53 protein-coding genes (1 of these 53 running past the window's edge) are annotated in these 57,671 nt (G+C 39.7%); 35 read left to right on the top strand and 18 right to left on the bottom strand.

Annotation, left to right across the window (positions count from 1 at the left end; all coding sequences use genetic code 11):
- Positions 1-1,031, bottom strand: partial view of a sensor histidine kinase gene (locus tag PL9631_RS09315; RefSeq protein WP_083619315.1) — the 5' portion only. The gene continues 355 nt to the left of window position 1, outside the view; only the first 1,031 of its 1,386 coding nucleotides appear in the window; its start codon is at positions 1,029-1,031; the stop codon falls past the left edge of the window.
- Between the two features lie 291 nt (positions 1,032-1,322).
- On the opposite strand from PL9631_RS09315, the gene PL9631_RS09310 reads away from it, so the two are divergent.
- Positions 1,323-1,646: a DUF3155 domain-containing protein gene (locus PL9631_RS09310; protein ID WP_083619312.1), complete on the top strand. Its 324-nt coding sequence runs from the start codon at positions 1,323-1,325 to the stop codon at positions 1,644-1,646.
- A gap of 337 nt (positions 1,647-1,983) precedes the next feature.
- Here the strand turns inward: PL9631_RS09310 and PL9631_RS09305 are convergent, their stop codons facing one another.
- The 5 genes from PL9631_RS09305 to PL9631_RS09285 all read right to left on the bottom strand — a co-directional run bounded on the left by PL9631_RS09305 (position 1,984) and on the right by PL9631_RS09285 (position 6,417).
- Positions 1,984-2,517, bottom strand: a complete 534-nt coding sequence (locus tag PL9631_RS09305; RefSeq protein ID WP_083619309.1) for a cofactor assembly of complex C subunit B — start codon at positions 2,515-2,517, stop codon at positions 1,984-1,986.
- Positions 2,518-2,704: 187 nt separating this feature from the next.
- Positions 2,705-4,021 (bottom strand): S-layer homology domain-containing protein, encoded by a 1,317-nt coding sequence (locus tag PL9631_RS09300; RefSeq protein WP_083619307.1) that lies wholly within the window; start codon positions 4,019-4,021, stop codon positions 2,705-2,707.
- A 54-nt stretch (positions 4,022-4,075) separates the two neighbouring features.
- Entirely contained in the window at positions 4,076-5,287 is a 1,212-nt protein-coding gene (bioF, locus tag PL9631_RS09295) for an 8-amino-7-oxononanoate synthase (RefSeq protein WP_083619304.1), read from the bottom strand.
- The gene (locus PL9631_RS09290) at positions 5,277-5,507 is read right to left on the bottom strand and encodes a hypothetical protein (protein ID WP_083619301.1); all 231 of its coding nucleotides are present in this window, start codon (positions 5,505-5,507) and stop codon (positions 5,277-5,279) included. Before PL9631_RS09290 ends, bioF begins: the two co-directional genes overlap by 11 nt.
- 64 nt (positions 5,508-5,571) lie before the next feature.
- Entirely contained in the window at positions 5,572-6,417 is an 846-nt protein-coding gene (locus tag PL9631_RS09285; protein ID WP_083619298.1) for an ion transporter, read from the bottom strand.
- A gap of 51 nt (positions 6,418-6,468) precedes the next feature.
- Here PL9631_RS09285 and trpS point away from each other — a divergent pair, with 51 nt between their 5' ends.
- The 9 genes from trpS (at position 6,469) to PL9631_RS09240 (ending at position 15,309) form a co-directional block, all read left to right on the top strand.
- Positions 6,469-7,476, top strand: coding sequence for a tryptophan--tRNA ligase (trpS, locus tag PL9631_RS09280; protein ID WP_083619295.1), 1,008 nt, complete (start codon positions 6,469-6,471; stop codon positions 7,474-7,476).
- A 117-nt stretch (positions 7,477-7,593) separates the two neighbouring features.
- Positions 7,594-8,484: a methylenetetrahydrofolate reductase gene (locus tag PL9631_RS09275; protein ID WP_083619292.1), complete on the top strand. Its 891-nt coding sequence runs from the start codon at positions 7,594-7,596 to the stop codon at positions 8,482-8,484.
- Between the two features lie 115 nt (positions 8,485-8,599).
- Positions 8,600-8,806, top strand: a complete 207-nt coding sequence (locus PL9631_RS09270; protein WP_083619288.1) for a hypothetical protein — start codon at positions 8,600-8,602, stop codon at positions 8,804-8,806.
- A gap of 6 nt (positions 8,807-8,812) precedes the next feature.
- Entirely contained in the window at positions 8,813-9,025 is a 213-nt protein-coding gene (locus tag PL9631_RS09265; protein ID WP_027249775.1) for a hypothetical protein, read from the top strand.
- A complete protein-coding gene (locus tag PL9631_RS09260; protein WP_027249776.1) occupies positions 9,022-9,303 on the top strand; it encodes a type II toxin-antitoxin system RelE/ParE family toxin in 282 nt (93 codons plus the stop codon). Before PL9631_RS09265 ends, PL9631_RS09260 begins: the two co-directional genes overlap by 4 nt.
- 401 nt (positions 9,304-9,704) lie before the next feature.
- A complete protein-coding gene (locus tag PL9631_RS09255; protein ID WP_083619285.1) occupies positions 9,705-12,149 on the top strand; it encodes a tetratricopeptide repeat protein in 2,445 nt (814 codons plus the stop codon).
- 39 nt (positions 12,150-12,188) lie between these two features.
- Positions 12,189-13,280, top strand: a complete 1,092-nt coding sequence (locus tag PL9631_RS09250) for an ISAs1 family transposase (protein WP_083616174.1) — start codon at positions 12,189-12,191, stop codon at positions 13,278-13,280.
- A gap of 435 nt (positions 13,281-13,715) precedes the next feature.
- Entirely contained in the window at positions 13,716-14,519 is an 804-nt protein-coding gene (locus PL9631_RS09245) for a TPM domain-containing protein (RefSeq protein ID WP_083619281.1), read from the top strand.
- Between the two features lie 163 nt (positions 14,520-14,682).
- Positions 14,683-15,309 carry a precorrin-8X methylmutase gene (locus PL9631_RS09240; RefSeq protein WP_083619277.1) on the top strand — a complete coding sequence of 209 codons (627 nt, stop codon included), beginning with the start codon at positions 14,683-14,685 and terminating at the stop codon, positions 15,307-15,309.
- 400 nt (positions 15,310-15,709) lie between these two features.
- Here PL9631_RS09240 and PL9631_RS09235 read toward each other — a convergent pair whose 3' ends face one another.
- Both PL9631_RS09235 and dapB read right to left on the bottom strand, forming a co-directional pair.
- A complete protein-coding gene (locus tag PL9631_RS09235; RefSeq protein WP_083619274.1) occupies positions 15,710-16,453 on the bottom strand; it encodes a phosphate ABC transporter permease in 744 nt (247 codons plus the stop codon).
- Positions 16,454-16,691: 238 nt separating this feature from the next.
- Positions 16,692-17,519: a 4-hydroxy-tetrahydrodipicolinate reductase gene (gene dapB, locus PL9631_RS09230; protein ID WP_083619271.1), complete on the bottom strand. Its 828-nt coding sequence runs from the start codon at positions 17,517-17,519 to the stop codon at positions 16,692-16,694.
- A 119-nt stretch (positions 17,520-17,638) separates the two neighbouring features.
- On the opposite strand from dapB, the gene PL9631_RS09225 reads away from it, so the two are divergent.
- Together PL9631_RS09225 and PL9631_RS09220 are read left to right on the top strand one after the other, a co-directional pair.
- Positions 17,639-20,212 (top strand): EAL domain-containing protein, encoded by a 2,574-nt coding sequence (locus PL9631_RS09225; protein ID WP_083619267.1) that lies wholly within the window; start codon positions 17,639-17,641, stop codon positions 20,210-20,212.
- Positions 20,187-20,957 (top strand): DUF938 domain-containing protein, encoded by a 771-nt coding sequence (locus PL9631_RS09220; protein ID WP_456238468.1) that lies wholly within the window; start codon positions 20,187-20,189, stop codon positions 20,955-20,957. The genes PL9631_RS09225 and PL9631_RS09220 overlap by 26 nt, the downstream gene beginning before the upstream one ends.
- 17 nt (positions 20,958-20,974) lie before the next feature.
- On the opposite strand, the gene PL9631_RS09215 is transcribed toward PL9631_RS09220, so the two are convergent.
- Entirely contained in the window at positions 20,975-22,042 is a 1,068-nt protein-coding gene (locus tag PL9631_RS09215) for a helix-turn-helix domain-containing protein (RefSeq protein WP_083619264.1), read from the bottom strand.
- Between the two features lie 170 nt (positions 22,043-22,212).
- Here PL9631_RS09215 and bchI point away from each other — a divergent pair, with 170 nt between their 5' ends.
- The 7 genes from bchI (at position 22,213) to PL9631_RS09180 (ending at position 30,437) form a co-directional block, all read left to right on the top strand.
- A complete protein-coding gene (bchI, locus tag PL9631_RS09210) occupies positions 22,213-23,304 on the top strand; it encodes a magnesium chelatase ATPase subunit I (RefSeq protein WP_083619261.1) in 1,092 nt (363 codons plus the stop codon).
- Between the two features lie 54 nt (positions 23,305-23,358).
- Positions 23,359-23,880: a crossover junction endodeoxyribonuclease RuvC gene (gene ruvC / locus PL9631_RS09205; protein ID WP_083619258.1), complete on the top strand. Its 522-nt coding sequence runs from the start codon at positions 23,359-23,361 to the stop codon at positions 23,878-23,880.
- 17 nt (positions 23,881-23,897) lie between these two features.
- Positions 23,898-24,272 (top strand): hypothetical protein, encoded by a 375-nt coding sequence (locus PL9631_RS09200; RefSeq protein ID WP_079680716.1) that lies wholly within the window; start codon positions 23,898-23,900, stop codon positions 24,270-24,272.
- An 86-nt stretch (positions 24,273-24,358) separates the two neighbouring features.
- Positions 24,359-25,618: an aspartate aminotransferase family protein gene (locus PL9631_RS09195; protein ID WP_083619255.1), complete on the top strand. Its 1,260-nt coding sequence runs from the start codon at positions 24,359-24,361 to the stop codon at positions 25,616-25,618.
- Between the two features lie 347 nt (positions 25,619-25,965).
- Entirely contained in the window at positions 25,966-28,068 is a 2,103-nt protein-coding gene (locus PL9631_RS09190; RefSeq protein WP_197046305.1) for an adenylate/guanylate cyclase domain-containing protein, read from the top strand.
- A 114-nt stretch (positions 28,069-28,182) separates the two neighbouring features.
- On the top strand, positions 28,183-29,640 hold the full coding sequence (locus tag PL9631_RS09185) for a mechanosensitive ion channel family protein (protein WP_083619249.1): 1,458 nt from the start codon (positions 28,183-28,185) through the stop codon (positions 29,638-29,640).
- A 149-nt stretch (positions 29,641-29,789) separates the two neighbouring features.
- Complete coding sequence (locus tag PL9631_RS09180; RefSeq protein ID WP_083619246.1) at positions 29,790-30,437, top strand: Uma2 family endonuclease; 648 nt, start codon at positions 29,790-29,792, stop codon at positions 30,435-30,437.
- Positions 30,438-30,451: 14 nt separating this feature from the next.
- Here PL9631_RS09180 and PL9631_RS09175 read toward each other — a convergent pair whose 3' ends face one another.
- The 4 genes from PL9631_RS09175 to PL9631_RS09160 form a co-directional block, all read right to left on the bottom strand.
- Entirely contained in the window at positions 30,452-30,949 is a 498-nt protein-coding gene (locus PL9631_RS09175) for a hypothetical protein (protein ID WP_083619243.1), read from the bottom strand.
- Positions 30,950-30,966: 17 nt separating this feature from the next.
- Positions 30,967-32,058, bottom strand: coding sequence for a CAAD domain-containing protein (locus PL9631_RS26065; RefSeq protein WP_197046304.1), 1,092 nt, complete (start codon positions 32,056-32,058; stop codon positions 30,967-30,969).
- Between the two features lie 20 nt (positions 32,059-32,078).
- On the bottom strand, positions 32,079-33,527 hold the full coding sequence (gene gltX, locus PL9631_RS09165; RefSeq protein ID WP_083619240.1) for a glutamate--tRNA ligase: 1,449 nt from the start codon (positions 33,525-33,527) through the stop codon (positions 32,079-32,081).
- A 110-nt stretch (positions 33,528-33,637) separates the two neighbouring features.
- Positions 33,638-34,393, bottom strand: coding sequence for a class I SAM-dependent methyltransferase (locus PL9631_RS09160; RefSeq protein ID WP_083619238.1), 756 nt, complete (start codon positions 34,391-34,393; stop codon positions 33,638-33,640).
- Positions 34,394-34,481: 88 nt separating this feature from the next.
- Between PL9631_RS09160 and PL9631_RS09155 the strand changes: the two genes are divergently transcribed.
- Together PL9631_RS09155 and PL9631_RS09150 are read left to right on the top strand one after the other, a co-directional pair.
- On the top strand, positions 34,482-34,808 hold the full coding sequence (locus PL9631_RS09155; RefSeq protein ID WP_083619235.1) for a nucleoside triphosphate pyrophosphohydrolase: 327 nt from the start codon (positions 34,482-34,484) through the stop codon (positions 34,806-34,808).
- An 18-nt stretch (positions 34,809-34,826) separates the two neighbouring features.
- The gene (locus PL9631_RS09150; protein ID WP_083619232.1) at positions 34,827-35,297 is read left to right on the top strand and encodes a DNA phosphorothioation-associated protein 4; all 471 of its coding nucleotides are present in this window, start codon (positions 34,827-34,829) and stop codon (positions 35,295-35,297) included.
- 36 nt (positions 35,298-35,333) lie between these two features.
- Here the strand turns inward: PL9631_RS09150 and PL9631_RS09145 are convergent, their stop codons facing one another.
- Positions 35,334-36,539 (bottom strand): hypothetical protein, encoded by a 1,206-nt coding sequence (locus PL9631_RS09145; protein WP_083619229.1) that lies wholly within the window; start codon positions 36,537-36,539, stop codon positions 35,334-35,336.
- Between the two features lie 147 nt (positions 36,540-36,686).
- Between PL9631_RS09145 and pgl the strand changes: the two genes are divergently transcribed.
- From pgl to PL9631_RS09130, 3 genes are all read left to right on the top strand, one after another.
- Positions 36,687-37,406: a 6-phosphogluconolactonase gene (gene pgl / locus PL9631_RS09140; protein WP_083619225.1), complete on the top strand. Its 720-nt coding sequence runs from the start codon at positions 36,687-36,689 to the stop codon at positions 37,404-37,406.
- A 61-nt stretch (positions 37,407-37,467) separates the two neighbouring features.
- Entirely contained in the window at positions 37,468-38,190 is a 723-nt protein-coding gene (locus tag PL9631_RS09135) for an FHA domain-containing protein (protein WP_083619222.1), read from the top strand.
- 179 nt (positions 38,191-38,369) lie between these two features.
- On the top strand, positions 38,370-38,828 hold the full coding sequence (locus PL9631_RS09130; RefSeq protein WP_083619219.1) for an FHA domain-containing protein: 459 nt from the start codon (positions 38,370-38,372) through the stop codon (positions 38,826-38,828).
- Here PL9631_RS09130 and PL9631_RS09125 read toward each other — a convergent pair.
- Together PL9631_RS09125 and thiO are read right to left on the bottom strand one after the other, a co-directional pair.
- A complete protein-coding gene (locus tag PL9631_RS09125) occupies positions 38,809-39,417 on the bottom strand; it encodes a hypothetical protein (RefSeq protein WP_083619216.1) in 609 nt (202 codons plus the stop codon). The genes PL9631_RS09130 and PL9631_RS09125 overlap by 20 nt on opposite strands.
- On the bottom strand, positions 39,414-40,511 hold the full coding sequence (gene thiO / locus PL9631_RS09120) for a glycine oxidase ThiO (RefSeq protein WP_083619213.1): 1,098 nt from the start codon (positions 40,509-40,511) through the stop codon (positions 39,414-39,416). Before thiO ends, PL9631_RS09125 begins: the two co-directional genes overlap by 4 nt.
- 79 nt (positions 40,512-40,590) lie before the next feature.
- Between thiO and PL9631_RS09115 the strand changes: the two genes are divergently transcribed.
- The 11 genes from PL9631_RS09115 to PL9631_RS09065 all read left to right on the top strand — a co-directional run bounded on the left by PL9631_RS09115 (position 40,591) and on the right by PL9631_RS09065 (position 54,615).
- Complete coding sequence (locus tag PL9631_RS09115; protein WP_083619209.1) at positions 40,591-40,962, top strand: hypothetical protein; 372 nt, start codon at positions 40,591-40,593, stop codon at positions 40,960-40,962.
- Between the two features lie 8 nt (positions 40,963-40,970).
- On the top strand, positions 40,971-42,443 hold the full coding sequence (locus PL9631_RS09110; RefSeq protein WP_083619206.1) for a GMC family oxidoreductase: 1,473 nt from the start codon (positions 40,971-40,973) through the stop codon (positions 42,441-42,443).
- A 104-nt stretch (positions 42,444-42,547) separates the two neighbouring features.
- Positions 42,548-43,615, top strand: a complete 1,068-nt coding sequence (locus PL9631_RS09105; RefSeq protein ID WP_083619203.1) for an NAD-dependent epimerase/dehydratase family protein — start codon at positions 42,548-42,550, stop codon at positions 43,613-43,615.
- A gap of 2 nt (positions 43,616-43,617) precedes the next feature.
- Positions 43,618-44,172 (top strand): YdcF family protein, encoded by a 555-nt coding sequence (locus PL9631_RS09100; protein WP_083619199.1) that lies wholly within the window; start codon positions 43,618-43,620, stop codon positions 44,170-44,172.
- Between the two features lie 16 nt (positions 44,173-44,188).
- Positions 44,189-45,214 (top strand): NAD-dependent epimerase/dehydratase family protein, encoded by a 1,026-nt coding sequence (locus PL9631_RS09095; protein ID WP_083619195.1) that lies wholly within the window; start codon positions 44,189-44,191, stop codon positions 45,212-45,214.
- Positions 45,215-45,223: 9 nt separating this feature from the next.
- On the top strand, positions 45,224-45,586 hold the full coding sequence (locus PL9631_RS09090; protein WP_231516683.1) for a DMT family transporter: 363 nt from the start codon (positions 45,224-45,226) through the stop codon (positions 45,584-45,586).
- A 22-nt stretch (positions 45,587-45,608) separates the two neighbouring features.
- On the top strand, positions 45,609-46,676 hold the full coding sequence (locus tag PL9631_RS09085; protein ID WP_083619191.1) for a UbiA prenyltransferase family protein: 1,068 nt from the start codon (positions 45,609-45,611) through the stop codon (positions 46,674-46,676).
- Positions 46,677-46,862: 186 nt separating this feature from the next.
- Positions 46,863-49,637 (top strand): cation-translocating P-type ATPase, encoded by a 2,775-nt coding sequence (locus PL9631_RS09080; protein ID WP_197046317.1) that lies wholly within the window; start codon positions 46,863-46,865, stop codon positions 49,635-49,637.
- 480 nt (positions 49,638-50,117) lie between these two features.
- Positions 50,118-51,608 (top strand): NupC/NupG family nucleoside CNT transporter, encoded by a 1,491-nt coding sequence (locus PL9631_RS09075; RefSeq protein WP_083619185.1) that lies wholly within the window; start codon positions 50,118-50,120, stop codon positions 51,606-51,608.
- A 199-nt stretch (positions 51,609-51,807) separates the two neighbouring features.
- Positions 51,808-53,601, top strand: a complete 1,794-nt coding sequence (locus PL9631_RS09070; protein ID WP_083619181.1) for an SLC13 family permease — start codon at positions 51,808-51,810, stop codon at positions 53,599-53,601.
- A gap of 78 nt (positions 53,602-53,679) precedes the next feature.
- Positions 53,680-54,615, top strand: a complete 936-nt coding sequence (locus tag PL9631_RS09065; protein ID WP_083619178.1) for an ADP-ribosylglycohydrolase family protein — start codon at positions 53,680-53,682, stop codon at positions 54,613-54,615.
- An 11-nt stretch (positions 54,616-54,626) separates the two neighbouring features.
- Here the strand turns inward: PL9631_RS09065 and PL9631_RS09060 are convergent, their stop codons facing one another.
- Both PL9631_RS09060 and PL9631_RS09055 read right to left on the bottom strand, forming a co-directional pair.
- Positions 54,627-55,706 carry an RNA-binding domain-containing protein gene (locus PL9631_RS09060; RefSeq protein ID WP_083619175.1) on the bottom strand — a complete coding sequence of 360 codons (1,080 nt, stop codon included), beginning with the start codon at positions 55,704-55,706 and terminating at the stop codon, positions 54,627-54,629.
- A 101-nt stretch (positions 55,707-55,807) separates the two neighbouring features.
- The coding region (locus PL9631_RS09055; RefSeq protein WP_083619172.1) for an ATP-binding protein at positions 55,808-57,671 on the bottom strand (1,864 nt) is incomplete at its 5' end.

The raw sequence follows: 57,671 nt of genomic DNA, 5'->3' as shown, positions 1-57,671 counted from the left end.
AGTTTTCCCCCAGGGGGAGTATATTTGAGGGCGTTATCCAGGAGGTTACTCAGAACTTCCCGTAGGGCTTTAGCATTGCCTTGGATCGGGGGCAGATTTTCAGGTAGATCGACTTCACAGCCGAGTTTTCGTTCCTGGGCGATCGCCTGAGCCGATATAATCAAAGGTAATAATATCTCGGATAAAAAGAGGGGTTCAAGTTGATCACAAGCGGGCAGTAGGGGCAAGATAGGAGCCGAAAATAAGCAGGTTTGAGTCCTAGGGGTCGCCACTTCCAGCGTCAGAGGCAAACTCAGGGAGGTTTCGGTATATTCTAAGGTTTGATCCGCCTGTTCTAAGAGTTCTTGAATCCGATCGCTCTCGCGTAAAATCCCCTTAGCAATGGGATAATTTTTATCTTCAGGTAGGAGTCGCTTTAATAATAATTTACCAAAGGTACGAACGGCCGTTAGCGGGCTTTTAAGTTGATGAAAAATATTATGCAGTGCATCAGCCTGTTGTCCTTGCAGATGTTGTTGTCGGTCTAACTGTTGCTCAAACCATTGGGCGCGTTGATCTAAAATACAGCCTAGGGTGAGGGTATGGGCGATCGCCTGAAGTTGAACATATTCCTCCGCATTCCAGGGTCGATCATTGCGTCCAGTGACTAAAAATCCCAAGACCACATCCTCTTGAATTAAAGCCAAAACCTTTTGACTCCGTTGTTGTCGGGGGTCTTCGGTTGACCCGGGAGTTTCTGAACAATCATCAATTTCCACCGCCGGTCTTAATATCTTTCTTTGTCCGGCCCGTTCTATCCTTAATCTAGGAGGTAAACTGGGGATAAACGTTTCAGGTAAACCCATCAAACCCCGAATATCCAAATTATCCAGGGATGTTTCAGGATAGCTGGCAATAGGAATCAGTTTTTTATGTTCCTCATCTACCCACGCCTCTGCCAGATAGACCACACTCAACGACGCCCCCAAACTCGCCGTCAATGACAGTTGGGTGCGACACAGTTGGACAAATTCAGCACTGGCTGTGAGCATAAAATTCAAAGGCTAAATAGGTTATAGGTAATGGGTAATGGGTAATGGGTAATGGGTAATACTTCGACTTCGCTCAGTAACAGGGTAATGGGTTATAAGCCATAGGTTATAGTTTACTCCCCCTGCTCCCCCTGCTCCCCCTGCTCCCCTACTCCCCTTCCCGATCGCCTTCTTTATCAATTTGTGTCAATCTATTAAAACAGCTTGATATTTTGAACTAGAAAGGATATAATTCTCTCGGATTTTGTAGCTATATTTACAACCCGCCTGCTTAAAAAGGAGGTCAACAAGTTGGCTAGAAGACGTAAGCGTAAAAGCCGTCGCAGACAAGAAGGACGTAGGATTTTAGAATGTGTGCCTCAATATAGCATCTCAAGTGGCGAAGATAAACCCGTAACGGCCGCTCGTAAGTTTATCCACGCTGAAGGAATTATTCCTCCGGCTCTGCTTCTTGTAAAACGAAATGAGCATACCACAGATCGATACTTCTGGGCTGAAAAGGGTCTATTTGGAGCCCAGTACGTTGAGGAGAATCACTTTTTATTCCCGAGTTTAAAACAGCTTGTGGAGAAAGCCACATTGGTTTCCTCTGCTTCCACAGCTAAGGGGGTTTGAAATCGAGATGTTGTCTGCAACATCCCATCCTCTTAATGAAAGGGTTTGATAATCCAGAGCTTTTCTTGAGCCGTGACACCTGATGAGAGCCATGAGCAATATGAGCTTCAGTCCTTAACTCTGATAAGGCAGGCGCGAAGGAAAAAAATTAGTCCGTTGATTCTGGGTGCCGGTTGGGGTTAATTCTGTTGATTCTTGCTGACAAGTTGGAATTACTCCCCACCCCAGTACCACGAATCAAAATTGTTCTAATTGTGGTAGTTATATCCTGAATAAAGATTCAAGACCGTTGGCATTGTTGTCATGTTTGCGGTTTTGAACCCGGTGGGAATTAAAATTATTCCCAGGCTTTGAGGTTGAGTGCTTGTTTAAGCGTCGCCAGTTCGTCTCGGTGAGCAGTTACGGTAATTAAACTTTGAGTTTGGTTGCCCTGATCAATGACGTCATCCAACTTGAGACAGACCTGTTCTGGACGCCCGGAGCCTTTCCAATAAAACCAACCACCTAGGGGCGAAAGCAACACCAATCCCCAAAACAGTTGGCCTACGCTGGGCACAACCATCGATAGGACTAACCCCAAACATAATAGCCCTACGGCCGTTAACAGAGTTAGGAAGATGGCTAAAAACCAACTGGGGCGCACTAGCCCTTCAAAGGTAATTTGATTGTTTTCCCGATTTAACTCCGTAATCCGATAGGCTCGGGAGGCGAAATATTGTCGGATTTGTGTGAGCAAGGATTCTGCTCCCTGTTCGGCGATCAGTTTTTCCTGTTCTATTCGGTCTTTAGTTGAAGCTCGAACAAAGAAGAATAAGCCAATCACCATTAACAGTGTCAACACAAACGTAGAAGGGATTACGGGAGTCATAATAAATTAAGCCACTCTAGTTTTAAAAATTATAAGACGAATCGGGGAGATTAAAAACGAGCGTGTCCCCCATCTTCACGATGATACTACCCCGTATAGATTATCAATCCCGTTGTTGCGCTTCAGCGCAATCTTCTCTAATTCTCGTTGGGAATCCTTCAGGGAATTAAATGAGCAACCTAATTAATCATTAATTAGGATCAGGATTAGGATTAGGATTAGGGTTAGGATTAGGATTAGGGTTAGGGTTAGGATTATTTAAAACTTCATTAGCCGAAATTCCCTCCCCTTGAAATCCAAAATACCAAAGAGTCGCGGCTGCTTCCGCACGAGTCACAGGTTTTTTAGGTTGAAATAGAGTTGTGTACCCAAAAATCCGGCGAATATTAGAATTATCCGCATTATTATAGTCTTCTAAAATAGCAGGTAAAGCCCCCGGATCAATTTTAGAGGTATCTTTAAAACTCCATCTTTCTTTAACTGCATCAATATTAGCTTTGGGTAAAGACTGTCGAGTATCTAAAGGCACTTTCCAAGCAATTAAATCCTCCCGGGTTAAAACAGAATCGGGACGAAATTTTGTTACTGTATTATCTCCCGATAAAGGACTCTGAATTAACCCAGCTTCTGCTAATCCTTGAATCTCAGCAAAATTCGGATGATTTTTCGGTACATCTGTAAAAATCGGTTGGCTATTCCCCGCCGCTAACCGAATTTGTTTGGCGGGGTTATCGGCATATAATTTATTATTCACCTCTACCAACCAACGAGCATATTGACTACGAGTAATTGTACCATTCGGATTAGGTAAAATTCCAGTTTCTTGAGAGTTTGGAGCTTTAAAAATACCCAATTTTGCAATATCAGCAACAGATGAACTTAACTCTGGAGGAACAGAATTATTGTCCGGTGTTTCAGTATTAGGGATTGTCTTAGGGGTGGGTGATGGAGAGGGAGAGGGAGAGGGAGAAGGTGATGGTGTTGGCGTCGTAACCACCTTAACGGGAATGGGTTGATAACGAATTTGAAAATATGTTTTTCCATCCCCTTGAGCATTCGGTTGTTGGACAATAGTAACTTTTAAATTGTCTTTTTTGGCATTCAGATTATCGTTATTTTCTGTTTCTAAATTATCGATAATTTGCCATTTTTTTGTCTCTAATTCTTTTTTGTAGAAACTTTGAACCGCATTACTGGGATCAACCGTTTCCCAAAGGGTAATAACAGCCGTTTTATCTGTAGTTGAAGGCATCACCTCTCGTAAAATAGCATTTCCATAGAGTGGAATTTCCGAGGGAAAATCAGCCGGAAGTTCCACCACAGGAATTACAGGTTGAGGGGTTTTAGTGGGTGTGATTATGGGTTCTGGTGGGGGAGAATTGGTTTCTAATTGAGGATCAGCTTGCAGGGAGTTTTTGATAGCTTCCCCCGTGGGACTATTGGCACAGGAGGAGAGGGTAGCGATTAAACTAACAGTTAAACCAGTCAATAGAAGAATGTGTTTCATTAATATAAGGAATGGGGAATGGGGAATTACGAATTACGAATTAATACTCCTTAATTATACCTCTTGGTGTCCTTGTTCCTTGGTGTTTCCTTCAAAAATTATATCCGTTAAAACTTGAACCAATGTTTGCAACTGGATGGGGGTGTGAGTTGCCATTAGGGAAATCCGAATCCGACTGGTATTGACGGTGGGGGGACGAATCGCGGCGGCAAAAATTCCTTGTTCTTTGAGTTGATCTTTGAGGGTTAATACCGTGGCTGCATCTTTAATCGGAACACAAAAAATCGGGGAAAGGGTGTGGGAAATCGGTAAATTAGATGTTTTTTTATGGTCTTGAAATAGGGTTTCTAAAGTTTTCACATTCTGCCATAATTGTTCCCGGCGTTGGGGTTCAGTTTGCACAATCTTAATTGCTGCTAAGGCGGCGGCGGTATCCGCAGGACTTAATCCGGTGGTATAAATCCAACTAGAGGCACGATTTCTTAAAAAGTCAATTAATTCCGCCGATCCCGCTACATAACCCCCTAAACTTCCCAAGGCTTTACTAAGAGTTCCCATCTGAATTAAAGGCTCTCCCGTACAGTTAAAATGGTCTACACATCCGGCGCCATTTTTACCAAAAACCCCGGTTCCGTGGGCTTCATCTACTAATACCATACAGGAAAATTCTTCCCCTAAATCAAGTAAATCATGTAGGGGACATAAATCCCCATCCATGCTAAATACACTATCGGTAATAATCAGTGCTTTGCGGTGGGGAAGACGATTTTCTTCTAATAGTTTTCTCAAATGTACCGGGTTATTGTGTTGATATTCTAACACGGTTGCGCCACTCATTTTCGCCCCATTTATCAGACTAGAGTGGTTATATTCATCGGATAAAATCAAATCCCTTTGTCCGACTAAAGCCGCAATTGTGCCAATATTAGCTAAATAACCGGAACTAAAAACCAAAGCATCTTCGGTTTGTTTAAAAGCAGCGATCGCTAATTCCAAATCTCGATGGAGTTGGCGATGTCCAGTTAACAGTCGAGACCCCGTTACCCCCGTACCAAATTCTTGAGTTGCGGCGATCGCTGCATCAATTAGCCGTTGATCTCCGGTCAATCCCAAATAATCATTACTGGCAAAATTAATTAAGGATTTACCCTCTATCATCAGAGTCGATCCCGGTTGACTTTCGACAGTTTGAACCGAACGATACCAGTCCGCTTTATGAATGGTATGGAGTGCTTTTTCAATCCAAGCATAAGCATCATTGATCATGTTGAATATCATCAGAATAGGGTTGACTAATTTCGGCACTTTTGCCCCGAACTGGGGGTAATTTATCCACTAAACCCATATCAAAAGCAATATCGGGTAACTCTCCAGCAATATAATGTCCAGGTTCAAAAATGCGACTGGGAGTAAAACATATTTGTCTCAATTCGACCGTTTCTGTTTGTTCAAACATTCCTCTAAATAGTTTACGTTCTAGTCCCATGATTAAACCTCCTTTATTTTAGCAAAATTCGATTAAACCTTTTCAATCATAACCGCAAAATCAATTAATGATCAAGATCCCTAGAATGTTCCAGAGGTTGATCAATATTTTTACCACAATGGGGACAAATTTTAGGATCAATGGTTTTATTTCCTCGTTGATTCAGGGCAATCACTTCCGTAAAACCCGAGGCAATAATCCCCGCAGGTAAGGCAATAAGTCCAATTCCTAATAACGCTAAAATACCCCCTAATAATCTTCCCATGGGAGTAATAGGATAAACATCTCCATAACCCACCGTTGTTAAGGTAATTACCGCCCACCACATTGACGCCGGAATATGGGGAAATTTATCCGGTTGTGCTTCATGTTCGGCAAAATAAATTAAATTTCCTGAAAATATTAATAAAAAAATTACCATATCTAACGTTAAGATTAATTCCTTTTTTCGCAGTCTAATAACTTCGGTTAAAATTTGAGTGACCTGGGAATAACGACCTAATTTTAAAATTTGTAAAAAGCGAGTCAATTGCAAGAGTTTCATCTCTTGAAAATTGCCGGGATCAAAAGGAAAATAAAAGGGTAAAAAAGCAATTAAATCAATAATTGCTAGGGGAGTTAACATATATTTTAGCCTTCCCCAAACCGGATGACGATATTTTTTAAGGATCGTACATGACCAGACCCTTAATATATATTCCAAGGTAAAAACCCCCAGCGAAAACTGATTAAATACAAGTAAACTCGTTTTATAAACTTTAAATATTTCATCCATCGACTCAATACCAACCGCTAGAGTATTTAAGGTAATTAAAAAGATTAAAAAATATTTAAAAAATCGGCCTAACGGGTGTTGGTGTTCCTTCGTCTCTAAAAGCAGAAACACACGATGCTTCAATTTTTTAACCATATTATCCCATTCGTGCCAAGATAGAGTATTAAGTTCAGTTAATATCATCTTATGGGTAAACAGCGAGTTCTATCTGGAGTACAACCGACCGGAAACCTACATTTAGGCAACTATCTAGGTGCAATTCGCAACTGGGTAGACCATCAAGCGCAATACGATAACTTCTTCTGTGTTGTCGATTTACACGCCATTACCGTCCCCCATAATCCTGCCACCTTAGCAACCGATACCTACACCATTGCCGCCCTTTATTTAGCCTGTGGCATTGATTTAGCCTATTCTACAATTTTTGTTCAGTCCCATATTTCCGCCCATACTGAACTCGCCTGGCTCCTGAATTGTATCACCCCAATGAATTGGTTAGAAGATATGATTCAGTTCAAGGAAAAAGCAATTAAACAGGGGGAAAATGTCAGTGTTGGTTTACTCGATTATCCCGTATTAATGGCGGCGGATATTTTGCTTTATGATGCGGATAAAGTTCCCGTCGGGGAAGATCAAAAACAACATCTGGAATTAACCAGAGATTTAGCCGTCAGGTTTAATCATTTATTTGGAAAAGGAAAGACTTTGTTAAAATTACCCGACCCTTTAATTCGTCCCGAAGGTGCTAGGGTAATGAGTCTCAGCGATGGGACTCGCAAAATGTCAAAATCCGATCCCTCCGAATTAAGTCGGATTAATTTATTAGATGATCCTGATACAATTACTAAAAAAATTAAACGCTGTAAAACCGATGCAGTTCGCGGTTTAACCTTTGATGATCCAGACCGTCCAGAATGTCATAATTTATTGATGCTCTATGGAATTTTAGCGGGTAAAACTAAAGCAGAAGTTGCAGCAGAAGCTCAGGATATGGGATGGGGTCAATTTAAACCTTTATTCACAGAAACTCTGATTGAAAATCTTCAACCCATCCAAGCAAAATATAAAGCGGTGATGGATGATAGAAGCTATTTAGAATCGGTGTTAAAAAACGGTCGAGAAAAAGCCGAAGTGGTGGCTAATCAAACCCTAACTCGCGTTAAGGAAGCCATGGGATATTCCCGACCTTTATAAGTTTAATTCCGATGAATTTTAATTGATCATCCCTATTTGATGATCTGATTCAGGAACTTTCAACCGGGCTACAAATTCTAAACATTAACCTTTGAAAAACCACCTTAAACTTTAAGAATGAATCGTTTCCGCACTGCTTGTCAAACTTTAGATGAATTTATTGTAACGGCGGAAGTCGCCCCCCCCAAAGGCGCAGACCCTAGCCACATGATTGAAATGGTCAGACTCCTCAAAGGTCGAGTCCATGCGGTTAATATTACCGATGGGAGTCGGGCTGTTTTAGGAATGAGTTCCCTGGCCGCTTCAATTATTTTATTGCATCATGGGGTAGAACCGATTTATCAATTGGCTTGTCGCGATCGCAATCGCATTGGTTTACAAGCGGATTTATTAGGAGCCCAGGCGTTAGGAATTAGAAATGTTTTAGCCTTAACTGGTGATCCGGTAAAAGCTGGAGATCATCCCGATGCTAAGGCGGTTTTTGATTTAGAATCTGTGCGATTATTACAAGCAATTGATAAACTGAATCAAGGTAAAGATTGGAATAATAAAACCCTACCCGATGGCGCCACGGATTTATTTCCGGGGGCGGCTGTTGATCCCCAATCTTCCAGTTGGTCAGGGTTAAAAAGTCGATTTGAACGTAAAATAGAAGCGGGGGCGCAGTTTTTTCAAAGTCAATTAATTACTGATTTTGATCGATTCGATCAATTTATGACTGAAATTGCTGATAGTAGTAAAAAGCCGATTTTAGCTGGAATATTTTTATTGAAATCTGCTAAAAATGCTCGATTTATTAATAAATATGTTCCTGGGGTTTGTATTCCTGATGCAATTATTGATCGTTTAGAACAGTCTAAACACCCCCTAGAAGAAGGTATTTTAATCGCATCGGAACAGGTTAAAATAGCGAGAGAACTCTGTCATGGGGTACATATTATGGCGGTTAAACGGGAAGATTTAATTCCTAAAATTTTGGATTTAGCAGGAATTAAACCTTTGTTTTAATATCTAAGGTGAGAGCGAACACATCTAACAACTTGATGGTTTTGGGTTTCATAAACATCGAGTCAGCTTTGTTTGGTTAAAATAGCAGTTATTCTCATTGCTAAGGAAAAAAACGATGAAAGGGATTCAATTTGTTGTGAATGAGGCGGGGGAAAAGCAGGCGGTATTAATTGATTTAGCAGAGTGGGGTGAGTTGTGGGAAGATTTCTATGATGTGTTGGTAGCTCATGCGCGTCAGGATGAGGAGGAGGTGTCTTGGGAGGAATTAAAACAGCAAATTGAGTTAGTTAGAGGAACTCTAAGTCAAAATACAATCAATTAACCTATTATGCAAAAAGCCAATTTTAATCAAGTTTTAGAAATGGCAGAATCTCTGTCTGAGTTAGAGCAAGATTTTTTAATTGAAATTCTCCAAAAACGATTAGGAGAAAAAAGGAGAAAGGAAATTGCCGCCAGTATTGCCGAGGCTCATGCAGAATATAAGCAGGGAAAAACGCAAAAAGTTACGGTAGATGAGTTAATGGCGGATTTAGATGAATGAATTTAATTACTTCATCGGCTTTTAAACGCGCTCTTAAAGCTACAGTTAAGAAGAATCCTCAGTTGAAAGCAAGGATTGCAGAAAGATTAAAATTGTTAGAAAGGGAACCTTTTAATCCTATCTTGAGAACACATAAATTAAAAGGAGATTTAGCGGGGGCTTGGTCTTGTATTGTAGATTATGATTGTCGCATTGTGTTTAATTTTGTGAGCAATGAAGACACAGGAGAAGAAGATATTTTACTGATTAATATTGGAACTCATGACGAAGTTTATTAAGGATATCACAGCCTAAACTCCAAGAAACCGGGTTTCTGCAACAATCTTTGTATCCTAACCCAGATTTAAGGAAGAAACCTGGTTTCTGAACTCCCTGTTGAGCTAGACTAGAAACCGGGTTTCTGCAATAATCTTTGTATTCTAACCCAGATTTAAGGAAGAAACCCGGTTTCTGAACTCCCTGTTGAGCTAGACTAGAAACCGGGTTTCTACAACAATCTTTTTATCCTCACCCAGATTTAAGGAAGAAACCCGATTTCTGAACTCCCTGTTGAGGTATAATTTAACCAGACTTGCATTAGGGAGTTAGGGTTATGACTAATAGTTCCCAGGACACGCCGAATAAACGGCCTAATCGTTTTTAAAATAATCTCTATCTCCTCTATTTCCCACCCCTAACCATGAACGAACAACGCCTCAACGCCTATCTAACTTTAATTAACAATCTTCTCGCCTGTCCCAGTGGCGAAGAATCGCAAATATTACAGGACAATCAAGAATTACTGGATCAAGATTTCCTACAGGTTTTATTAGCAATATCCCAACAATTGCAGGAAGACGGAAGACAACAAGATGCGGAATTTTTAATCAATTTAGCAGAACAATTATCGACTTTGCTAGGTAAAACGAATTCCCCTGAAGATTATTCAAACTTTTTAATGGAAGTTTTGCAAGCCGTTTCAGAAAGTGGAGGTAATCCTCAAATTGTTTATCCCCTACTTGCCAAAAATCTCGATAAACTTGATGAAAATTTAGCCGATATTTTAACGAAGTGGGCAATTGCTAAATTTAAAGAATTTCCCGTAGAAAAAGCTACCTATATTGCCGCAGATATTGTCAATTTTGGTGATTTAATCCAACAGTTTCCCCTGGGAAGTCGAAAGAACAATTTAGAAATTAGTATCGCAGCCTACCAAGCCACTTTAGAAATTTATACCCGTGAAGCATTTCCGAAACAATGGGCAACCATTCAAAATAATTTGGCTATTGCCTATTGGAATCGAATAAAAGGGGAAAAAGCCGATAATATTGAATCGGCGATCATAGCTTACCAATCGGCTTTAGAAATTAGAACCTATCAAGCTTTTCCTCAAAAATGGGCAGACATTCAAAATAATCTGGCTGGTGCTTATAATGATCGAATAAAAGGGAAAAAAGCCGATAATATTGAACAAGCGATCAAAGCCTGCCAAGCTGCATTAGAAATTAGAACCCGTGAAGCTTTTCCTCAACAATGGGCAATGACTCAAAGTAACTTGGCTGTTGCCTATAAGAATCGAATAAAAGGGGAAAAAGCTGATAATATAGAACAGGCGATCGCAGCCTACCAAGTGGCTTTAGAAATTAGAACCCGTGAAGCTTTTCCTGAAGAATGGGCAGAAACTCAAAATAATCTGGCTGGTGCTTATAAGGATCGAATCAAAGGGGAAAAAGCCGATAATATTGAACAGGCGATCGCAGCTTACCAAGCTGCTTTAGAAATTAGAACCCGTGAAGCTTTTCCTCAAAAATGGGCAGACACTCAAAATAATCTGGCTTTTGCTTATTATAAAAGAATAAAAGGGGAAAAAGCCGATAATATTGAACGGGCGATCGCAGCTTACCAATCGGCTTTAAAAATTAGAACCCGTGAAGCTTTTCCTGAAGATTGGGCAGCCACCCAAAATAATCTGGCTCTTGCCTATTCGGATCGAATAAAAGGGGAAAAAGCGGATGATATTGAATGGGCGATCGCAGCTTACCAAGATGCTTTAAAAATTTATACCCGTGAAGCTTTTCCTCAACAATGGGCAATGACTCAAAATAATCTGGCTATTGCCTATAAGAATCGAATCAAAGGGGAAAAAGCCGAGAATATTGAACAGGCGATCGCAGCCTACCAAGCCGCTTTAGAAATTTATACCCGTGCAGCTTTCCCTGAAGATTGGGCAATGACTCAAAATAATCTGGCTGGTGCCTATTATGGTAGAATCAAAGGGGAAAAAGCCGATAATATGGAATCGGCGATCGCAGCATCTCAAGCCACTTTAGAAATTTATACCCGTGCAGCATTTCCTTACAATTATCTAGGAACATCATTTAATTTAGGACTGGCTTATCAAAAATCTCAACAATGGCAATTAGCTTATGATACTTTTTATAATGCCATTGAAACCGTCGAAGAAATACGGGCGGGAATTGTTAAAGGGGGAGATGCGGATAAACAGAAATTAGCCGAAGAATGGCAAGATCTTTATCAACGAATGGTGGAAGTTTGCATCGAACTGAAAAACTATACCGCCGCCATAGAATATGTTGAACGCAGCAAAACCCGTAACCTCGTTGAACTGTTGGCAACCCGTGACCTTTACCCCAAAGGGGATATCCCCCAAACCGTCCTCGATGAACTCGACCGTCTGCGTCGAAACATCGAAACCGAACAACGCCGCCTGGAAATCGAAGAACGCACCCGCAACCGCTTTGGGGACGGGACAACCGGAGAACGTAGCCCCAATATCGCAGCCCTGCAAACCCCACCCCCAGACCGTAGCCGTCTCAACGAACTGCGGCAACAACTCGACGACCTCATTACCCGTGATATTACGCCCATTGACGGTGATTTCCGCCTCACCCAAAAGGTTCAACCCATCCCCTTTAGCGATATTCAAGCGTTGACGGGGGACAATACCGCCATTTTGGAATGGTATATTTTAAGCGATCGGTTTGTGGTATTTATTGTTACTCCACCTCCCCTAACCCCTGCTTATCAAAGGGGGGAACCGGAAACTTCAGAACCCCCTTTTTTAAGCAGGGTGTTTTCATTGTCGGGGGTAAAAAAGAAAATAAAAGTGATCTTTTTTTGGTAAAATCAAAGAAAGATCACTTTTATTTGATTTTAAAAAACTATGTTAAACAGTATAATCGAACAACTGAAGTTAGTCAAGGATTTTCGGAAAAATCGTGGTAAAAGACATGAATTATGGGTAGTGTTGACTATCATTGTTTTAGCACTGCTAACTGGCAATGTTACTTATAAGCAAATAGATAATTTTAGAAAAAATGAAGAAAATAAGCTAATTAAATTATTAGAAACTAACACTAAAAAATTGCCGTCTTATAGTACCATAAGACGAGTAATGCTCGGAATAAATTCAATAGAAATTCAGTTGGTTTTTCAGTCAATAGTCCAGGAATATTATTGGCAACAAGAAGGCGTTGATTGGATTGCGATCGATGGAAAATCTTTAAAAAACACCCTGACTAACTATGAAAATCAGAAACAAAATATGTTAATTATGGTATCTTGGTTTAGTCAAGAAACAAAGTTAGTAATTAAATCGGAAAGTTTTGAAAGTAAACAAAGTTCTGAAAACGCTAAAGTTCTGTCTATGATAGAAAAATGCGGGTTATTAAATAAAGTATTTACCCTCGATGCTCTCCATTGTAGTAAGGAAACAACTCAGGCAATAATTGAGAGCAAAAATAATTATTTAATTACGGTAAAAGGGAATCAAATTAAATTGCACAATCGGATCAAGATTTTAGCAGAAATCGAAAAACCTTTAACGGTATATGAAGAAAAAGATGTCAGTCATGGGCGAAATATTAGCAGAAAAGTATCAGTATTTGATAGCCAAAATGTCAACCATAAAAATTATCCTCATCTTCAAAGTTTTATTCAGGTAGAAAGAACGGGTTTTCGGGGTGATCAAGAATATAATGAGACTTTATATTATATTAGTAGTCAGAAATTAAGTGCGAAAACATTTGCAGAAAAAATTAAAGCACATTGGTTAATTGAAAATCAAGTACATTGGGTCAAAGATGTGAATTTTAATGAAGATAAATCAAGAATAAAAGGCATAGACGTAGCCGGAAAATTCTCGTTATTAGTAACATTAATTTTGAATATATACAGAAGTTTGGGTTTTAGCTCAATAAAAGAGGGACAGTCATGGTTGGGAAATAATTGGGAAAAGATTTTAGCGATCGCCTGAATTAATTAAGTTTTTAAAACTATTTTTCTAAAAAAACATTCAAAATATTTAATAATAAATAGTCATAAAGTCTTATTAATCAAGACAATGGCTATCTTTTGCTGTTAATAAATATGAAAATTGTTCATTCTTAATATTTCCCACTTATCTGATGAAAATTAGAGAGAATTTGATCGGAAAAATTGATAATTTTTTTTGAAGATAGCGATCGCATTTGGGAAAATGAAAACCCCCTGCTTTTTAAGGGGGATTTAGGGGGATCTAATCTCAGCTATAATCAGGGTTTTTTAGCTGAAGTTGACACCAATGGGCGCGCCCAATGAGTGCCAATTCTGTGATAAAGTTAAAAATTGTAAAGAAAATGAGAGTCTGATTATCTCTCGGTTAACAAAAAACCAATATTGCTCACAATTATAGACACTTATAGGATCTACCATGCAACAGAATTGGCTAAACAGATTGCTTCTCTCTATTGCTATATTAGCTATAACCCTCTCCACCTGGGCAATTACCCCGGTTGCTTATGCGTTTAATAATCCAGATTTACTTCCTGAAATTCAAACCCCTGTCATTGACCTGGCGGGAATTTTTACCGATGTCCAAGAAAATATCTTAGCCAAGGATATAGAAAACTTTGAAACCGAAACGGGTTGGAAAGTTAGGGTATTAACTCAATTTGACCAAACCCCCGGTCGCGCGGTTAAGGAGTATTGGGGACTGGATGATAAAAGCGTTTTAGTCGTAGCTGATGAACGGGGGGGTAATATCCTCAACTTTAGCGTCGGTCGTCAGGTTTACCCGTTTCTGTCTCGGACATTCTGGGTGGAGTTACAAACTCGCTTCGGAAATCAATATTTTGTTAGAGACAATGGGGAAGACCAATCAATTATTCAATCTATTGATACTATTCAAGGCTGTTTAATTCAAGGAGGTTGTCGGGTAGTTCCGGGGCTTCCTCCAGAACAATGGATTTTAACCCTAATTACTTCTGCTATCGGTGGGATTATTTGCGGTGTGGCGAGTATTCCCCGCAAGTCTGGACAATTGATTTCCTGGCAGTGGGCGTTAATTTTCTCGCCGCTATGGGGAATTTTATTTATTGCCTTCGGAATTGGCCCGGTGATCTCCCGTACCCAAGAATGGCTTCCCCTTGTCCGCAATATTTCAGGGTTTTTAATTGGTTTCTTGGTAGCCTATCTGACTCCGTTATTAAATCAGTCCTTCTCCCAGGAAGGTTGAGCAGAGTAAGGAAAGTCGGTGGGAGTTAATAGAGTCTGACCGATTTTCCCTCACTTTTTTGGCAATCACGGCAACAACCTGATACACTGGGTGAGTTGTAATCTGGTTGCCCTAAGTAAACTTTACTTAAGCCCAGAACTTCAGTAATAATCGGCGAGTCACAATGGAATGGCATATTACCGATGCCCAGAGTTTAGGAATTATTGACGATGAAATTGGCGATCATGTCCTTTCGCCAGCCGAATATGAAATTGTGCGTCGAGTGGTTTATGCGACGGCGGATTTTGAATATAAAAGTTTAGTGCGGTTTTCTGACCAAGCTTTACAAGGCGGGGCGGCGGCTTTAGCAGCCCGGACAACGATTGTGGTGGATGTGCCTATGGTACAGGTGGGGATTACTCCTCGAATTCTTTCCACGTTTGCTAATCCGGTTTATTGTTCCATGGAGGCGGTAACTCGACCGCAACGGGAAAAAACTCGCTCGGCTTGGGGGATTGAGACGTTAGCAAGGCGCTATCCCGAGGCGATTTTTGTGATTGGTCAGGAACAAACGGCCCTTTCTGGGATAGTCGATTTAATTGAGGCGGAGGAAATCAAGCCCGCTTTGGTGATTGCCACCCCTTCGGGTTTTGTTGGGGCTGATGTGGCTAAGTCTCGTTTGAATGATTCGATGGTTCCCCATATTCGGATTGATGGACGCAAGGGCAGTGCGGTAGTGGCCGTGGCTTTGGTGGATGCTTTGGTTGATCTGGCTTGGCAAGCCTATGGTCGAGAAGGGAATGGGAATTAATCAATTTATTTAACCACAAAGGGGTTGAAAATACTAAGTTATTAGTTAGCCCTTATCATATTTTGGTCTTTTTGTCAAGGGGTGTGCGGAAAGGGTGGAATTTAGAAAGTTGATGATCGGGTTTTATTCGGGGTTGTTTTTGGGGAGTTTGGTTGATTTTTAGAGTTTTTATAGGGTTTGGGGCTTCTGATTTGGGGTATTGTTATAAGGTATGCAATCTTAGTCTATTTACTAAAACTCTAACATTCGCTGAAAGTATTGTCAAGTCGTGAGCTTAATAGAAATTTTTCTCATTAGCAGAGCTTTTATTAAGAATTGTGAAATGGGGCTAATTTTAAATTTTAAAATTGTTCGATTGTAGGTATTAGATTATTTAATCTATTGGGGAGAAATTGTCCGGTTAGGGTTGGTCATCATCATAAACCTGATCATAACCGTTTGCGGGTTGATAACGTTCAATGGCAGAAGTTTGGGGAGAAGGAGGTGCTTTTTTGGGACGACGGGACTGGAAACGATGGCTAATTTCCTTGAAAATATCTCGACGGACGTAGGGATAGTCACTAATCCAAAGATTTTGACTAGGAATATAGATATCGGAAACTTCATTAATTTCGCTTAAATCATCTAAATAAGACATCACAATCATTTGGGCAACTTGACCCCGACGTAAGCGTTTATGGTTGCGATTTAGGGGAGCTTGAATTAAGGTACTAAACCCGGTAGCATCTCCGACTTCTACATTAATTCTTCTTTCCAAGTTTTCAATAATAATTAGTTCTCCGCGCTTGTTCACAGATTCCTGTTGTTCTGTGACCGCTTCACTAATATAGAAATCCAGAATTTTTCCCTGTAAAAATCCCGCATAGGGATATTTTCGATATTTAATATTCCGCCAACTGGCTTCCCAAACGGGCATCCATAACCAATATAAAGAGGAGATAATTCCAGCGATTAATACTAGAATTCTCAGGGTATCTCCTTGTACGGTATATTCCAGAAAAATCCAAACCGCTAAACAAACCGCCGAAACCAATAGACGTTTTAAAAAATCTCTGGGTTTTCCCCAACAATACTTATATTGTTCACCTGTAGCTACAGATGGAATTAATTCTTCAAAGGTTTGACGAGTTATGGGAATAAGCATTTTGTTTAATTACGAATTACGAATTACGAATTACGAATTACAAATGGAGAAAGATATAGAATCTTTAATAAACGAAACTCCCATGGTAAATTAGCATGATATTGATTTTATTAGAACACTGGAAAAATGAATCATTATTCCCTATTCCCCTAAATCAGTTATTATAACATTCAAAAAATCAATCATCATTACCCATTACCCTGTTACTGAGCGAAGTCGAAGTATTACCCATTCCCTACTATAAAATTTTTTCCAATCCATAAACCAAGGTTTTCAAGGCTAAGACTTTGCGAATCGCTAGTAGAACTCCGGGCATATAACAGGAGCGATCGCTAGTATCATGACGTAAGGTATAAACTTGACCTGCCGCCCCAAAAATTACCTCTTGATGGGCAATTAATCCGGGTAAACGGATACTATGAATTCTAATTCCCTCTCCGGCTTCGGCGCCCCTTGCCCCGGTTATTTTTTCGGTTTCTGTTACTAGGGGAGAATTATAGGTTTTCCCTAATTCTGCTAATAATTGCGCCGTTTGAATGGCTGTACCACTGGGAGCATCGGCTTTTTGATTATGATGTAATTCGATAATTTCCACATGATCAAAATAGCGAGAAGCGGCAATAGCGGCTTGTTGTAATAACACCATGCCAATGGAAAAATTAGGAATCAGCAAACACCCCATACTGGCTTTATCCGCAAATTCCGCTAAGTCTTGAATTTGGGCCGGACTTAACCCCGTAGTTCCGACAACTGGACGCACCCCATAGGCGATCGCCGCCCGAATATTGTCGTACACTGAATCAGGATGGGTAAAATCTACCATCACCCCGGGCTGTTTTTCCTGGGCTGCCATCGCCAACATTCCCTCTCGGTCATTGGTAATCGGAACTTCTAGGGGGTCAATTCCCGCCAAAGTTCCCGCATCCTGTTCTTGATAAGCCAGGTTATGATCAATCGCCCCCAACAATGTCATATCGGGAGATGCGGCGACCGCTTTAATCACTTCGCGGCCCATTTTTCCGCCGGCGCCATTAACAATTACAGGAATAGGAAGGGAATTAGTCATAATAAATTCAATAGGTCTCAGTCAAAATTTCCAGTCACAGAAAAGATTTCGCGTAAATTATACCTAGAACGAGCATTTAATTAAAATCATTCCCGGTATTTGCATTTTACCTTAAATTCATGTTTTCTCGAAAGTTGCGTTTTCTCAAAACTTGGTTATCTTTACCGAAGCCCGGAGATCAAGGGAAAGTTTTACCCTCCTTAGTCCGGTTATCCCCGGCTTTATCGACAAGTTTAATAGTTACGGTGTTTGTGGTCGGATGTCAAAAATTAGGCTGGTTAGAACCGTTAGAATTAAGAATGTTTGATGCGTTGGTCTGTTTACGGTCTATTCCTGAACCTGATCCTAACTTATTAATTGTTGCTATTACTGAAGATGATATCCAATCTCAAAAACAATGGCCTTTGACCGATCAAGTTTTGGCGGAGGTTTTTTCTAAACTTCAACAACATCAACCCCGGGTAATTGGCTTGGATTTGTACCGAGATTTACCCCTAGAACCGGGTGGTGCTGAACTATCACAGCAGTTAAAAGCAGATAATGTTATTGTAATTACCAAAATCGGAAATCCTAAAAATCCCAGTGTGTCACCTCCCCCGGGAATTTCTCCCGAAAACATTGGATTTAATGATTTAGTATTAGACCCGGATGGGGTGGTGCGTCGCCAGTTATTATTTGCCAGTAGCCAGGATAAGCAAACGGTTTTTGCTTTTTCTTTACAACTAGCATTAATTTACTTAAAAGCCCAGGGAATTGAACCTAAAAATAATAGCCAATATCCTCAATATATGGAACTGGGAAAAACTATATTTTTCCCCTTAAAATCTGGAGATGGAGGCTATGGTAATATTGATGATCGAGGATACCAAATTTTACTCAATTATCGCACTCCAGAAATTGCTAGAATTGTCAGTATCGGAGAGGTTTTATCAAATCAAGTTAATCCCGATTGGATCAAAAATAAAATCGTTTTAATTGGGACAACCGCCCCGAGTATTCCCGATGTTTTCTTAACCCCCTATAGTATTAAAGCCGGGGATGATTTTAAAATGCCTGGGGTACTAATTCATGCTCAAATGGTAAGCCAGATTATTAATTCTACCCTAAGTTATCAATCTCCCAATCTATTATCTACTTCAGATTTATTTAGGTTTATGCCTGAATATTTAGAACTATTCTGGATAGGGATTTGGGCAATAGCCGGGGGGATATTAATGTGGAAAATTTCCCATCCTCTGAATCAGGGGGGAGCTTTAGCAATCGGAATTGTGAGTTTATTGGGAACGAGCTACGGGCTATTTTTATTAAATATTTGGGTTCCTATTATTGCTCCTATTTTTTCCTTATTTTTGTCAGGAACAGGGGTGATTGCTTATAAACAAATTCATAATTCTTTGCATGATACCTTGACCGGATTACCTAACCGGATTTTATTTTTAGACCGAGTGGGATGGGCAATTACAAATACAAAGAATGAGCAATCTCAATGTGCAGTTGTGTTTTTAAATATTGATCGATTTAAGCGAATTAATGATAGTTTAGGATATGCAGCGGGAAATCAATTATTAATTGAGATTGTCCAGAGAATTAAATATTGTTTGAGAAATAAAGATATTATTGCTAGGTTGGGTGGGGATGAATTTGCGATTTTAATTGAACATTTAAAGTCCCCTGAAAATGCCATTTTTGTCGCTAATCGCATTGAAAATACTCTCCTTTCTCCTTTTAACTTGAATAATCATGATATTTTTATGACTTTAAGTATGGGAATTGCTTTCAGTCAAACCGCCGAAGGAAAGGCAGATTATTTATTAAGAAATGCCCATACTGCCATGTATCGCGCCCGAAGTTTAGGAAAGGGAATGATACAGGTTTTTGAACAGACCATGCACGTTAATTGCATTGAGCAATTAGAATTAGAAACCTCTTTAAGATTAGCCCTAGAACGTCAAGAATTTGTGTTATATTATCAACCGGTGATTGAATTGAAATCCGGTAAAATTTCTGGGTTTGAAGCCTTAATTCGTTGGCAACATCCCCAGGAAGGATTAGTTACTCCAGAACGATTTATTGCCACAGCAAAAGATACAGGATTGATTGTCCCCATGGGTAAATGGGCAATTCAAGAAGCCTGTAATCAATTGAAAATTTGGCAACAACAATTTCATTGGCAACCCGAATTGATTTTAGGAGTTAATTTATCCGCTAGACAGTTTTTTCAAATTGATTTAGTCGAACAAATTCAAGAGATTATTCACACTTCAGGAATTAACCCAACTGGGTTGAGATTGGAAATTACAGAAAGTGTGATTATGGATGATTTGAATGCTACTATTAATTTGTTAAATCGGTTAAAAGCCTTGGGGTTAAGATTAAGTATTGATGATTTTGGTACGGGGTTTTCTTCCTTGAGTTATTTACCTAGATTTCCCATTGATACGCTGAAAATTGATCGGTCTTTTGTCGGACAAATAGAAGCAGATGAAGCGGGAGAAAACTTAGCCATTGTCCGCACCATTATTCGGTTAGCTCATGCTTTAAATAAAGAGGTGATTGCTGAAGGGGTAGAAACAGCCTATCAACTGACACAATTACGGTCTTTAGGATGTGGATATGCCCAAGGTTATTTCTTTCTTAAACCTGTTCCTCCAGATATTGTAACAGCTTTTGTTGAATCTAATCCTCAATGGTAAAATCAGTCATCAGTCATCAGTTATCAGTTTATTACCCATTACCCTGTTACTGAGCGAAGTCGAAGTATTACCCATTACCCATTACCCATTACCCATTAATAAAATGAACGATGCTCGACAATATGCCCCGGCGACAGAACGAAATCAACAACCAATTTTAGAGGTCTTAAAACGGGTACTTCCAGCCACAGGAACAGTTTTAGAAATAGCCAGTGGTACAGGACAACACGCGGTATTTTTTGCTCCAGAGTTGCAACCGAGAAAATGGTTGCCATCGGAAGTTAATCCGATTTTGCAAGCCAGTATTTTAGCTTGGGAAACCTATTTTCCTTCAGATAATTTATTTCCTCCTTTAGAATTAGATGTACAAAAATCTATTTGGTTAGTCGAAAATCCCGATTTAAAATTGCCCTTTTGCTTACAGGAATTTCCGATTACTGCGATTGTTAATATTAATATGATTCATATTTCCCCCTGGTCAGCTTGCCTCAAATTAATGGCAGGTGCTAATCGAATTTTACCCCCAGGAGGAATTTTATATTTATACGGCCCCTATAAACAAAATGGTAAACACACCACACCTAGTAATCAAGATTTTGATACTTCTTTGCGGTTATCTAACCCAGAATGGGGAGTCAGGGATTTAGAAGCGGTGAGCAAAATTGCAACATTAGAAAATCTGCAATTAGTGGAAGTTGTCACCATGCCAGCTAATAATTTATCCTTGATTTTTAAGAAAATATAGGATAAAATAAATTAGGGTTAACAAGTTGCAACCTCTATCATTTCTGGCGGAGAAAAATCCGAGCTAATCTGAATATCATGGGTTTTTGATTGTCTCCCGGGCACAGGATTTGTTGGTTCTGGATGGCGAGATTGAGGAACTTGTTGTTCTAATAAATTCTGAATATCGGGAGGGAGAGTCACATCAGGAACACTTTGTTGAGATAACCAAGCAACTCCTCCCATAGAACTTGCTAGAATAGCCGCATAACCCAAATATAAATGGGCTGAATTGAGGTAAAATTCTGAATCAATATCAACCTTAGAATTAAACTTTCCTACGGGTTGATTAAATTCCAAACAAGGAAAAGATGATGCCATTTTTCCCCCTTCTAATCCCAAGGCATTCGCCACCCGATAAATAAACCCGCGAATATAAATATCTTCCGGTAAAGTCTCAAGTTTTCCCTGTTCTAAAGCCTCTAAATGATGCAGAGGCACTAAAGTAAAATAGTGCATTTGCTGTAATGTAAGACTATAGGATTCTCTAGCTTTACGCAGTTCTACCCCAATTTCTTGTAAATAGATCTTTTGTTTTTCCTGAATTTGATGGTTAATTTCTGCTTGATTCTGAGGTTTAGTTTTAGTTTTAGGAATATTATCTAATTCAGAAACACTCGGAGTTTTTTCTGGAGATTCTACCGTTAAATCCGGTGCTTGATATCCCGCAACTAACCCCAGGGGAGAAACGACAACAGTTTGAATTTCTGTAGGAGTAGAACTATCGGGATCATGCGAGGGAATAGCAGTTACGGAAATAGAATGATTAGCAGCAGAAGACAGGGTAGAAATAATCGCTGTTTCTTGTCTGGCCATTTGTTTTAAAGACAATTGAATGGCTTCTCGTCCCACGGCTTTAATCACAATTTCAGCTTTACTAGCCGCCTGTCCTAACATTTTTTGTAAACTTTTTAGAGCAATATTATAGACTTCACTACAATATAATTCCGTTTCAATTTGACGCACTAGGGAGCGTAAACCTTCAGGAGAGACCTCTGCTGTTGTCGGTGCTGTCACACCAAAACCATTGACCGGATTTAGTTCCATAATTGATACCCCGCCTCAATACCACCTATCTAAGTTCCTTTCTTCTATGGTTTGGTTGTGATTCCGGATGCGGAGGTTGTGAAAAAATCTTTTGGCTCAAAATGTTTCAGCATTTTTTAACTGAATATGTAAAAATAAATTACGTTAATATTGGAAATTGAGAGTAAACTGTGAGTTCAACTGTCGTCACGCCAAAAGATACACAAACAACGGTCAACCTGTCTCGTCGTCCTGTTTTTCCCTTCACCGCAATTGTCGGCCAGGAAGAAATGAAACTGGCTTTAATTTTAAATACTATCGATCCTAAAATCGGTGGTGTGATGATTATGGGCGATCGCGGCACAGGAAAATCCACCACCATCCGGGCCCTCGCTGACCTGCTTCCCGAAATTGAAGTGATCGCCGATGACCCCTTCAATAGCCATCCCACCGATGCGGAATTGATGAGTGATAGCGTCCGCGAGCGTCTGAGTCAACATCAGGATATTCCCGTATCTCGGAAAAAAGTCCCGATGGTGGATCTGCCTTTGGGGGCCACGGAAGACCGAGTTTGTGGCACAATTGACATTGAAAAAGCCCTATCTGAAGGGGTGAAAGCCTTTGAGCCCGGACTTCTGGCCAAAGCAAATCGGGGGATTTTGTATGTCGATGAAGTCAACCTCCTGGATGATCACTTAGTTGACGTCTTGTTAGACTCGGCGGCCAGTGGTTGGAATACCGTAGAACGGGAGGGCATTTCCATCCGTCACCCCGCGCGGTTTGTGTTAGTCGGTTCAGGAAACCCCGAAGAAGGGGAGTTACGTCCACAATTATTAGATCGGTTTGGAATGCACGCCGAAATTAGAACCGTAAAAGAGCCGAATTTACGAGTTAAAATTGTTGAAGAAAGAACCTCTTTTGATCAAAATCCTCAAAGCTTTTTAGAAACCCATATTAATGACCAAAACCAATTACAAAATAAACTGGTAGAAGCGCAAAATCTTCTGCCCTCTGTCCAAATTGATTATGATTTACGGGTAAAAATTTCCCAGATTTGTTCAGAATTAGATGTGGATGGTTTACGCGGAGATATTGTTAGTAACCGGGCGGCTAAAGCCTTAACAGCTTTTGAAGGACGCACAGAAGTCACCGTCGATGATATTCAACGGGTGATTACCTTATGTTTGCGTCACCGTTTACGCAAAGATCCCTTAGAAACTATTGATTCTGGTTTCAAAGTTCAAAAGGTTTTCCGTCAAGTCTTTGGTTTACCTGATGCCTAATTAATGCTTGACAAAAATGGTGCGTGGGCTGTTGGCTGACGCACCTTAAATTTTATGAAAAAAATAATTTTAGGTTTTGATCCGGGTTTAGCAATATTAGGATTTGGGGCAATTGAATGTCAAATTAATGATAAAACTCAAGAGCAAGAAGCGGTTTCTTTAATTGATTTTGGAGTGATTAAAACCCCTGCTAAAACTGAATTAGGCAAGCGTTTATGTATTATTTATGAGGATTTAAACCAGTTATTAACCCAGATAAAACCGGATTTAGCTATTGTGGAAAAACTCTTTTTTTATCGCATGGCAAATACTATTGCCGTTGCTCAAGCCAAAGGAGTGTTATTATTAGTCTTGGCTCAACACCAAATTCCGTTAATTGAGTTTACTCCCGGTCAAATTAAAAAGGCTTTGACGGGACATGGCAATGCGGATAAATATCAAGTTCAAGAAGCGGTGGCTCGGGAATTGAATTTAACAGAAATTCCTAGACCTGATGATGCTGCGGACGCTTTGGCGGTGGCATTAACAGCTTGGTTTGATCCTGATATAATTTTCCAATACGAATTAATTCACTGAAGTATAACGGATTATTTATGATTATTCTCACATCTCAGGAAATTGCTCAATTTCGCTCACAATTAGCTGAATATTCCGTTGCTTTAGAAGCCTTAGATAGAATTGAAAATTGTGAAGGAGATCTCGAAGATGCGGCCATTGAAATGGCAATTTATGTGGGTCAGTCACCCGATACTTCTGAAAATTGGTTAGATGGTTTAGCCAAACGATATCGGGTTAGTTTGTGTAATAAAGACCTGCGGGAAGAATTAATTCAGGGTAATATTACAGCAATGGTAGAATCTCTAATTGCTGAAAATCAATGTCCAGCCCTATTAATTACTCCGGTTGTCATTTATGCGGTGAAATCGGGAATTGATCAATTTTGTCAACCTTTAGAATATAAATTATAAGGATTTGGTGACAAAACAAACCCCGGAAACGAAGATTTTACCCTAAAATTTAGAAATCAAACACAAACCGAATTTAGGAGTAATTTATGAGTCCAGAAACCTTAGTCAAAAAAGAGCCTGTCACCAGCGATTTTAGTATTGATGACTTTAATTCCCATGTCATGAATACCTACGTCCGTTTTCCCATTGCCTTAGAGCGGGGAGAAGGGTGTCGCGTTTGGGATACTAACGGCAAAGAATACCTAGATTTTGTCGCCGGAATTGCTACTTGTACCCTGGGACACGCCCATCCGGTATTAATTGAAGCGGTCACCAAACAAATTAAAACTCTGCACCATGTTTCTAATTTATATTATGTTCCCGTGCAGGGAGAATTAGCCAAATGGTTAACAGATCATTCCTGTGCTGATAAAGCTTTTTTCTGTAATTCTGGAGCGGAAGCAAACGAAGGAGCGATTAAATTAGCTCGCAAATATGCCCACGAAAAATTAAATATTGAAGACCCAGTTATTATCACCGCCCATGCCAGTTTTCATGGTCGAACTTTAGCTACAATTACAGCTACCGGACAACCTAAATATCAAAAAGGTTTTAGTCCGTTAGTACCTGGGTTTGTGTATGTTCCTTATAATGATATTCAGGCTTTAGAATCAACAATTGCTGATGTTGATAAAGACGGGCGACGGGTAGCCGCGATTATGTTAGAAGCGCTGCAAGGAGAAGGAGGTGTCCGTCCTGGGGATATTCAATATTTCCAACGAGTTCGGCAAATTTGCGATGAAAAAGGCATTCTTTTAATCTTAGATGAAGTTCAGGTTGGCGTGGGTCGCAGTGGTAAATTATGGGGTTATGAAAATTTAGGAATTGAGCCCGATATTTTTACCTCGGCGAAGGGTTTGGGCGGTGGTATTCCCATCGGGGCGATGATGTGTAAAGGGTTTTGTGATGTTTTTGAACCTGGAAGTCATGCGTCTACCTTTGGCGGAAATCCTTTTGTTTGTGCGGTGGCGTTGGCAGTTTGTCAAACCTTAGAAACAGAAAATATTCTGGAAAATGTCCAAAAACGGGGAGAACAACTTCGCAGCAAGTTAACAGAAATTGCCCAAAAATATCCTGATTTAATTGCCGAAGTCCGAGGCTGGGGTTTAATTAATGGTTTAGAATTAAAAGAAGATGTGGAATTAACCTCTCCTCAAGTGGTGAAAGTGGCAATGGAAGCGGGGTTATTGTTAGTTCCGGCTGGCCCGAAAGTGTTACGTTTTGTGCCCCCTTTAATTGTGACGGAGGAAGAAGTTAATCAGGCGTTACAAGCGGTTGAAAATGCCTTAAAACAGTTAACAGCTTAATTTTATAAATTCCCTATTCTTCTTTCTTGAAGAGGGAGAAGATAGGGAAAATCAGATAATTTTTGACTCCCTATTTAATAAATTATTGGCTTTTTAATCGGATAGCGATACAGACAAAAAGCATTAATTTTAGTCTCTAACGTAGAAATAGGATCATCTAATTTCTTCTCTAATTGTAGCTTTTGCTGCTGATAATTAAGAAAAAAACAATAATAATAGGTCAGCTTTGATTATGACATATTGTGTTCTGAACTTTTAAGTTATACTCCATTGGGAGGTAAACTCTATCCTGACTTTTTATAATTATGCGATCGCTCACCTCTGTCAGTATCAAATCCAAATTGATCATGATGCTGCTAGCCGTCAGCAGTTGTTCAATTTTAGTAACTGCTTATTTAGGGTATCGGAGTGGAAAATTAAATCTAACACACCGAGTATTTAATCAGTTAACGAGTGTTCGCGCTTCCAAAGCTTACCAAATTGAATCCTACTTTAAAAATATTCGCAATCATACCCAAACCTTGAGCGAAGATCCAGCAATCATCGCGGCGATGCAAGAATTTGCAACGGCTTATCCTCAACTCCAAACTATTAATATTACACAGAGTTTTGACCCCAAATTAATCACTTACTACCGTGACAAATTTCTTCCCCGCCTCACCGAAACTGAAGAAGGTTCACCGATTTTAGAATCCTATCTACCCAAAACAATCGCTTCGCGCTATTTACAATATTATTATATTGCTGATAATCCCCATCCAGTGGGTAAAAAAGAGGCCTTAGATTATGCCAAAGATGGGAGCGAATATAGCAAAATTCATGCTCGCTATCACCCTATTTTTCGCAATATTATTCAGAAGTTTGGTTATTACGATATGTTCCTAATTGATCCCCAAGGAAATATCGTTTATACCGTTTTCAAAGAAACTGACTTTACAACTAATTTGGAAAACGGCCCCTATCAAAATAGTAATCTCGCTGATCTATTTCAGAAGGTAAAAGAAGCACAATCAAAGGACTATGCCACAATCATTGATTTTCAAGCTTATGCTCCTTCCTATGGCGCTCCAGCCGCATTTATCGCGGCTCCTATTTTGAATCAATCTGAGCTAATTGGGGTGTTAGCTTTTCAACTTCCAGTTAATGAAATTAATCATGTAATGACGGGTAATCAGCATTGGGAAAGCGATGGTTTGGGTCAAACCGGAGAAACTTATTTAGTCGGACGAGATACCTTAATGCGTTCCATTTCCAGGTTTTTAGTACAAGATCCAAAAGGCTATGCTAAAGCGTTGAGATCCCTAGGAATGAGTGAGGCAGAAATCAACCGAATCAATCAATATGGTACGTCTATTTTACAACAATATGTGAGAACAGAAGCCGTTGCCGATGCGTTAAATGGTAAGCAAGGAACTCGAACTATTAGAGACTATCGAAACATTCCGGTTTTGAGTTCCTTTGCACCCCTTCGCATTGACGGATTAGACTGGGTGATTTTATCAGAAATAGATATATCAGAAGCTTATGCTCCGATTTATTCCTTTCGGAACCAAATTCTAATTTCAGCGACATTACTAATGTTATTAATAACATTAATAGCCATGGTTTTAGCCAATTTATTTGTGAACCCGATCAATCAATTAATTAAGGGAACCCGCAAAATTTCCGCCGGACAACTTGATGCAATCGTACCTTTAGAAACGGAAGATGAATTTGGAGAATTAGCAAAATCCTTTAATAAAATTGTACGGAGTCTACAGGCTCAAACCTTACTGGTAGAACAAAAAAATCAGGAAAATGAAGAATTATTGTTAAGTCTTTTTCCTACTTCAGTAGCAAAACGGTTTCAACGGGGAAACAAAGATATGGCTGAAGATCTATCAAATGTTGCTGTTTTGTTCTCCGATTTAACCGGATTTTCTAAACTATCTAGCTCCTTAAGTGCTAATGAATCCGTCGCTATTTTAAATGATTTATTCACCGCATTTGATGAAGTTGCTGAACGGTATGGGATGGAAAAAATTAAAACAATTGGAGATAGTTATCTAGCCGTTTGTGGGCTTTCAATTCCTTATCTTGATCACGATAAACGCGCCATTGATGTTGCCTTAGAAATTTTGATTATTGTGCGTCGATTTAGTCATGAACGGGGATTATCCTTGAATATTTCAATTGGTATTAACGCTGGGGATATTATTGCGGGAATTGTAGGTCGAAATCGCTGTATTTTTGATGTTTGGGGTGATACGATCAACCTGGCTACAGCCCTGAAAAATGCCTGTCCACCCGGCAGAATTTTAGTATCTCAGACCGTTTATCGTCGGCTTCAGGATCTTTATCAGTTTGAGCCAATATCGGAGAAAGAAGTTAATGGTAAACCTAAATTGAATGGGTGGTTATTGAAAAGTAAACACTCACCGATTGAAGTTGAGAGCTTGGGAATTTTATGAATAAGTTTATAGGCATTTTAAACCGAATCTTGAAAGCTGAAAGCTAGACGGTGAAGTCTTTTCCTCCGGTGTTCCCAGTTAAGCTGTTCCCTGTTCCCTGTTCCCTGCTATACAATGAACCCTACAATTATTCAAAGTAATTTATTTATTTGGTCAATCACCCTTGCGGTTGGATTTCCTTTTTTGATTATCGTTCTGGGGGAAATTATCCATCGATTAAAAAAACGGGGTAAACCTCTAGCAACAACCTTACAGGTGGTGCGAAATTTGGTTTTACCTGTCCTTGTGTTCTTGCTGTTTATGCAGTATGTTCTCAAACTTGATCATAATAGCAATTTAATCAGAACAGTGCAAACTTTGTTGTGGATTTTCGTGATTCATGCTGCACTTTCTCTACTGAATGTTATCTTATTTGAACAAGCAGAAGCTGATACTTGGCGAGCTAGATTTCCTAAACTTCTGATTGATCTTTCTCGACTATTTTTGATTTTGGTAGGAACGGCGATCGCATTGTCAAGTGTTTGGAATGCAGATCTGGCAGGTTTAGCAACGGCATTGGGGGTTAGTTCCATCGTCATTGCTTTAGCACTTCAAGATACATTGGGCAGTATTATGTCAGGAATTGCACTGCTATTTGAGCGTCCATTTACCGTTGGAGATTGGTTAAAAGTAGGAGATACGGTCGGACAAGTTATTGATATTAATTGGCGTGCAGTGCGCCTACAAACCTTTGATCGGGAAATGATTGTAATTCCCCATAAAGTGATTGGTGGAGAAACCATTCATAATTTTAGCCAACCCTTACGGCTTCATGGAGAACGGATTCAAATTGGGTTTTCCTATAATGATCCACCGAATTTAGCCAAACAAGTTTTAAAAAGCACAGCCCTTTCAACTCAGGGAATTTTAAGCGAACCCGAACCGGAGATTTTTACCCTTTCTTATGATGATTCTAGTGTAACTTATGAGGTAAAATTTTTTATTGAAAACTATAGCGAATTGGAGAAAATTCGGGATCGGTTTATGACTCGAATTTGGTATGCAGCCCAACGCAATAATTTAAAAATTCCCTTTCCAATTCGCACTTTATATCATACTCGTGGCTCGAATTCTCGATTAGAAGATCCTTCCAAAAAATTTGCTGAAACCCTACAATCAATTCCGGTATTTGTGCCTCTCAAAAAAGAACAAACTAACCTAGATAACCTGTCTCAAGGGGTTATGCTTCATCACTTTGGTACAGGAGAAAAAGTAATTCAGCAAGGCTATCCAGGTAACGATCTCTATATTATTATTTCAGGAAAAGCCCTTTTAACAACCCCGGATGCGTGGGGAACTGAATGCGAAGTATTGTCACTGAAAGCAGGAGAATTTTTTGGGGAAATGGCTCTTTTTTCTGGTGAACCTAGTACAGTTTCTGTAACTGCTATTGAAGATCTCGAAGTGATGATCTTTTCTTCGATTGTTGTTAATCAAATGATTGAACGGCAACCGAGTTTTGCTCGTGAGATTGGTCAAATTTTAGAAGTTCGCAGAAAGGCAATTCAGGCAGTAAAACAGTCCAGTGTTTAATTGAATGGAGGCTAAATTCTATCCATCATCCTTAGCAGACCCGCGCTCAAAATGGTGTTGATGACACAGATGCTCACTCCCCTTACAATTTCTGCCCTTGCCCCATAATTGATTTGAGGTTATACTAAATTGATCGAGGTAAACCTACTATGACTACAGCGACTTTAACCATACCTGAACAACGCACGGTTTTAAATCAAGTCAGTTGGCAAACATTTATTAATTTATTAAACGATTTAGGAAATAATCGCCTGATTCGTTTATATTATGATCAGGGAGTATTAGAAATTATGACTCCATTAGGAGAACATGAAAATAATAATCGGTTTATTGATGATTTAATTCGGGCTATAGCAGATGAATTAAACCTAAATTTAAAAAAAATGGGTTCTTTAACCTTAAAACGAGAAGAATTATTAAAAGGTGCAGAACCGGATTCTTGTTATTATTTGAATAATGAACCCTTAGTTAGACATAAACAGAATATTGATTTGGAATCAGACCCACCTCCTGATTTAGTATTGGAAATTGATATAACTAGCAGTTCCTTAGATAAACAAGCGATTTATGCTGCTTTTGAAATTCCTGAACTATGGCGTTATACGGGTCAGAAATTAGAGGTTTTTGTTTTAGATAAAACCACTCAATCCTATCAAAAATCAACTCAAAGTTTACATTTTCCCTGGCTGCCTTTAGAAATTATTCCCCAATATATTCGTCAAGGTTTGCGGGACGGAGAAACTGCCACCTTAAAAGATTTTAGACGTTGGGTTCGTGAACAACATCATAGTGAGTAATAATGAAAATCCTATTATGGTTTATCCGTAATTGAAATCAGATAGGGGTGATAAGCATTGGGTTTATAAGACCCTACCCAAATTTCATATTTTCCCGATAACCATTGACCTTCAATACTAGGATTCATGTCTTTAGCATCATCACTACACCAACTTCCCCCCGGCCCTCGAATCACTAAAACCGTATCTTCGCTACTTTGGACTTGCAGTTTTAAATAATCAAAAAAACTGGTTAAAATTACCGTATGATCCGGTTGTTGATCCACATAACCCTGACAAGTTCCGGTTTGGGTTTCTTGGCGTCCAGCGATATCCTTAGCCAAAGTTGGCCCTCCACTTAATCCCCGAATCAACAGAGGGTTAGGTCTGAATTGAGGACTGAGGCTGATATTTTCAAACATGGGGGTGGATGCGCCGTTAAACGGTTGAGCTTCCACTGAACGAGGCAGCAATAACCCAACCGTCACCATCACAACGCCCAATGCTAAGTTTTTGAGAGTGGCATTAGTCATTGTTACAACTGTTTAGTTTATGATTTTTTACCCAGGATTTCTTCTTTGAGGGTATTAAAATCTGCACTGAGTTCTTTGCGATTATCTGCTTTGAGAAGATAACGATAAATAAACCAAGCTGAGTATCCTAAACCAACGGTTTCAAAGGTAGGTTTGATTAGAGGAATTTCATTGATAATTTCTACTAATCCTACTAAAATTTTGAAGGTAATTAAGAAGGCAACGATTAAACCGACCGTGGTTAAAGGACGTTTGTAATCTTTAAAGAAACTTCCTAAATTTTCGGGGAGTTCAGATAAAAATGCGAGAATTTCTTCTTTCATAGGTTGTACAGATTGGTTAACAGAATCATAGGAGAAAGTCGTTGGAGAATCAATCACCACTTCAACTTTACTGGCACTGATCGGTTCAGCATTGAATAAAATTTCCGTTGCTGAAGTATTCACCCATTTCGGTTGATCTTCAACCAAGGGTTCGGGTGTGGGTTCTTGGGCGATCGCTTCCGGTTCTTCCTCTACCATAGGAGGTTCTTCTGCTACGGTTGGTTCCACAACAATAGGCGGTTCCTCAGCAACAGGTTCTTCCACAACAACAGGTTCCTCAGCTACGGGTTCTTCCACAACAACAGGCGGTTCCTCAACGATCGGTTCCTCAGCTACGGGTGCTTCCACAACAACAGCAGGTTCCTCAACCATGGGTTCCTCAGCAACAGGTTCTTCCACAACAATAGGCGGTTCCTCAGCAACAGGTTCTTCCACAACAACAGCAGGTTCCTCAATCATCGGTTCCTCAGCAACAGGTTCTTCCACAACAATAGGCGGTTCCTCAGCAACAGGTTCTTCCACAACAACAGCAGGTTCCTCAATCATCGGTTCTTCAGCAACAGGTTCTTCCACAACAACAGCAGGTTCCTCAACCATGGGTTCCTCAGCTACGGGTTCTTCCATAACTATAGGAGGTTCTGAAGACGAGGATAGGGAAGTATCAACTTCCGTTTCTTCCTCAGATTCTGAGGTAGGAATTGGATCAACTGTAGGCTTAGGTTTTTTAGATTGGGAAGAATTGCCTTTTGCATCGGATGATTTGCGAGATCTGGGAGAATTTGCCATAATATCTGCCTCGTTAAATATTAACCCTGTAAAACAGTTTGAAAACGAATTAAATCAATCCCTTTTTGATGGAACAATACCCAAGATTCAATTAAATCTGGGCCGTGCATTGTCCCCATCAAAGCTGCTCTAAGCGATCGCATTACTAACCCTTTTTTGACGTTTGTTTCTTTCATCGCACTATTAATTATTGCTTTAGCAGCATCGGATGTTAAGGGTTGATCTCGTTGTTGGGTTATTTTATCCTGAATTGCCTGCACAATGGCGATCGCATTTTCCTGTTGCAATTGAGTTCTTGCTTCTTCGTCTAACTCAACGCTTTCCATAAAAAATAATCGGCTCATTTCCACCGCATCTTTAAGAGTTGTTAAACTAGGGCCAATTAATGCCGTAAGCTGTTCTAACCAAGATTGATCGGTATTAGAGTCAAATTGATAACCCGCTTCTTGCCAATAGGGGATTAATAACTGAGTTAATTCTGGGATCGGCATTTTATGAAGATATTGGCTATTAATCCAATTTAATTTATCCCAGTCAAACTTTGCCCCGGCTTTATTAACTCGATCAAAACTAAAGTGTTTAGCTGCGGTTTCCAAGGTAAATAATTCTTCCGTAGCATCGGGAGGAGTCCAACCCAATAGGGTCATATAATTAGCAAGAGCTTCGGGGGTATATCCCATAGTTCTAAAATCAGAAATCGAGGTCACACCATCCCGTTTGGATAATTTGCGACCCTCCGCATTCAGAATTAAAGGAGTATGACCAAATTGGGGAATATTGGCATTTAAAGCTTCATATAACAGAATTTGTTTAGGAGTATTAGAAATATGATCTTCCCCTCGAATCACTTGGGTAATATTCATATCAATATCATCAACAACCACCACAAAATTATATAGAGGTTGCCCAATTTCGCCACTACCAGAAGCCCGGGCAATGACCATATCACCGCCTAAATCACTGCCCTTCCAAGTAACTTTTCCCCGCACTAAATCATTCCAACTAATTTCTCGCTCATCGTCTATTCTGAAGCGAATCACCGCCTGACGACCCTCGGATTCAAAGGCGGCTTGCTGTTCGGGTGTCAGATGACGATGGCGGTTATCATAGCGGGGGGCTTCATTTCTCGCCTTCTGCCCTTCTCGCATGGCGTCTAGTTCCTCTGGGGTGCAATAGCAACGATAGACTAAGCCTTTCTCCAGCAGGGTTTCGATCGCTTGCCGATATAATTCTAACCGCTCGGATTGATAAAATGGCCCTTCATCCCAAGTTAGGCCTAACCAAGTTAACCCGGTGAGAATATTTTCCGTATATTCGGGGCGAGAGCGTTCTAAGTCGGTATCTTCGACCCGCAGGACGAAAGTGCCTCCTTGGTTGCGGGCAAATAACCAGTTAAAAACGGCAGTTCTAGCAGTTCCTATATGTAAATTTCCGGTGGGACTTGGAGCAAGACGAACTCTAACAGTCATATTGATATCAATTCTTAATTTAACATAGTCGTAAAAACGCACTGATACAGCTATCCTACCATTATTAAGTTCCCTTTCGATAGAAATTTTTCTCTAAAGCAGGTTAATAGTCAAGGTTTTTCAAAGACTAAAAAATGTTGTTGGGGTAAAAAATCTTGGGTTTCTTTCCAGTTTAAACCCACGGCTGCCATTTCTTTTTTGACTTGTTTTTCTGACATTTTGTGGAGTCCTTTAATAAAAATCAATGGATTTTCTTGGCGATATTCTAATAATACCACCCGTCCCCCAGGCTTTAAGGCTTGGACAATTCCTTGCATCATTTCTTGGGGATATTCAAATTCATGATAAGCGTCAACCATTAGGGCTAAATCAATGGTAGATTCTGGTAAATTCGGGTGATCTTCGGTTCCTAAAATTGGTTGAACATTTTGAATATTTTCCTGGGTTTTCACAAAATTCATCAGTGCTAACATTTCCGGTTGTACATCCACAGCTAAGACTTTTCCCTGGGGAACAAAGGAGCTAATTCTAAAGCTAAAATATCCCGTTCCCGCCCCAATATCGGCGACAATATCAGTGGGTTTTAAATTTAAAGCAGCGATCGCTTGTTCCGGTTGTTCGGAGGTTTCTCGACTCGGACGTTCTAACCATCCGGCTCCTTCATGGCCCATCACCTGAGCAATTTCTCTGCCTAGATAAAATTTCCCAATCCCGTCGGGACTGTGGAGGGTGCGGTATTCATAAACAGAATCAACTTTTGGGGCAGTTAAGGCAAGGGTGGGATCGGCGTTGAACAGACATCCCAACAAAATCACCACCACGCTATAAAGAATAGGGGATAAATATTGATATAAAGATTTGCTCATTGTTTACTTAGCTTGCAACTCTTGTTAAACTATAAAAAATAGCACAAAATAAAAATTAGGTGCAATTATTTTATAGGAGAATTATACCTTGCATCAAGAATATAACAAATTAGTCCGCGATCGCATCCCAGAACTGATTCAAAAATCAGGATTTCAGTATAATATTACAACGTTATCAGAAATCGAATATCGTCAAGCCTTACGGGATAAACTAATCGAAGAAGCCCAGGAAGTAGCTCAAGCCTCACCGGGGGAATTAGTCCGTGAATTAGCGGATTTATTGGAAGTGATAGCGGCATTAATGGAAACCTATGGCATTGAAGATGAACGGATTTTATTAGAACGGGATCATAAACGGGCAGAAAAAGGCGGATTTGAACATAAAATCAAATTACTTTGGACTGAATGCACTTAATTTTTATGCTGATTAATTATGGCTGTTAGTCGAATTAGAATTGCTAAAGATAAGGCGGAATTAGTGCGATCGCTCACCGAAATAGAAGGCAAAACCGGGCCGTTTCAAACCTACGCCGACGTCATTGCCTTTGCTGCCTTATTAGGAAAACGACGGCAAAAACGGATGACCGTTGATGGACTTTCTAAGCGAGATCCCGGGCCCATTTCCCTGGAAGTTTTTATTTCTCGGGGGTATGATGGAATTATTAAATTAGTAGCGATCGCCGAAACCGAAAATATCAAACTTTTATCTCCGTTTGACCTAGAAGCGGAAGAAGAAAGAGCCTTAATTTTTGAAGAATATGCCAATGGCGGGTTGGAAGTTCTACAAGATGAATGTCGCGGGACTGTGGATTATTCCGATCGATTATTATTAATCTTAATGGCGGAACGCGATCGCTCCTCCGTACCCGAAGGAGAATTTGATTTAAGTCGTTTTTTAGGTTAACCCATTGGATATTAATGCAATTAGGCTAAAACCCGATTAAGGATTAGCAAAAGTATTAATTTCCCCCCCACCAATATAACGACCTGGAGCCTGGTTAGGAACGGAAAAATTAGGTTGGGGCTGACCAATTTGACCCTGTTGGATATTAGGATTCAGATTACTAGGAGTCATATAGTTATTGGGTTGAACCGGTTGAACAGTGCTGTTAATCCCCGTGTTAGGCGTAACGGAATAGGAGGGCGGGGTATTATTTAACGGCAAAGAATTAAAGTTAGAATATCCACCCATTGGGGGCGTTCCAGGTGTAACCGTTGGCACGGTGGGAAGCACAGGAGGCAGGGTGACATTAGTTTGATAGGGATTCGGAGCCAGGGGAACTATACCAATAGCTGGATTGGGATTGCTTCTGGGAACGCTCCAACTGGGTTGGGTTGCCCCTCCTACAACCGTAGGACTTCCGGTAAACGGTGTGACACCCACGGTTGTTGGGGAGATGGGATTTACGGCCGAATTCGGATTCACCAGACTATTCGGAGGTGTATCAGTAGAATTTGTTCCAGATATGACCGAGTTATTTGTCCCATCCGTGGTATCCGAGGGCGAATTCCCGTCCGTGTTTTGGGTTTCCTGGGTTTGCAGATAGTTCTGCATGGCTTGTTGTAGGGAAGTTTGTGGCGTTTCGGGATTTTCGGTCGCTGTGGAGGGAGAACCTAACCCTTTTACACCTAAGTTAGAACCTGAATTGGTTTCTATGGGGGAATTTTCCGCCGCCCGATTCCCCAGATTAGAAGGTTTTGGGGAATTTCCCTCTAAAGAGGCTGGAGTTTTTGAGGGCAAGAGGTTGAGGAAACTGTCTAATAAAGGATTAGACCCAGGAGTCGATTCAGTTTTTTTAGCCTGATCCTGAGCCGGTTTGAGTAAACTATTATTCACCTCAATATTCGTATTCAGCGGCCCGGCTAGGGAATTATTACCCCCCAATGCTTCGAGTAGGACTTTAGAGTTATCAATATCCGCGGCAATGGATTGTTGTTCCGGGGTGAGTTGACTGCCAGAATTCCCGGGATTCAGGGTGGAATCTGGGTCTAAGCTAAACCATTCGGGGTTTTCAGAAAACTGCCAAAAGAAAATCCCCACCACCGCCAGAACACCGACAGAACCCCAAATCCGAGGTTGGAGGAGAAACCGCAATTCTTCCCCCACGGCACGAATAGATTCAGGAATTCGGTGATGAATTGACATAACTGACAAACAGCCTATTGCTGAATTGAATGTTCACGGAGCTATAACTGTTGGGTTTTATCCCTCAACCGCTAACAGACAAAACCCCCTATGATTATTCTAGCCTGTTAATTTGATCCCTAACTTCATCGGTGCGAGGTAATCCCCATGGAAAAAAATATAGAAATTTTAGCAAATCGAGAGGAACTCATTGATCGAGCTTTAGAAATCCTTCTGGCTAAAATCGCAGAAGCACTGGAAACTCGGGATCAATTTACGATCGCCTTGGCCGGAGGGAGTACCCCCAAACCCCTATATGAAGCCCTGGCGCGACAACTTTTACCCTGGGATAAAATTCATGTTTTTTGGGGAGATGAACGCTATGTAGCCCCAGATCACCCCGATAGTAACCAAAAAATGGCAGCGCAGGCTTGGCTGGATCGGGTAAATTTACCCGCCACCAATATTCATCCGATGCCAACCTTAGCTAATAATCCCATTGCCGATGCAGAACAATACAATAGGGAGTTAGTACAATTTTTTGCCCTCAATGCCGGAGAGTTCCCCGCTTTTGATGTGGTTTTATTAGGGATGGGAGATGATGCTCATACCGCATCTTTATTTCCCCATACCGCAGCCTTAACCGTTGAGGATCGCTTAATTACCGTGGGCAATAAGGACGGTCAACCCCGAATCACCTTTACAGTTCCCTTGATTAATCATGCCCGTTGTGTCCTATTTATGGTCACGGGGTCAAATAAGCAAGAACCCTTAGCCCAGGTGTTCGCAGCCCAAGGGGATGCCATGACCTATCCTAGCCGCCTAATTCAACCCCTAGGGGAACTATGGTGGTTATTAGATTCCGAAGCGGGAGCGAAACTCGCTTAAAATTGGCCCCAATTAAGCATCTAAAACCCTAATTTTACTCAAATTTGTTGATATAACTCCTATGATTGTTTGTCCGAATTGTAGTCATCAAAATCCCGAAGGGGCGACGCAATGCGAAGCGTGTTATACCCCCTTGCCCTCCACCACCAGTTGTCCCCATTGTGGGGCGACAATACAAACGGATGCGGCTTTCTGTGGTCAGTGTGGGTCGAATTTACAACCCGCTACGGTCACTAATGAGGAGGAAATGCAGGCCGTAATTCCGACGGTGGTTTCGCCTCCGAATGAACCCACACCGGAAGTGGCGGTGAGTTCGGGGTTGAATTTAGAGAAATCTCCCCCTCCGGTGGCGATGGAAACGACTCCCCCAGAAGTTCCGGTGGTCATTCCTGAACCGCCTCCGATCCCAATGAATCTGGGTTCCCAAAGTTCTGCTACCCAGTTACAGCAACAGACGGCTAAGTTAATTCATGTCCAAACCAGTACGGATGTGGAATTACCCCAAAATGTATCAGTGATTCATTTAGGAAAACCGAATGATTTAGTCCCCCCCGATGTGGATGTTTCAGGATTTCCCAATTCGGAAATTGTGTCTCGTAGCCATGCGGATATTCGCCTGGAAGGAGATGCGTATTATATTGAAGATGTGGGCAGTTCTAATGGCACTTATATTAATAATACGGCTCTGCCCAAGGGGAATCGTCATCGGTTAAAACCCGGCGATCGCATTTCTTTAGGGAAAGGGGATTTGGTTTCGTTTATTTTTCAGGTTTCCAAGAATTAAAACGATTAAATGCTGATGTCAATCGCCCTCTAAACCTGATTAGTTGATCAGTTCTAAAAGCTTTTAGTCATGGAATAGAGGGTTTTGTCAACTATTAATAGCTTATCTAAGGGTATTGCGGTGTTCCCTGGGATAAAATGGGTTTTAGGCATAGCTGTTAATGGTTAGATTGTGCCAATGTGATTAGATTAACCTTATTACATCCTCTCCAATCGATTCCTGTCCGCAGTTGGCTATTTGACCAGGACAAGGTAATTCGGATTGGGCGATCGCTGAAAAATGATGTTGTCCTGTATAGTGCAGTTGTTTCCCGTCATCATGTCGAAATTTGTCATGTCGGTCAAAATTGGCTGGTTGTGAATCTGGGAACCAATGGAACCTATATCGATGGACAAGCGGTTAAACAAATTCGTTTAGTTGATGGACAGGTGATTCGCTTGGCTATCTCTGGCCCTAAAATTCTCTGTAATATTCTACCTGATGCGACGGAATTGGTTTTAGCCGCAGGAACAGACTTAGATCAATCGGAACATCAGTGTCAATCTCCTCCAAAACCGCTTTTTCCCCATCCCAACGAGGATACAACCGTGGTTGATCAGGATCAACACCTAACCCGCCCTACCAATCACTCGGCTTAAGCGGATACCATAATAATCGAGTCAGTGCTATTCCGCCCAACCCAGCTACAATTGTCCAAACTAGGAACAAACCTAAAACATCTCCCAGAAAAAAGCTAGTTCCCTGACGGATCATTGCTCCAAACATCCAACCAATAGGTAATGCAATTCCCCAAGCGAGTGTGGTAGCTATCATCCATCGCCAGGCGTGAAAGACTTCGGTGCGTAAGACCAACCATTGTCCTAAACTTAAACACAATCCTAATTTCACCCCTTCAATTAGCCCATAAATTATTCTCGGGGTTAGACTCAAAGTGCGCGGAGTGACCCAACCCAATAGTCCCAGAGGAGTGAAGGCGATAATGCTCCACAGGAAAACATGAATAAAAATCCAGCGCCAACTTTGGGTAATATACTGTTTTAAAACAAACCATTGAGCCAAACTAATAATTAATCCGCCAATGGCTCCTTCTAAGGCTCCTAAATCGGGTCTTTCTCCAATTTCTATCCAAATTAAACTAACTAAAAAACCCACCAAGGTGACAAACATCCACTGGAGAATAAATCCTAGATCGGTTTGTATATCTAAATTATCATATACCCATTTCATAATACTTGAAAGCGATCGCCTCTAAAGTAATTTAATAACGGGTCATCCTGTTGATTTAAGACCCAATTAGAAATTAATTGAGCCGTAACCGGAGCTAATAAAATCCCATTCCGATAATGACCCGTTGCTAGGGTTAAGTTTGTCCAAGAACTCTGACCTAAGATGGGCATTGAATCGGGGGTTTCCGGTCGAAATCCCCACCAAAATTCTTGAATTTCAAACTCTTTTAAACCTGGATATAATCGAATTGCTCCTGAGAGTAACGCTTCAATTCCATTCGGGGTTAAACCGGAGTTAAAACCGACTTTTTCCGATGTCGCTCCAATCACAATTAAACCATCTCGACGCGGCACAATATAAATATCTGAACCGAACAAAACCTGTTTTAAAGGTAACGTTTGAATAGGGTTGGGAACCCGCACTGATAACATTTGTCCCTTTCGGGGATAGACGGGAATTGATAACAATTGTCCCGACCAAGCACCCGCCGTTAAAATATAATGATCCGCTCCAAAATTACCTTGATTTGTCTGAATTTCTGTGATAATTTTATTAGGAGAATTTACCAATTTTTCTACCGTAACTCCCTCAACTATTTTAACTCCTAATTCCTGAGCCGCCCTTTGCAATATTTTAATTAACCCCCGACGGTTATCGACTTGACCATCCTGGGGAAACCACCAACCCCCGACCACATCAGCCCCTAAGCCCGGTTGTTGCTGTAAAATGGCTTCGGACTCTAACCAATAGCTGGGGGTGTCTTGAGTGGCCTCTAAACGGGTACAGGGGGGACGTTCATAAACCGGAGATAAAATACCACAAGGCCAATATCCCGTATCTAACCCCGTGATTTCCTCCAGTTTGCGCGTCCAGTCATTGTAGAGGGCACGACTGCGTAAACACAATTCTAGCATCGGGCCAGGGGGCAGTTGTTCGGCTTGGGGGGCTAACATTCCCGCGCCAACTAAACCCGCCGCCTCTTGGACATCCCGACTCAAAACCGTGACCGTCGCTCCCCGCAATTTTAATTCAACCGCGAGGGACAAGCCAATCAAACCACCACCGATTAGGATAATTTCACTATACTGTTGCATAAAATTTTAAAATTTATCTTAGGAATTGAATCTATTTTCTATTTTAAACTTTTAGGGTTGATTTTTCTATAGGTTAACAATGATTAAACGATTTTTTACAACTACAGTCTCCGCCCTGTGTTATTCTTTGATTGATTATCGGTTTAAAGATTCTCCAATTATCCAGTATTTCCCTAATAATTCAGCCGTTAATTTTGTGATTGAACAACAGAATCGAATGCCGGATTATCTGAGATTACCTTTATTGATTTTAACATTAATTTTTGATATTTGGGGACTCCTGCGTACAGGTTCTTTCTTTCATTCTCAATCCCCATCTGTGCGTCAACAGCTAATTCAAGCCTGGAAAAATTCCCCTTTTCAAATTTGCCGAGACTTGATGCGATTTTATGAAAGTCTAGTGGTATTATATTGGCAATCTAATTATATAAAATCCTTGAATTATATCTAATAATTATTATGTCTGAATCTAACCTAATTTCCCCATCTGAATCTCCTTTAAAAGTTGAAATTGCTGTGATTGGTTCTGGCCCAGGGGGAGCGATTACCGCCTGTTTATTGGCGGAAGCTGGACGGGATGTTTTATTAATTGAAGAAGGAGCCTATTTATCCCTAGAATCCTGTGAACCTTTTTCTGTTGAAGAAATGATCCAAAAATATCGCAATGGCGGATTAACTGCCGCTTTTGGACAGCCCAAAATTCAATATGTGGAAGGTCGATGTGTGGGGGGAGGAAGTGAAATTAATAGCGGTTTATATCATCGTACATCCTCTGATATTTTAGCACAATGGAGTCAAGAATTTGAAGTAGAATCTTTAACAGAAGCCGATTTAATTCCCCATTTTGAAGCCTGCGAACAAGCGGTTAATGTCTGTTATTTACCAGGAAAAGCTCCCAGTGCTTCCTTGAAATTACACGAAGGTGCAACCCGTTTAAATTGGCAATCTTTAGAAGTGCCTCGCTGGTTTCGTTATCAAGAATCATCGGATCAAAATCATGTTCCTAAAGGGACTCGACAATCAATGACAGAAACTTTTATTCCTAGAGCTTTAACAGCAGGATGTAAACTATTAGCAAATACCTGGATAAAAAAGATTCATCAAAGCGATAAAAACTGGATTTTAACAGGTTATCATCAAGTTAATAACTCTCCCAAACAACTGATCAAAATTCAAGCAGAAACAGTATTTGTTTGTTGTGGTGCAATTCAAACTCCAGCCTTATTAAGACGCAGTGGAATTAAAAATAATATTGGTAATGCTTTAAGAATGCACCCAACAGTTAAAATAATTGCTCAATTTGATCAAGATATTAACACCTTAGATATGGGAGTTCCTGTCCATCAAGTTAAGGAATTCTCTCCTAAATTTAGTTTTGGGTGTTCCATTAGTTCTCCTCCCTATTTATCCGTGGGAATGACTGACCATCCTAACTATACAGAAGAAGTACAAAAAAAATGGCAAAAAATGGCAATTTATTATGCTATGATTACAGGGGAAGGTTATGGTACAGTGAGAAATATTCCCTTTTGTCGTGATCCTTTAGTTCGTTATAAATTAACATCTCAAGACTTAAAAAATTTATCAGAAGCATTACAGAAATTAGCCCTATTATTATTTGAAGCGGATGCTAAAATTCTTTATCCTAGTATTTCTAATAGTTTCCCCTTGACTCATCCCAAAGATTTAGATAAAATACCCGAAAAACTTCCTATAAAACAAACTAATTTAATGACAGTTCATATTTTTTCCTCCTGTCCCATGGGAGAAAATTTACAAAAATGTGCGGTTAATTCCTTTGGTAAAGTGCATGGATTCAATAATTTATATATTGCTGATGCCAGTTTACTTTGTACCGCACCTGGGGTTAATCCTCAAGGTACAATTATGGCGATCGCGCGTCGAAATGCGTTAAAATTCCTCAATCCCTAATCCGTTGTTGCGCCGTTGTTGCGCTTAAGCGCATCTTATCAACATAAGATAGTGCCACATCACAACAACTGTAATTGTGCTGAAGCACAACAACAAATAAAATTATGATCAAATTCAACACAAATTTAGTTTTGGTTACAGGTGCATTAGGTTGGTTAGGAATTAATTTAGTCGAATCTTTAGTTAAAGGATTAGCAGATTTTAAACCCCTAAATCAACCTCAAAATCATTTAAAAATTCGCTGTTTGATTTTACCGAATCAAGATCCAACAGTATTAAAAAAAATATCAGATCAAATAGAAGTTTATCAAGGAGATTTGAGAAATCCTCAAGATTGCGATCGCTTTTGTGAAAATGCCGAAAATGCTATTTTATTCCATACCGCCGGAATTATTCATCCTCAAAAAATATCCGAATTTTATCAAATCAATGTAGAAGGAACAAAAAATCTATTAAATTCGGCGGTTTCTGCTAAGATAAAACGAGCGATTATTGTATCTTCAAATTCTCCCTGTGGTTGTAATCTCCATCCCGATCATTTATTTGATGAAACCTCCTCCTATCATCCCTATATGAACTATGGACGTTCAAAAATGTTAATGGAATTAGCCGTAAATAGCTATCAGCAACAGGGAAAAATTGAAACCGTGATTATCCGTCCCCCTTGGTTTTATGGCCCCCATCAACCCCAACGTCAAACCCTATTTTTTAAGATGATTAGAGATGGCAAAGGGCCAATAGTTGGAGATGGGAATAATTTACGATCCATGGCTTATGTGGATAATATTTGTCAAGGATTAATATTAGCAGCAATCACCGAAAAATCCAACGGAGAAACCTATTGGATAGCGGATGAAAAACCCTACTCCATGAATGATATTATTAAGACAATAGAACATTTATTAGAAGCGGAATTTCAACAATCCTGTACTCATAAACGCTTAAAATTACCCGGTTTAGCTAGTGAAATTGCTTTAGTAGTTGATGGAACATTACAAAGTTTAGGATTTTATCATCAAAAAATTCATGTTCTCTCAGAAATGAATAAAACCATTGCTTGCTCTATTGCTAAAGCTCAACGGGAATTAGGTTATAATCCGACCATTGCTTTAGAAGAAGGAATGCGAAGAAGCCTAAAATGGATCTTTGAGAATTATGGGGGATTAGATTAATTATGGTTAGTCATGTTGTCGTGACAGAAGGGTTAGTTTTTCGGGAAGAATTAGCCCAATATTATTTTTTATCGAATTATTTTGAAGCGGTTTTAAAACAAGTTTTAAAGCAGGTTTCTGAGCATGAAACAATCTATATTTCTCCGGGGAATTGTTTCGGTTGTCCTGAATCAGAAGAAGATTATGCCGCAAAATATCTAATTAATCATCGCCCTGAACTTCAGGTTTTTGTTCCTAAAAATATTAAAGATCGTCCCTATCTTGATACCTTTGATAATGCTAGATTACTCAGAAAATGCCTAGAAACAGAAGGAAGATGGCCCCTAGATGATGTGATTTTATACTGTAATCAACCCCACGCTTTTCGCAGTAAGTTGATGTTTAAATTCTGTGGCTATAAGATTCAATCGGTGATTACTTCTGTTCCTGAAATTAGCGATCGCAAAATGCCACTCCGTCTTTGGTTTTATCATTATTTACCTGCAAATTTACTTTACGAATTAGTGGCTTTAGTGTATAATATAATCAGATTTTATCAATTAAAAAATAGCTTTTAAAATTAACAATAAAACCATGAAACATTTAATTACCGGAGGGTCGGGATTTTTAGGAAACTTAATTGCTAGACGATTATATCAACGGGGGGAAGATGTCAAAATTTTAGATATTTGGGAAGATTTAACCCGTCCCCCAGAGATTGAATTTATTAACTGTGATATTTGCGATTGCGATGGGGTAGAAAAAGCCATGAAAGGCATTGATATTGTCCATCATAACGTGGCTTTAGTTCCCTTAACTAAATCGGGGAATAAGTTTTGGGAAGTCAACGTAGAAGGCAGTAAAATCGCAGCCGAAGCAGCGATAAAAGCCGGAGTTAAAACTTTTATTCACATGAGTTCTAGTGCCCTATTTGGGGAGGCTGAATGTCCGATTACTAATAATACCCCTACCAAAGCGGTTGAAATTTATGGACGGGCAAAATTAGCGGGGGAATTAGCTGTTAGAGAGATTTGTGATCAAGCGGGTTTACCCTTAATTGTAATTCGTCCTCGGACGATTTTAGGCGAAGGCAGATTAGGAATTTTCCAGATATTATTTGAATGGATTCAAGAGGGAAAAAATGTCTATGTGATTGGCAGTGGTGATGTTAAATTTCAATTTGTCCATGCCCATGATTTGATGGACGCCTATCTTTTAGCTTTGGATTTAGGTCAACCTGGAATCTATAATGTGGGAAGCGATCGCTTTGGCACATTACGAGAAGGATTAGAACATTTAATTGAATATGCCGAAACCGATTCTCAGGTTAAAAGTTTACCCACGGGATTAACTATTGGAACATTACAAATCTTAGACTGGATGGGATTAAGTCCCCTGGCTCCTTGGCATTATTTAACCTATCACAAAGAATTTTATTTTGATGTCGATCCCCTGCTAAAATTAGGCTGGAAACCTAAATATTCTAACGATGAAATGTTCCGTGAAAGTTATGATTGGTTTAAACTAAACTATAATCAACTGCAAGCGGAAAAAGCCGGATCTGCCCATCGTCGCCCGGTGAAAGAAAAGTTACTTTGGGTGTTAAAACAACTATCTTAATTATACACTGTGAATAACATTAACTCAATCAACTGGATTTCCTGGAGTTTGGTTTTAATTGCGGCTATTAATAGCGGAATCGGTAACTTATTGCTGAAAAAATCTCGCCTAGAAGCTCCCGACCCAAGTTTATTAACCCTGTTATTATCCCCTTGGTTTATGGCAGCTATTATCGTTTATGGGATTAATTTAATTGTGTTTGCCAAAGCTCTTGATAGTTTACCCGTTTCTACCGCCTATCCCGTATTTGCCGCCATTGGTTTTAGCTTAGTCGCCTTAACTGGAAGTCTTTTATTAGGAGAGCGTTTTGGCTTGAATCAAATGATGGGATTAGGTTTAATTGTTACTGGAATTATTGTTATGTCTCGTTAAATAATTTATTATTTTTAATCCTATGAAAACACCGAAATCAGAGGATTCTAAATCAATATTAGAAACCCATGATTATCAAACTGCTCCCGAATTTATTCCCGTGAAATCCTCAACTTTGCCCCCCCTAATTAAACTGATTCGCCCCCATCAATGGACAAAAAATTTATTTTGTTTAGCCGGACTTTTATTTGGTGGGAGACTATTAGAACCCCAGTCCATTCCATTATCAATATTAACAGTTATTTTTTTCTCGGCTATGGCTTCGGCAATTTATATTTTTAATGATATTCAAGATCGGGAACGCGATCGCCTACATCCCAAAAAAAAGTATCGTCCGATTGCCAGTGGTCAAGTTTCTATTAAAACCGGATTAGCGATCGCATTTTGTTTAACAATACTTTCCCTTTTAGGTGCTTATGGGTTAGGAATCCCCACATTGATCTGTGTTTTACTCTATGCAATTAATAATATTATTTATTCTCTAAAACTCAAAAATTCACCCCTATTTGATGTCAGTTGTATTGCCTTTGGTTTTGTTCTGAGGCTATTAGCAGGAATTTATTCCTTAGGAGATATGCCGACGGCTTGGATTGTTTTATGTACCTTTTTCCTAACTCTATTTCTAGGCTTTTCTAAACGGCGTTCGGAATTATTATCTTTATTACATCTTCAAAATAATCAAGAGAATTTTTATCCTGAAACATCCCTACAGCCCGACTTAAAATCACCTAATTCTGAACCTTCTTATTTAGAGTTATTCTATCAACGGGGAAGCAAAAACCAACAGCGTCCAGTTCTCTCCCAATATACCTTACCCTATTTAGATTCTCTGCTAAATAGTACGGCAACTATGACGATTATGTGCTATGCTTTATTTACAATACAATCGGGTAAAAATCCTTCTTTAGTAATTACAGTTCCCATTGTTTATTATGCGGTGATGCACTATAAATGGTTAGTTACGGTTTTAGCAGATGGGGAAGAACCCAGCCAGATTTTAATTCAAGACCCGACAATTAAATTGAGTTTGATGATCTGGCTAATTTCTTATTTAGTAATTTTGTATTTTAATATTCATTTATTTGATTGATTTATTCTCCAATAAACCACAAAGACACGAAGACACGAAGACACGAAAGCTGCAACTTCTAACACTTCTGAGGGAATTTCTTCTGGAATTTTAGAGTGATCACCGATTAATGACTTATGATTAAATCAGAATAGATTAGCTGGAACTTTTAGGACTTAGACAATGGTATCTCCCGAATCCTCATCAATGTCTTCAGATTCACCCTTAGCACCCCTCAAAACCTGGCATACCTTGAGTGCTGACAAAGCTCTCCAGATCCTAGATACCGATAGTGAAGCCGGGTTAACGTCAGAACAGGTAACTCAACGTCAGCAACAGTATGGTCTGAATGAATTAAAAGAAGCTCCTGGTCGCAGTACCTTGGAGATTTTATGGGATCAGTTCACGAATATTATGCTCGTGATGCTGATTGCCGTGGCCATTGTATCGGCCGTGATTGATTTTCGCAAAGGCAACTTCCCCAAGGACGCCGTTGCCATTTTTTCAATTGTGATTTTGAATGGGATGTTGGGCTATTTCCAAGAAAGCCGGGCAGAACAGGCTCTAGCTGCCCTGAAACGAATGTCTTCCCCTAGAGTTCGGGTGGTGCGGGACGGCAAAATGCAAGAACTGGCAGCGAAAGAACTGGTTCCGGGGGATATCATGTTTCTGGAGGCTGGAGTCCAAATTCCGACCGATGGTCGCCTAGTTGAAGCCCAAAATTTGCAGGTGCGTGAGGCGGCCTTAACGGGGGAAGCAGAAGCGGTAATTAAAAAACCGAGTATGGAATTATCCGAAGATGCCCCTTTAGGCGATCGCCTGAATATGGTATTCATGGGGACGGAAGTGATCCAGGGACGGGGACAGGTCATCGTCACTAATACCGGAATGACCACGGAACTCGGACGCATCGCCGAAATGATCCAGGGGGTAGAAACCGAACCCACTCCCCTCCAGCAACGGATGACCCAGTTAGGGAATGTTTTAGTTAGTGGGTCTTTGGCCTTGGTTGCCCTAATTGTAGTGGGTGGGGTGATCAGAACAGGCAGTTTTCAGAGTTTAGAAGATTTATTAGAAGTATCCCTGAGTATGGCGGTGGCGGTAGTTCCAGAGGGTTTACCTGCGGTGGTAACAGTTACTCTGGCTATTGGTACACAAAGAATGGTCAAACGCCATGCTTTAATTCGGAAACTTCCGGCGGTGGAAACCTTGGGTTCTGTAACAACAATTTGTTCGGATAAAACCGGAACTCTCACCCAAAATAAAATGGTGGTGCAATCGATTCAGACCTTTGATCAAGTGTTTCAAGTCACCGGAGAAGGGTATGATCCAGTAGGGGAATTAATACCGATAACTTCTGAACAAAATAACACAATTTCCTCAGATTATAAAATTTTAGAACCCATTTTAACTGCTTGTGTTTTGTGCAATGATGCTCAATTACAACAAGATGATCATAAATGGATTATTCTAGGAGATCCCACGGAAGGAGCGTTATTATCCTTAGCGGGAAAAGTAGGTTTATTTAGAGATATTCAAAATCACAAAAAACCTCGTGTTGCTGAAATTCCTTTCTCCTCAGAACGTAAGCGAATGAGTGTGATTTGTCAACAACTTCCAGACCAGGAAAGTCCAGAATGTGTGATGTTCACTAAAGGATCACCGGAGTTGATTTTAGCTCAATGTACTTCTGTTTTGGTGGGAAATCAAAACGTTCTTTTAGCAGAAGCAGACCGTCAACGAATTCTCGAACAAAATAACCAAATGGCGGGGAAAGGTTTACGGGTTTTGGGATTTGCCACTCGATCTTTAACAATATTACCGCCAGAAGGAGAGGAAGAAGGCTCCGAACAGGAATTAGTTTGGTTAGGATTAGTAGGAATGTTAGACGCGCCTCGTCCTGAAGTTCGAGAAGCGGTTAAACTATGTCGAGAAGCCGGAATTCGTCCAGTGATGATTACTGGAGATCATCAATTAACTGCAAAAGTTATTGCTCAAGATTTAGGCATTGCCGAATTAGATTCTTTAAGTTTAACAGGTCAGGAATTACAGAAATTAACTCAAACGGAATTAGAACAAAAAGTTGAAGATGTGAGTGTCTATGCGCGAGTTTCTCCTGAACATAAACTACGGATTGTTCAAGCCTTACAAAAAAACGGCGAATTTGTAGCGATGACTGGGGATGGTGTTAATGATGCTCCGGCTTTGAAACAGGCAGATATCGGTATTGCTATGGGAATTACCGGAACTGATGTTAGTAAAGAAGCCAGTGATATGATTTTATTGGATGATAACTTTGCTACCATTGTTGCGGCTACAGAAGAAGGGCGAGTTGTTTATAGTAATATTCGCCGTTTTATTAAATATATTCTCGGTAGTAATATTGGGGAAGTGTTAGTGATTGCGGCTTCTCCCCTTTTAGGCGGGGGTGTGCCGTTAATCCCTTTACAAATTTTATGGATGAACCTTGTTACCGATGGTTTACCCGCTTTAGCATTAGCAATGGAACCTGCTGAACCTGCGGTGATGCAACGTCCTCCTTATAATCCCCGTGAAAGTATTTTTGCGCGAGGATTAGGGTTATATATGGTGAGAATTGGGATTGTTTTTGCCATTTTAACGATTGTTTTGATGGTTTGGGCTTACAACTATACTCAAGGCACTCCTGACCCCGAACGTTGGAAAACCATGGTATTTACTACTTTATGTTTAGCCCAAATGGGTCATGCTTTAGCAGTTCGTTCCGATACTCAATTGACCATTCAAATGAATCCTAAAACCAACCCCTATTTGTGGGGTGCAGTAGGATTAACTACGGTACTTCAGTTACTCTTAGTTTATTTTCCTCCCTTCCAAAGTTTCTTTGGAACTCACTTTTTAAACTTTACTGAATTATCAATTTGTTTCGGTTTTAGTGCCTTAATGTTTATCTGGATTGAAATGGAAAAACTGGTTTATAAGTGGTGGATAAATCGTAGATAGGTAATTACGAATTACGAATTACGAATTACGAATGGGTAATGGGTAATGGGTAATGGGTAATGGGTAATGGGTAATGGGTAATAGAAGAAACCCTGATTTTATTTGTGAGGTTAGGATAAACTGAACCGAAATAGATATAGCCATCCTAATTCCATTTATAATTCCTTAATTCACCAACATTGACGTTTAACGGGGTTAATGGTAGGTTTGCACAAGAACAAAAGGCACACCGAAATCAGCAAACAATCAATAGAGTGGGGATAATATAGTACCGAGTGCTATTTATTCCTATCCCCTTGGATGTAGTCCTGAGTTGGGGACTCCCTATCCTAGTTGTCCTTGGGAGTCAATGTCTATCACCAGACTCAAATCCACTATAGTAGTATTCCAAATTATCAAACTAGAATATTCTATTAAGAATTTCTATTCCTGTGTTTTAGTGTTTCCTGTCCTATACCATAAATCCCTCCAAAAATACTTATGACTTACTTGAATCTGATTTCATTTTTAGGAATTTTTGGCCTTTGCTTTATTGCTTGGTTATTTTCAGAAGATAGACGAGTTGTCCCCTGGCGAACCATGGGTTTAGGGATTGGCCTACAGTTAGTTTTAGCCTTTCTGGTCTTTCTATTTCCACCCACGAGAACGGCCTTAGAATGGTTTAGTAGTCTTCTCGATAGTTTATTTTATGCTGCGGATACCGGGGCTAGATTTGTCTTTGGAAAAAATATTGTTCCCCTTCCCGGACAAACTCCCGATGTCAATTTAGGTTATATTTTTGCCTTTCGCGCCTTACCCACGGTGATCTTTTTCTCCGGTTTAATGGCACTATTATATAACTTAGGGGTGATTCAAGTTATAACGAATGTTTTTGCCAAGTTATTCTATAAAACCATGCGCTTAAGTGGAGCGGAAGCCTTAAGCGGCGCAGCAAATATTTTTGTCGGAATTGAAGCGGCTATTGTGGTCAAGCCCTATTTAGAAAAAATGACCCGTTCAGAATTATGTGCCATTTTAACCTGTTGTTTTGGAACGGCTGCTTCCTCAACTTTAGCCATTTATGTTAGTTTTTTGAAACCAGTTTTTCCTAATATTTTAGGGCATTTAGTTTCCGCTTCTATTATGGCTATTCCCGCCTGTTTTGTCATTTCTAAAATTTTAGTTCCTGAAACCGAAAGACCCCTAACATTAGGGATGCTCCCCGAAGAAAAAACCGAAGAAAACTTAATTACGCATGAAGGTGAAAAACCTGAATTAGAAACCGTTGGCGGTGAACTTATAGAACGAGTTAGTCCCCTAGATTCAGCAATTATTGGCGCATTAGATGGCGTAAAAATGTCCGTTGCCATTGCTGCGATTTTAATCTTAATTTTGGGATTACTGTCTTTGGTTAATCAATTTTCAGCTTGGTTGGGTTTATTACCAAGTCCAGTCGGAGACTTTTTTCAAGTTGTCACTTTAGCGAATATTTTGGGATTTATTTTTTATCCTGTAACCATTTTAACTGGAGTTCCCTTTGAGGATTCTTGGACAGCTTCAGTAATTATTGGTCGTCGTTTATTAGAAACAGCCATTCCCCCCTATCAAGCCTTAGCAGAAGCCGCCAAAGCCGGGTCAATTACCCCGAGAACCGTGTTAATTGTGAGTTATGCTTTATCGGGTTTTGCCCATGTTGCTTCCGTGGGAATTTTCGTCGGCGGAATGGTCGGTTTAGTCCCCTCCCGCCGGAAAGATATTTCCGAATTGGGTTGGAAAGCCCTATTGGGGGGAACCTTAGCCACGATGATGATTGCCTGTTTAGCTGGATTCTACGATAATGGAAATCCCAGCATTATGGGAGAACCCGCGGCCACTCCTCCGGCCGTCAGTACGCCAGCAGCCCCAAATACAACGGTTTCCCCCGCCCCAACTCCCGCGCCTAAAGTCAGTCCTTCTCCGAAACCGACTGTTTCTCCCTCTCCTAAGTCTTAATGGAGCAGGGGAGGCAGGGGGAGCAGGGGGAGCAGGGGAGGCAGGGGGAGCAGGGGGAGCAGAGTATAACCTATAACCTATTCCCTATTCCCTATTCCCTATTCCCTATAACCTATAACCTATAACCTGTTCCCTGTTCCCTGTTCCCTGTTCCCTAACCCTAACCAAAAACACAAAATCAACACCTGATTTCACTCACATGACGAACATTGTTCTAACACTTGGGATTGTTATTCTAGCTTTAATTGCCTTCATTTTTGAGTGGCTTCCTGTTGATTTAACGGCGCTTACTGTCACCGTTGTTTTAATGCTTTTGAGGTTAGTCACACCCGAGGAAGGAATATCCGGGTTTGGTAACTCCGCCACCATTACGGTGATGGCAATGTTTATTTTAAGTGCTGGAATTACAAGAACCGGGGTAGTACAAACCGTTCGAGATTGGTTATTGAAATGGGGAGGAACAACAGCCAGCCAACAAATTTTAGTCATGGGGTTAATTGTTGGGCCGATTACTGCTTTTATTAATAATACCGCCGTTGTTGCAATTTTCTTGCCGATTGTCGAAGATTGGTGTCGCAAACAAAAAATTTCCCCCTCTAAATTATTAATTCCTCTATCCTATTCGACGGTTTTGGGGGGGATGATTACGGTTATTGGGACTTCAACAAACGTTTTAGCAAGTGGTATTTCCAAACAAATGGGATATGGGGAATTTCAGTTATTTCAGTTTACTGTATTAGGAATTATTACTTTTACGATTGGGATTGTTTATTTAGCTGTGGTTGCCCCTCGACTTCTCCCCGACCGCAAACCCGCAAATTTTGATATTCTGCAAGCCGAATATGGTTTAAAAGATTATGTGAGTGAATTAGTCATTACCCCCCGTTCTAGCTTAGTGGGACAAACCCTTAAAGAGAGTGAAATTCAACGCAAATTTGACTTAGATGTGTTAGAATTGATTCAGAATAATATGCGGTTTGCTCAACCTTTGGCTGATAAAATATTAAGTGTCGGAGATATTTTAATTGTTAGAAGTAGTCGAGAAGATTTACTAAAAATTAGAGATGAAAAAGGCTTAGATATTCTTCCCGATGTTAAATTTAAGGAAGAATCTTTAGAAACTATTTTGAGTTCTGGACAGGAAAAAATAGCCGAAGTTTTGATTTTATCCAATTCTCGGTTAATCGGAACCACTTTAAAAGATTTAAGATTCCGTCAACGCTACAACGCCACGGTTTTAGCCATTCGTCGAGGTTCAGAATTAGTTCAAGGGCGATTAGGGAAAGTTACCCTCCGATTTGGAGATTTATTATTACTTCAAGGGCCAAAACAAAGTTTTATTGGGTTACAAACCACCCGAGAACTTCTGGTTTTAGAAGAACGAGATGTAGAAACACTGAGACAGGATAAAGCCTGGATTGCTCTGGGGATCGTTTTGGGGGTTATTATTCTAGCAGCCTTTGAAATTATGCCCATTTTAGTTAGTGCTTTAGCGGGTGTAATTTTAATGGTAATTACCGGATGTCTCAAACCCGGAGAAATTTATGGTTCTGTGCGTTGGGATGTGATATTTCTCTTAGCGGGATTAATTCCATTAGGAATAGCGATGGATAAATCCGGTGCGACCCAATGGTTAGCGGATACTTTAGTAGGTTTGGGAGGCAACTTATCGGGTTATTGGATATTATTATTATTCTATATTGCCACATCCATTCTGACAGAAGTTCTTTCTAATAATGCCACGGTTGTATTGATGATTCCCGTTGCGGTAAAAGTTGCGGTTGCATTAAGTTTAAATCCCTTTGCTTTTATGTATGCGGTAACTTTTGCGGCTTCTAATAGTTATATGACTCCCATTGGTTATCAAACTAATACAATGGTTTATAGCCCCGGAGGATATAAATTTTTCGACTTTACCCGGGTAGGTGCTCCCTTGAGTATAATCTTAGCTATAATTACCCCCTTATTAATTATTTGGCTATATGGATTATAGTAGTAAGCCCTTCAGGGCTAACGGTTTTTCCTATTGACTTTTGAGTCTAAATTAGGATTACTATAAAAGGATTTTAATATGAAAAAATCAGTAATTTTGTCGGGTTTAATCGGGGTTTGTGTGGGGGATGCGTTGGGTGTTCCGGTGGAATTTACCAGTCGCCAAGAACGTCTAAAAAACCCCATCACAATGATGACAGGCTATGGAACCCATCGACAACCCCCGGGTACTTGGTCGGATGATAGTTCCTTGATGTTGTGTTTAGCAGATAGTCTCTGTCAGGGCTATAATTTAAAAGCGATCGCGGCATCTTTTTGTCGTTGGCGCTATCATCAAGAATGGGCAGCCCATGGCGTTATATTTGATATTGGAGGAACCACTAATAACGCAATTAAAAACCTCCAAAATGGGGTAAATCCAGTGGAAGCGGGAGAAACCGATGAACGTAGCAATGGCAATGGTTCTTTGATGCGGATTTTGCCCATGGCTTATTTATATTCTTCCGTGTCATTCTATCAATTAATCCAGTGGGTGCATGAATGTTCCTGTTTAACACACGCTCATATTCGTTCCCAAATTGCCTGCGGAATTTATATTAGTATTGCGGTTAAATTACTCCAAGGATTAGACCTGAAATCCGCCTATCTTCAAGGTATAGAAGCCGTAAAACCGATTTATTATCATCCTAGTTTAACCGTAGAATCTTCTCGGTTTGACCGCATTTTTAGAGGTAATATTGACCAGTTATCAATTGATGAAATTCAATCGGGCGGTTATGTTATTCATACTTTAGAAGCCTCGTTATGGTGTTTATTAACAACATCTTCATACTCAGAAGCAGTTCTCAAAGCTGTTAATTTAGGAGAAGATACCGACACAACAGCCGCAGTCACAGGAGGTTTAGCCGGAATTTATTATGGGTTTAATAATATTCCCTCAGAATGGGTGGAACAAATAGCCCGAAAAGATGATATTATTGCCTTAGCTAATCGATTAGAACAAACAATTAAGTGAATCTAAATGGATTATAGTAGTAAGCCCTTCCGCTTGAGACAAAATTCTACTGTTTCTGAAATATCAAGAGACTTTGAGGTATTACCAGCACGAATATAAAGCTCTGGTTTTTTATCTTTACCTTGCATGAAAGCTATTATATCTGACTTTCTGATATTAATTGCACAAACTGTTTTGCTGTCTATAGTCTCAAATCTAACTGTAACTAACGACATAAATCCAGCACCGATGCGATCGCAAATCAGATTCACAATTGTCTGCTCAAATTGATCTTGAGAACTTTTGGAAAGTAAAGCCAAATCTTGCTCTAAACCAAAAATATTACCATTATCTTCAACTCCAATAATTAACGTTCCCCCTTCAGAATTAAGAAACGCGGCTATAGTTTTGAGGACACTAAATCTCAAGTCCTCATTTTTACGATTTTGTTTAACATCCCATTGCAAAGTGCTTTTGTACTCTAATATTGGACTTTCTGGTAATTTTATAAGCTGGGAAATTGGTTGTAAATCACCTATTTTTCTGATAGTAGTTAAAAATCGTCTCAATTTTCGCTGCTCCAGTAATGCGTTGAGACTATCTTCTTTATCTGCTGTTTCGATCACGGTCTTATTAATAACTGCAATGTATTTTCCCCAGTAATCTTTTTCTAAACTTTCCAGATTCTCAGTTATCCATTGTTCATTGTGGACATTACCCCAGCGATTAAAATAGGTAATCGCTTCTTCAATAGAATCATGTACAGCATCAAAGACATTACCCCGCATATTTTTAGAAATGTAATCCCAAGCGCCAAATTTAAACGCATTACGGCAATCTATAACAGTATCATTAGCAGTTAGGATAATTACTACTGATGAAAGATTAAGTGCTTTTACCTGCTCAACAATCGCAAATCCACTGTCATCTTGCTCCATCCGCATATCAGCAATAATGACATCAAAAGGATTACATAACTTTTCTGTTGCTTGAGCGACACTAGAAGCCGTCTCAATATGAAGATAACCGTAATAATTCAACCAATCCACCAGTTCACTGAGGAAACCAGAATTGTCTTCTACCAATAGCAAATGCACGTTTTCTGTCTGCATAATTCTGTGATTTTAAGGGATTGAGAACAGGAAAATAGAAACTAAATTATACTGCTAGCTAGTATATCCCTATATTGCAACTGATATCAAATCTAACAAAATTAAATATTTTCGCCTTTTGTGTAGGGAATATAGATTTTAAATTTAGCTCCTTTCCATCCAGTTTCTTGGATGTATCCGTTCATCTTCGTTAATGTTTTGCGGATGATAAATAATCCCAAACCGCTACCATGACCTTCGCTTGCTGTAGTTTTTAGAGGTTGAAATATCCAATCCTTTTTATCTAAAGGAATTCCTTGACCGTCATCACTAAACTCAATTAATAGATATTTCTGTTCACCCGGAATAGTAGCACCACGAATTCCTGAAGGATTAATAACATCCTGTGCTGTCATCAAAATTCGTAAATCTAGTTTTTTGGCATTGTGTTTGAGAGAATTTTCTAATAATTCATTTATAATGCTTTTTATTTTCTCCTCATCACCATTAAATTCTGCGTCACCATTTTGAATATCCAGAGTAATGGAAGCATTCTCAATATTAGGGTTAGCTTCCCATTTCTCAAATAGTTTTTTGACTTTAAAGTGATGATTTTTAATTTTGATCCCTTCGTTAATTGCTTTAAGATCACTGAGAGCAACTTGAGTTAATTCTAGCTGTGCTAATAGTTTCTCAAATTGTGGATAGTGAGGAGCATCAACAACAAGTTTTTTGATGGCACGTCTAGTTTTAGACTCAATAATTGCCAATTGGTTATTAACAAAGTCAGAAATATCATGAGCAGTTTTGGAAATAATTTCTAAAATTTGCTCGTATTCATCATCAGAAATAGTTGCTATTTGAGATTTTTCTAATGCTCTGCGGTGGTTAACTTCTTCAAGTACATCTTCAATATCAGCAATGATACCTGTTAGTAAAGGATCTTCTGCTTGAGAGAATCGCAAAATTCGGTAAGCAATTCCTTTGAGAATGCTGATTTCATTGGCAATTTTATGATAAATTGCTCGATTCAGCATCTCGGTGTCATTTAAACCACTTTGGTAATCTAATTTGACCATTTTAAAGTAGTCTTCTTGACTTAAATTTAGCGTCAAAATTTCTATTGCTTGAGAGTAGCTTGGTGATTCCTCAGCAATCTGTTGTAACAACTTAACAGCAGTTTCATTATGAGGATTATGAGCCAAAATACTTCTGGCACTAAATAGTAATGACTGCTCTATATCATCTGAATTAGCAATTGCTAAATTAAAATATTTATCTCCCTGTTCATAAGATTTCAGACAATAGTAAAGTCTTCCTAAAATGATATGAATAACATTTACATGATACTGTGGGAGATTATCAAAATCTATCGCTTGAAGTTGAGATATGGCATCTGTGTATCTACCCAACTCCTCTAAACATCTAGCGTATATAAAAAACATATAATTATCAGGTTTTATTTGTAATAATCGCTTATAAATTTTACAGGCTTTTTCAAATTCTCTAGCATCTGATAAAATTTTTCCATATTTACTTAGAATATTAGCATATCTAGCTATGGTAATAAGATCATCAGGTTTTATTTGTAAAGACCGCTCAAAAATCTCACAAGATTTTTCATTATTACCAGATTCTGCTAATGCTTTACCATAACTAGTTAAAGTTTTTATATCATTAGGTTCACATTCTAAAGACCGCTCAAAAATCTCACAAGCTTTTTCATTATTACCAGATTCTGCTAATGCTTTACCATAGCTAGTTAAAGTTATTATATTATCAGGTTCAAGTTGTAAAGACTGCTCAAAAATTTCACAAGCTTTTTGATTATTTCCAGATTTTGCTAATGCTTTACCATAACTAGTTAAAGTTTTTGTATTTTTAGGTTCAAGTTGTAAAGACTGCTCAAAAATTTCACAAGCTTTTTGATTATTTCCAGATTCTGCTAATACTTTACCATAACTAGTTAAAGTTATTATATTATTA

The sequence above is a fragment of the Planktothrix paucivesiculata PCC 9631 genome (genome assembly GCF_900009265.2).
Classification (GTDB): Bacteria; Cyanobacteriota; Cyanobacteriia; order Cyanobacteriales; family Microcoleaceae; genus Planktothrix; species Planktothrix paucivesiculata.
This window is presented reverse-complemented; position numbering and strand designations above follow the sequence as displayed.

What these genes read in the sequence shown, in the direction of transcription:
- PL9631_RS09300 (WP_083619307.1), bottom strand. Translation starts at nt 4,021, where the DNA reads ATGAAACACATTCTTCTATTGACTGGTTTAACTGTTAGTTTAATCGCT.
- bioF (WP_083619304.1), bottom strand. Translation starts at nt 5,287, where the DNA reads ATGATCAATGATGCTTATGCTTGGATTGAAAAAGCACTCCATACCATT.
- PL9631_RS09290 (WP_083619301.1), bottom strand. Translation starts at nt 5,507, where the DNA reads ATGGGACTAGAACGTAAACTATTTAGAGGAATGTTTGAACAAACAGAA.
- PL9631_RS09285 (WP_083619298.1), bottom strand. Translation starts at nt 6,417, where the DNA reads ATGGTTAAAAAATTGAAGCATCGTGTGTTTCTGCTTTTAGAGACGAAG.
- trpS (WP_083619295.1), top strand. Translation starts at nt 6,469, where the DNA reads ATGGGTAAACAGCGAGTTCTATCTGGAGTACAACCGACCGGAAACCTA.
- PL9631_RS09275 (WP_083619292.1), top strand. Translation starts at nt 7,594, where the DNA reads ATGAATCGTTTCCGCACTGCTTGTCAAACTTTAGATGAATTTATTGTA.
- PL9631_RS09270 (WP_083619288.1), top strand. Translation starts at nt 8,600, where the DNA reads ATGAAAGGGATTCAATTTGTTGTGAATGAGGCGGGGGAAAAGCAGGCG.
- PL9631_RS09265 (WP_027249775.1), top strand. Translation starts at nt 8,813, where the DNA reads ATGCAAAAAGCCAATTTTAATCAAGTTTTAGAAATGGCAGAATCTCTG.
- PL9631_RS09260 (WP_027249776.1), top strand. Translation starts at nt 9,022, where the DNA reads ATGAATTTAATTACTTCATCGGCTTTTAAACGCGCTCTTAAAGCTACA.
- PL9631_RS09255 (WP_083619285.1), top strand. Translation starts at nt 9,705, where the DNA reads ATGAACGAACAACGCCTCAACGCCTATCTAACTTTAATTAACAATCTT.
- PL9631_RS09250 (WP_083616174.1), top strand. Translation starts at nt 12,189, where the DNA reads ATGTTAAACAGTATAATCGAACAACTGAAGTTAGTCAAGGATTTTCGG.
- PL9631_RS09245 (WP_083619281.1), top strand. Translation starts at nt 13,716, where the DNA reads ATGCAACAGAATTGGCTAAACAGATTGCTTCTCTCTATTGCTATATTA.
- PL9631_RS09240 (WP_083619277.1), top strand. Translation starts at nt 14,683, where the DNA reads ATGGAATGGCATATTACCGATGCCCAGAGTTTAGGAATTATTGACGAT.
- PL9631_RS09235 (WP_083619274.1), bottom strand. Translation starts at nt 16,453, where the DNA reads ATGCTTATTCCCATAACTCGTCAAACCTTTGAAGAATTAATTCCATCT.
- dapB (WP_083619271.1), bottom strand. Translation starts at nt 17,519, where the DNA reads ATGACTAATTCCCTTCCTATTCCTGTAATTGTTAATGGCGCCGGCGGA.
- PL9631_RS09225 (WP_083619267.1), top strand. Translation starts at nt 17,639, where the DNA reads ATGTTTTCTCGAAAGTTGCGTTTTCTCAAAACTTGGTTATCTTTACCG.
- PL9631_RS09215 (WP_083619264.1), bottom strand. Translation starts at nt 22,042, where the DNA reads ATGGAACTAAATCCGGTCAATGGTTTTGGTGTGACAGCACCGACAACA.
- ruvC (WP_083619258.1), top strand. Translation starts at nt 23,359, where the DNA reads ATGAAAAAAATAATTTTAGGTTTTGATCCGGGTTTAGCAATATTAGGA.
- PL9631_RS09200 (WP_079680716.1), top strand. Translation starts at nt 23,898, where the DNA reads ATGATTATTCTCACATCTCAGGAAATTGCTCAATTTCGCTCACAATTA.
- PL9631_RS09195 (WP_083619255.1), top strand. Translation starts at nt 24,359, where the DNA reads ATGAGTCCAGAAACCTTAGTCAAAAAAGAGCCTGTCACCAGCGATTTT.
- PL9631_RS09190 (WP_197046305.1), top strand. Translation starts at nt 25,966, where the DNA reads ATGATGCTGCTAGCCGTCAGCAGTTGTTCAATTTTAGTAACTGCTTAT.
- PL9631_RS09185 (WP_083619249.1), top strand. Translation starts at nt 28,183, where the DNA reads ATGAACCCTACAATTATTCAAAGTAATTTATTTATTTGGTCAATCACC.
- PL9631_RS09180 (WP_083619246.1), top strand. Translation starts at nt 29,790, where the DNA reads ATGACTACAGCGACTTTAACCATACCTGAACAACGCACGGTTTTAAAT.
- PL9631_RS09175 (WP_083619243.1), bottom strand. Translation starts at nt 30,949, where the DNA reads ATGACTAATGCCACTCTCAAAAACTTAGCATTGGGCGTTGTGATGGTG.
- PL9631_RS26065 (WP_197046304.1), bottom strand. Translation starts at nt 32,058, where the DNA reads ATGGCAAATTCTCCCAGATCTCGCAAATCATCCGATGCAAAAGGCAAT.
- gltX (WP_083619240.1), bottom strand. Translation starts at nt 33,527, where the DNA reads ATGACTGTTAGAGTTCGTCTTGCTCCAAGTCCCACCGGAAATTTACAT.
- PL9631_RS09160 (WP_083619238.1), bottom strand. Translation starts at nt 34,393, where the DNA reads ATGAGCAAATCTTTATATCAATATTTATCCCCTATTCTTTATAGCGTG.
- PL9631_RS09150 (WP_083619232.1), top strand. Translation starts at nt 34,827, where the DNA reads ATGGCTGTTAGTCGAATTAGAATTGCTAAAGATAAGGCGGAATTAGTG.
- PL9631_RS09145 (WP_083619229.1), bottom strand. Translation starts at nt 36,539, where the DNA reads ATGTCAATTCATCACCGAATTCCTGAATCTATTCGTGCCGTGGGGGAA.
- pgl (WP_083619225.1), top strand. Translation starts at nt 36,687, where the DNA reads ATGGAAAAAAATATAGAAATTTTAGCAAATCGAGAGGAACTCATTGAT.
- PL9631_RS09135 (WP_083619222.1), top strand. Translation starts at nt 37,468, where the DNA reads ATGATTGTTTGTCCGAATTGTAGTCATCAAAATCCCGAAGGGGCGACG.
- PL9631_RS09125 (WP_083619216.1), bottom strand. Translation starts at nt 39,417, where the DNA reads ATGAAATGGGTATATGATAATTTAGATATACAAACCGATCTAGGATTT.
- thiO (WP_083619213.1), bottom strand. Translation starts at nt 40,511, where the DNA reads ATGCAACAGTATAGTGAAATTATCCTAATCGGTGGTGGTTTGATTGGC.
- PL9631_RS09115 (WP_083619209.1), top strand. Translation starts at nt 40,591, where the DNA reads ATGATTAAACGATTTTTTACAACTACAGTCTCCGCCCTGTGTTATTCT.
- PL9631_RS09110 (WP_083619206.1), top strand. Translation starts at nt 40,971, where the DNA reads ATGTCTGAATCTAACCTAATTTCCCCATCTGAATCTCCTTTAAAAGTT.
- PL9631_RS09105 (WP_083619203.1), top strand. Translation starts at nt 42,548, where the DNA reads ATGATCAAATTCAACACAAATTTAGTTTTGGTTACAGGTGCATTAGGT.
- PL9631_RS09100 (WP_083619199.1), top strand. Translation starts at nt 43,618, where the DNA reads ATGGTTAGTCATGTTGTCGTGACAGAAGGGTTAGTTTTTCGGGAAGAA.
- PL9631_RS09095 (WP_083619195.1), top strand. Translation starts at nt 44,189, where the DNA reads ATGAAACATTTAATTACCGGAGGGTCGGGATTTTTAGGAAACTTAATT.
- PL9631_RS09085 (WP_083619191.1), top strand. Translation starts at nt 45,609, where the DNA reads ATGAAAACACCGAAATCAGAGGATTCTAAATCAATATTAGAAACCCAT.
- PL9631_RS09080 (WP_197046317.1), top strand. Translation starts at nt 46,863, where the DNA reads ATGTCTTCAGATTCACCCTTAGCACCCCTCAAAACCTGGCATACCTTG.
- PL9631_RS09075 (WP_083619185.1), top strand. Translation starts at nt 50,118, where the DNA reads ATGACTTACTTGAATCTGATTTCATTTTTAGGAATTTTTGGCCTTTGC.
- PL9631_RS09070 (WP_083619181.1), top strand. Translation starts at nt 51,808, where the DNA reads ATGACGAACATTGTTCTAACACTTGGGATTGTTATTCTAGCTTTAATT.
- PL9631_RS09065 (WP_083619178.1), top strand. Translation starts at nt 53,680, where the DNA reads ATGAAAAAATCAGTAATTTTGTCGGGTTTAATCGGGGTTTGTGTGGGG.
- PL9631_RS09060 (WP_083619175.1), bottom strand. Translation starts at nt 55,706, where the DNA reads ATGCAGACAGAAAACGTGCATTTGCTATTGGTAGAAGACAATTCTGGT.